Annotated in this window: 53 protein-coding genes and 1 riboswitch; of the genes, 23 read left to right on the top strand and 30 right to left on the bottom strand. The window is 66.3% G+C overall.

Features of this window, described 5'->3' with window-relative positions; genetic code table 11:
- On the top strand, positions 1–594 hold a 594-nt coding region (locus AC3WJD_RS14055), incomplete at its 5' end, for a cold-shock protein (RefSeq protein WP_492747306.1).
- Positions 595–665: 71 nt separating this feature from the next.
- On the opposite strand, the gene AC3WJD_RS14050 is transcribed toward AC3WJD_RS14055, so the two are convergent.
- The 3 genes from AC3WJD_RS14050 to AC3WJD_RS14040 all read right to left on the bottom strand — a co-directional run bounded on the left by AC3WJD_RS14050 (position 666) and on the right by AC3WJD_RS14040 (position 3,919).
- On the bottom strand, positions 666–1,730 hold the full coding sequence (locus AC3WJD_RS14050; protein ID WP_492747305.1) for an RNA polymerase sigma factor: 1,065 nt from the start codon (positions 1,728–1,730) through the stop codon (positions 666–668).
- Positions 1,731–1,879: 149 nt separating this feature from the next.
- On the bottom strand, positions 1,880–2,233 hold the full coding sequence (locus AC3WJD_RS14045; protein WP_492747304.1) for a YciI family protein: 354 nt from the start codon (positions 2,231–2,233) through the stop codon (positions 1,880–1,882).
- A 108-nt stretch (positions 2,234–2,341) separates the two neighbouring features.
- Positions 2,342–3,919, bottom strand: a complete 1,578-nt coding sequence (locus tag AC3WJD_RS14040; protein ID WP_492747303.1) for a cisplatin damage response ATP-dependent DNA ligase — start codon at positions 3,917–3,919, stop codon at positions 2,342–2,344.
- 49 nt (positions 3,920–3,968) lie between these two features.
- On the opposite strand from AC3WJD_RS14040, the gene AC3WJD_RS14035 reads away from it, so the two are divergent.
- Positions 3,969–4,802: a metallophosphoesterase gene (locus AC3WJD_RS14035; protein ID WP_492747302.1), complete on the top strand. Its 834-nt coding sequence runs from the start codon at positions 3,969–3,971 to the stop codon at positions 4,800–4,802.
- 8 nt (positions 4,803–4,810) lie between these two features.
- On the opposite strand, the gene AC3WJD_RS14030 is transcribed toward AC3WJD_RS14035, so the two are convergent.
- From AC3WJD_RS14030 to AC3WJD_RS13990, 9 genes are all read right to left on the bottom strand, one after another.
- Positions 4,811–4,984: a DUF1328 domain-containing protein gene (locus AC3WJD_RS14030; protein WP_492747301.1), complete on the bottom strand. Its 174-nt coding sequence runs from the start codon at positions 4,982–4,984 to the stop codon at positions 4,811–4,813.
- 53 nt (positions 4,985–5,037) lie between these two features.
- On the bottom strand, positions 5,038–5,604 hold the full coding sequence (locus AC3WJD_RS14025; RefSeq protein ID WP_492747300.1) for a TMEM165/GDT1 family protein: 567 nt from the start codon (positions 5,602–5,604) through the stop codon (positions 5,038–5,040).
- Between the two features lie 4 nt (positions 5,605–5,608).
- A riboswitch (yybP-ykoY riboswitch) is annotated at positions 5,609–5,802 on the bottom strand.
- A gap of 126 nt (positions 5,803–5,928) precedes the next feature.
- Entirely contained in the window at positions 5,929–6,429 is a 501-nt protein-coding gene (locus AC3WJD_RS14020; protein ID WP_492747309.1) for a Dps family protein, read from the bottom strand.
- A 174-nt stretch (positions 6,430–6,603) separates the two neighbouring features.
- A complete protein-coding gene (locus AC3WJD_RS14015; RefSeq protein ID WP_492747299.1) occupies positions 6,604–7,167 on the bottom strand; it encodes a TMEM165/GDT1 family protein in 564 nt (187 codons plus the stop codon).
- A 16-nt stretch (positions 7,168–7,183) separates the two neighbouring features.
- Complete coding sequence (locus tag AC3WJD_RS14010; RefSeq protein WP_492747298.1) at positions 7,184–7,507, bottom strand: hypothetical protein; 324 nt, start codon at positions 7,505–7,507, stop codon at positions 7,184–7,186.
- A gap of 67 nt (positions 7,508–7,574) precedes the next feature.
- On the bottom strand, positions 7,575–7,796 hold the full coding sequence (locus tag AC3WJD_RS14005; RefSeq protein WP_492747297.1) for a hypothetical protein: 222 nt from the start codon (positions 7,794–7,796) through the stop codon (positions 7,575–7,577).
- Between the two features lie 9 nt (positions 7,797–7,805).
- The gene (locus AC3WJD_RS14000) at positions 7,806–8,540 is read right to left on the bottom strand and encodes a DUF899 domain-containing protein (protein WP_492747296.1); all 735 of its coding nucleotides are present in this window, start codon (positions 8,538–8,540) and stop codon (positions 7,806–7,808) included.
- A 13-nt stretch (positions 8,541–8,553) separates the two neighbouring features.
- A complete protein-coding gene (locus tag AC3WJD_RS13995) occupies positions 8,554–8,994 on the bottom strand; it encodes an SRPBCC family protein (protein ID WP_492747295.1) in 441 nt (146 codons plus the stop codon).
- Positions 8,991–9,329 carry an ArsR/SmtB family transcription factor gene (locus AC3WJD_RS13990; RefSeq protein WP_492747294.1) on the bottom strand — a complete coding sequence of 113 codons (339 nt, stop codon included), beginning with the start codon at positions 9,327–9,329 and terminating at the stop codon, positions 8,991–8,993. The genes AC3WJD_RS13995 and AC3WJD_RS13990 overlap by 4 nt, the downstream gene beginning before the upstream one ends.
- 153 nt (positions 9,330–9,482) lie before the next feature.
- Between AC3WJD_RS13990 and rpmG the strand changes: the two genes are divergently transcribed.
- A complete protein-coding gene (rpmG, locus tag AC3WJD_RS13985; protein ID WP_119760738.1) occupies positions 9,483–9,650 on the top strand; it encodes a 50S ribosomal protein L33 in 168 nt (55 codons plus the stop codon).
- A 209-nt stretch (positions 9,651–9,859) separates the two neighbouring features.
- On the opposite strand, the gene AC3WJD_RS13980 is transcribed toward rpmG, so the two are convergent.
- Positions 9,860–10,222 (bottom strand): response regulator, encoded by a 363-nt coding sequence (locus tag AC3WJD_RS13980; protein ID WP_492747292.1) that lies wholly within the window; start codon positions 10,220–10,222, stop codon positions 9,860–9,862.
- Positions 10,223–10,261: 39 nt separating this feature from the next.
- Here AC3WJD_RS13980 and AC3WJD_RS13975 point away from each other — a divergent pair, with 39 nt between their 5' ends.
- From AC3WJD_RS13975 to AC3WJD_RS13960, 4 genes are read left to right on the top strand one after another with little or no spacing between them, the layout of a single operon-like run.
- Positions 10,262–10,549, top strand: coding sequence for a DUF3572 domain-containing protein (locus tag AC3WJD_RS13975; protein ID WP_492747291.1), 288 nt, complete (start codon positions 10,262–10,264; stop codon positions 10,547–10,549).
- Positions 10,546–11,169, top strand: a complete 624-nt coding sequence (locus AC3WJD_RS13970; protein WP_492747290.1) for an HAD family hydrolase — start codon at positions 10,546–10,548, stop codon at positions 11,167–11,169. The genes AC3WJD_RS13975 and AC3WJD_RS13970 overlap by 4 nt, the downstream gene beginning before the upstream one ends.
- Positions 11,170–11,200: 31 nt before the next feature.
- Positions 11,201–11,665, top strand: coding sequence for a RidA family protein (locus AC3WJD_RS13965; protein WP_492747289.1), 465 nt, complete (start codon positions 11,201–11,203; stop codon positions 11,663–11,665).
- A 21-nt stretch (positions 11,666–11,686) separates the two neighbouring features.
- A complete protein-coding gene (locus AC3WJD_RS13960) occupies positions 11,687–12,823 on the top strand; it encodes a GNAT family N-acetyltransferase (RefSeq protein ID WP_492747288.1) in 1,137 nt (378 codons plus the stop codon).
- A gap of 9 nt (positions 12,824–12,832) precedes the next feature.
- On the opposite strand, the gene AC3WJD_RS13955 is transcribed toward AC3WJD_RS13960, so the two are convergent.
- Both AC3WJD_RS13955 and panC read right to left on the bottom strand, forming a co-directional pair.
- A complete protein-coding gene (locus AC3WJD_RS13955; protein WP_492747287.1) occupies positions 12,833–13,129 on the bottom strand; it encodes a hypothetical protein in 297 nt (98 codons plus the stop codon).
- Positions 13,130–13,248: 119 nt separating this feature from the next.
- Positions 13,249–14,088: a pantoate--beta-alanine ligase gene (gene panC, locus AC3WJD_RS13950; RefSeq protein ID WP_492747286.1), complete on the bottom strand. Its 840-nt coding sequence runs from the start codon at positions 14,086–14,088 to the stop codon at positions 13,249–13,251.
- Between the two features lie 191 nt (positions 14,089–14,279).
- On the opposite strand from panC, the gene AC3WJD_RS13945 reads away from it, so the two are divergent.
- Genes AC3WJD_RS13945 through pgmG form a run of 3 tightly spaced genes read left to right on the top strand, consistent with a single transcriptional unit; the run spans position 14,280 to position 16,738 of the window.
- A complete protein-coding gene (locus AC3WJD_RS13945; RefSeq protein WP_492747285.1) occupies positions 14,280–15,065 on the top strand; it encodes a division plane positioning ATPase MipZ in 786 nt (261 codons plus the stop codon).
- Positions 15,065–15,340 carry a J domain-containing protein gene (locus AC3WJD_RS13940; RefSeq protein WP_492747284.1) on the top strand — a complete coding sequence of 92 codons (276 nt, stop codon included), beginning with the start codon at positions 15,065–15,067 and terminating at the stop codon, positions 15,338–15,340. The genes AC3WJD_RS13945 and AC3WJD_RS13940 overlap by 1 nt, the downstream gene beginning before the upstream one ends.
- A gap of 15 nt (positions 15,341–15,355) precedes the next feature.
- Positions 15,356–16,738 (top strand): phosphoglucomutase/phosphomannomutase PgmG, encoded by a 1,383-nt coding sequence (gene pgmG / locus AC3WJD_RS13935; protein ID WP_492747283.1) that lies wholly within the window; start codon positions 15,356–15,358, stop codon positions 16,736–16,738.
- Between the two features lie 432 nt (positions 16,739–17,170).
- On the opposite strand, the gene AC3WJD_RS13930 is transcribed toward pgmG, so the two are convergent.
- Together AC3WJD_RS13930 and AC3WJD_RS13925 are read right to left on the bottom strand one after the other, a co-directional pair.
- Positions 17,171–18,169 carry a ligase-associated DNA damage response exonuclease gene (locus AC3WJD_RS13930; RefSeq protein WP_492747282.1) on the bottom strand — a complete coding sequence of 333 codons (999 nt, stop codon included), beginning with the start codon at positions 18,167–18,169 and terminating at the stop codon, positions 17,171–17,173.
- A 1-nt stretch (position 18,170) separates the two neighbouring features.
- The gene (locus tag AC3WJD_RS13925; RefSeq protein ID WP_492747281.1) at positions 18,171–18,614 is read right to left on the bottom strand and encodes a hypothetical protein; all 444 of its coding nucleotides are present in this window, start codon (positions 18,612–18,614) and stop codon (positions 18,171–18,173) included.
- A 77-nt stretch (positions 18,615–18,691) separates the two neighbouring features.
- On the opposite strand from AC3WJD_RS13925, the gene AC3WJD_RS13920 reads away from it, so the two are divergent.
- The 4 genes from AC3WJD_RS13920 to pdeM all read left to right on the top strand — a co-directional run bounded on the left by AC3WJD_RS13920 (position 18,692) and on the right by pdeM (position 23,397).
- On the top strand, positions 18,692–21,100 hold the full coding sequence (locus AC3WJD_RS13920) for a ligase-associated DNA damage response DEXH box helicase (RefSeq protein WP_492747280.1): 2,409 nt from the start codon (positions 18,692–18,694) through the stop codon (positions 21,098–21,100).
- A 133-nt stretch (positions 21,101–21,233) separates the two neighbouring features.
- On the top strand, positions 21,234–22,214 hold the full coding sequence (locus AC3WJD_RS13915; RefSeq protein ID WP_492747279.1) for an aspartyl protease family protein: 981 nt from the start codon (positions 21,234–21,236) through the stop codon (positions 22,212–22,214).
- Complete coding sequence (locus AC3WJD_RS13910) at positions 22,214–22,690, top strand: MgtC/SapB family protein (RefSeq protein ID WP_492747278.1); 477 nt, start codon at positions 22,214–22,216, stop codon at positions 22,688–22,690. Before AC3WJD_RS13915 ends, AC3WJD_RS13910 begins: the two co-directional genes overlap by 1 nt.
- Positions 22,691–22,734: 44 nt before the next feature.
- Positions 22,735–23,397: a ligase-associated DNA damage response endonuclease PdeM gene (pdeM, locus tag AC3WJD_RS13905; RefSeq protein ID WP_492747277.1), complete on the top strand. Its 663-nt coding sequence runs from the start codon at positions 22,735–22,737 to the stop codon at positions 23,395–23,397.
- A 2-nt stretch (positions 23,398–23,399) separates the two neighbouring features.
- Here the strand turns inward: pdeM and msrA are convergent, their stop codons facing one another.
- From msrA to pabB, 4 genes are all read right to left on the bottom strand, one after another.
- Positions 23,400–24,002, bottom strand: coding sequence for a peptide-methionine (S)-S-oxide reductase MsrA (gene msrA, locus AC3WJD_RS13900; protein ID WP_492747308.1), 603 nt, complete (start codon positions 24,000–24,002; stop codon positions 23,400–23,402).
- Positions 24,003–24,153: 151 nt separating this feature from the next.
- Complete coding sequence (locus tag AC3WJD_RS13895; RefSeq protein WP_492747276.1) at positions 24,154–24,285, bottom strand: hypothetical protein; 132 nt, start codon at positions 24,283–24,285, stop codon at positions 24,154–24,156.
- 136 nt (positions 24,286–24,421) lie between these two features.
- Positions 24,422–25,624, bottom strand: a complete 1,203-nt coding sequence (locus AC3WJD_RS13890) for a pyridoxal phosphate-dependent aminotransferase (protein ID WP_492747275.1) — start codon at positions 25,622–25,624, stop codon at positions 24,422–24,424.
- An 85-nt stretch (positions 25,625–25,709) separates the two neighbouring features.
- Positions 25,710–27,494: an aminodeoxychorismate synthase component I gene (gene pabB / locus AC3WJD_RS13885; protein WP_492747274.1), complete on the bottom strand. Its 1,785-nt coding sequence runs from the start codon at positions 27,492–27,494 to the stop codon at positions 25,710–25,712.
- A 65-nt stretch (positions 27,495–27,559) separates the two neighbouring features.
- Here pabB and AC3WJD_RS13880 point away from each other — a divergent pair, with 65 nt between their 5' ends.
- Complete coding sequence (locus tag AC3WJD_RS13880; RefSeq protein ID WP_492747273.1) at positions 27,560–29,473, top strand: S9 family peptidase; 1,914 nt, start codon at positions 27,560–27,562, stop codon at positions 29,471–29,473.
- 115 nt (positions 29,474–29,588) lie between these two features.
- A complete protein-coding gene (locus tag AC3WJD_RS13875) occupies positions 29,589–30,968 on the top strand; it encodes an L-serine ammonia-lyase (RefSeq protein WP_492747272.1) in 1,380 nt (459 codons plus the stop codon).
- Between the two features lie 6 nt (positions 30,969–30,974).
- On the opposite strand, the gene AC3WJD_RS13870 is transcribed toward AC3WJD_RS13875, so the two are convergent.
- Positions 30,975–31,862, bottom strand: coding sequence for a LysR substrate-binding domain-containing protein (locus tag AC3WJD_RS13870; RefSeq protein WP_492747271.1), 888 nt, complete (start codon positions 31,860–31,862; stop codon positions 30,975–30,977).
- 98 nt (positions 31,863–31,960) lie between these two features.
- Between AC3WJD_RS13870 and AC3WJD_RS13865 the strand changes: the two genes are divergently transcribed.
- Entirely contained in the window at positions 31,961–32,953 is a 993-nt protein-coding gene (locus AC3WJD_RS13865) for an aldo/keto reductase (RefSeq protein ID WP_492747270.1), read from the top strand.
- Between the two features lie 45 nt (positions 32,954–32,998).
- Here AC3WJD_RS13865 and murA read toward each other — a convergent pair whose 3' ends face one another.
- Complete coding sequence (gene murA, locus AC3WJD_RS13860; protein ID WP_492747269.1) at positions 32,999–34,282, bottom strand: UDP-N-acetylglucosamine 1-carboxyvinyltransferase; 1,284 nt, start codon at positions 34,280–34,282, stop codon at positions 32,999–33,001.
- 101 nt (positions 34,283–34,383) lie between these two features.
- Here murA and AC3WJD_RS13855 point away from each other — a divergent pair, with 101 nt between their 5' ends.
- A complete protein-coding gene (locus AC3WJD_RS13855) occupies positions 34,384–34,869 on the top strand; it encodes a DUF2721 domain-containing protein (RefSeq protein ID WP_492747307.1) in 486 nt (161 codons plus the stop codon).
- A 315-nt stretch (positions 34,870–35,184) separates the two neighbouring features.
- Here the strand turns inward: AC3WJD_RS13855 and AC3WJD_RS13850 are convergent, their stop codons facing one another.
- Entirely contained in the window at positions 35,185–35,721 is a 537-nt protein-coding gene (locus tag AC3WJD_RS13850) for a hypothetical protein (protein ID WP_492747268.1), read from the bottom strand.
- Between the two features lie 141 nt (positions 35,722–35,862).
- On the opposite strand from AC3WJD_RS13850, the gene AC3WJD_RS13845 reads away from it, so the two are divergent.
- A complete protein-coding gene (locus AC3WJD_RS13845) occupies positions 35,863–37,140 on the top strand; it encodes an MFS transporter (RefSeq protein WP_492747267.1) in 1,278 nt (425 codons plus the stop codon).
- 123 nt (positions 37,141–37,263) lie between these two features.
- Here AC3WJD_RS13845 and AC3WJD_RS13840 read toward each other — a convergent pair whose 3' ends face one another.
- Positions 37,264–37,959, bottom strand: coding sequence for a 2OG-Fe(II) oxygenase (locus tag AC3WJD_RS13840; protein WP_492747266.1), 696 nt, complete (start codon positions 37,957–37,959; stop codon positions 37,264–37,266).
- Between the two features lie 402 nt (positions 37,960–38,361).
- Between AC3WJD_RS13840 and AC3WJD_RS13835 the strand changes: the two genes are divergently transcribed.
- Entirely contained in the window at positions 38,362–39,180 is an 819-nt protein-coding gene (locus AC3WJD_RS13835; RefSeq protein ID WP_492747265.1) for a hypothetical protein, read from the top strand.
- Between the two features lie 42 nt (positions 39,181–39,222).
- Here AC3WJD_RS13835 and AC3WJD_RS13830 read toward each other — a convergent pair whose 3' ends face one another.
- From AC3WJD_RS13830 to uvrB, 3 genes are all read right to left on the bottom strand, one after another.
- Positions 39,223–39,366: a hypothetical protein gene (locus tag AC3WJD_RS13830; RefSeq protein WP_492747264.1), complete on the bottom strand. Its 144-nt coding sequence runs from the start codon at positions 39,364–39,366 to the stop codon at positions 39,223–39,225.
- A gap of 260 nt (positions 39,367–39,626) precedes the next feature.
- Positions 39,627–39,932 carry a nucleotidyl transferase AbiEii/AbiGii toxin family protein gene (locus tag AC3WJD_RS13825; protein ID WP_492747262.1) on the bottom strand — a complete coding sequence of 102 codons (306 nt, stop codon included), beginning with the start codon at positions 39,930–39,932 and terminating at the stop codon, positions 39,627–39,629.
- Between the two features lie 74 nt (positions 39,933–40,006).
- A complete protein-coding gene (uvrB, locus tag AC3WJD_RS13820; protein ID WP_492747261.1) occupies positions 40,007–42,187 on the bottom strand; it encodes an excinuclease ABC subunit UvrB in 2,181 nt (726 codons plus the stop codon).
- A 74-nt stretch (positions 42,188–42,261) separates the two neighbouring features.
- On the opposite strand from uvrB, the gene AC3WJD_RS13815 reads away from it, so the two are divergent.
- Together AC3WJD_RS13815 and AC3WJD_RS13810 are read left to right on the top strand one after the other, a co-directional pair.
- A complete protein-coding gene (locus tag AC3WJD_RS13815; RefSeq protein WP_492747260.1) occupies positions 42,262–42,777 on the top strand; it encodes a DUF3617 domain-containing protein in 516 nt (171 codons plus the stop codon).
- 272 nt (positions 42,778–43,049) lie between these two features.
- A complete protein-coding gene (locus AC3WJD_RS13810; protein ID WP_492747259.1) occupies positions 43,050–44,384 on the top strand; it encodes an amidohydrolase in 1,335 nt (444 codons plus the stop codon).
- Positions 44,385–44,489: 105 nt separating this feature from the next.
- Here AC3WJD_RS13810 and AC3WJD_RS13805 read toward each other — a convergent pair whose 3' ends face one another.
- Positions 44,490–45,263 carry a helix-turn-helix transcriptional regulator gene (locus AC3WJD_RS13805; RefSeq protein WP_492747258.1) on the bottom strand — a complete coding sequence of 258 codons (774 nt, stop codon included), beginning with the start codon at positions 45,261–45,263 and terminating at the stop codon, positions 44,490–44,492.
- Between the two features lie 81 nt (positions 45,264–45,344).
- Between AC3WJD_RS13805 and AC3WJD_RS13800 the strand changes: the two genes are divergently transcribed.
- Entirely contained in the window at positions 45,345–46,076 is a 732-nt protein-coding gene (locus tag AC3WJD_RS13800; RefSeq protein WP_492747257.1) for a glutathione S-transferase family protein, read from the top strand.
- On the opposite strand, the gene AC3WJD_RS13795 is transcribed toward AC3WJD_RS13800, so the two are convergent.
- On the bottom strand, positions 46,060–47,190 hold the full coding sequence (locus tag AC3WJD_RS13795; protein ID WP_492747256.1) for a PQQ-dependent sugar dehydrogenase: 1,131 nt from the start codon (positions 47,188–47,190) through the stop codon (positions 46,060–46,062). The genes AC3WJD_RS13800 and AC3WJD_RS13795 overlap by 17 nt on opposite strands.
- Between the last annotated feature and the right edge of the window lie 173 nt (positions 47,191–47,363).

Raw genomic sequence — 47,363 nt, 5'->3', positions numbered from 1 at the left:
GGCTTCGGCGGCCCGCGTGGCGGCGGCGGTGGCGGCTTCGGCGGCCCGCGTGGCGGCGGCATGCCCGCCCAGGTCGTCGGCGAAGGCAAGGGCGTCGTCAAATTCTTCAACGGCCAGAAAGGCTTCGGCTTCATCGTCCGCGAGGACGGTGGCGAAGATGTGTTCGTGCACATCTCCGCGGTCGAGCAGGCAGGCCTGACCGGGCTTGCCGAAGGGCAGCCGCTCGAGTTCACGCTGGTGGACCGCGGCGGACGCGTTTCGGCGACCGATCTGAAGATCGAGGGCGAACCGCTTCCCGTCGAGGACCGTGGTCCTCCGCGCGATCGCGAAGCACCGCGCGGCGGCGGCATGGGCGGACCGCAGCGTCAGCTCACCGGCGAGAAGGCGACGGGCACCGTCAAGTTCTTCAACGCGATGAAGGGCTTCGGCTTCATTCAGCGCGATGACGGACAGCCTGACGCGTTCGTGCACATTTCGGCGGTCGAACGCGCGGGAATGGGCAGCCTGAACGAAGGCGACCGCCTCGAATTCGATATCGAGGTCGATCGCCGCGGCAAATACGCCGCGGTGAATCTGGTCCCCAAGCAGGACTGAGCCTCACCGGTTCGCGAGAAAAGAGGCCCGGCGCGCAGCACGCACGCCGGGCCTTTCTCGCTGAATCGGGATCAGGGCGCGCGGAGCGTGGCGATCCGCTGCGCGATGTGACGGCGCTCGACCATATTGCCGGCTCGCGCCAGCGCCTCGGTCAGCGCGCCGATCGCGGCGGGCACGTCACCCGCGCGCGCGAGGAGCTCGCCGCGCACCAGCGGAAGCTGAGGATGGCGTGGCAGATGCGCATCGAGGCCTTCGAGCAGGGCGAGCGCAGCCTCCGGCCCCTCAACCTCGGCAAGCGCGACCGCGCGGTTCAAACGCACCACCGGCGAGGCGGTGAGCCGTTCGAGCCTGGCGTAGAGCTGCGCGATCGTCGCCCAGTCGGTGTCGGCGGCAGTAGCCGCGCGGCAATGCGCGGCCGCGATCTCGGCCTGCAGCCGATAGGGCGCGTCCGCCGCGGGACTGGCGGCGAGCAGCGCATCGCCGCGCGCGATCTCTTCGGCGTGCCAGAGGCTGCGATCCTGATCGGCGAGCAGTACGAGCGCGCCGGCCTGATCGATGCGTGCGTCCCGGCGCGCGTGCTGGAGCCGCATCAACGCGAGCAGCGCCGCGACCTCCGCCTCGAAGGGGAGCAGCGCGTGGAGCAGTTCACCCAGCCGGATCGCCTCGGCAGCGAGCGCGGGTCGCGTCAGCGCCTCGCCGGCGCGCGACGCATAGCCCTCGGTGAAGAGCAGATAGACGACCGAAAGCACATCGCCGAGCCGCGCGACCCGGTCGGCGGGATCGGGCACGCGAAAGGGGATGCGCGCACCCGCGATCTTGCGCTTGGCACGCGTCAGCCGCGCCGCCATGGCCGGCTCCGCGACGAGGAAGAGCCGGGCCACGTCGGGCGTCGCGAGCCCCGCCACGAGCCGCAGCGTAAGCGCGACACGGCCCTCGGGCGCCAATGCCGGATGACAACAGGTGAAGATCAGCGCGAGCCGTTCGTCGGGCAGCGCATCGGGATCGGGCAGGTCTTCCTCCACCGCCGGGCCGACAAGCCGCTCCGCATGCTCGACCGCGGTTGCGCGACGGCGCAAGCGGTCGAACGCCTTGCGCCGCGCCGCAATGTGCAGCCAGGCGGCGGGATTGGCGGGCACCCCCGAGCGTACCCAGTCGCGTGCCGCCGCGGCAAAGGCTTCGGCGAGGCTTTCCTCGGCAAGGTCCAGATCGCCGAAGCGGCGTGCAAGCAGACCCAGCAGCCGCGCCCAGTGCGCGCGCCAAGCCTGCTCGACCGCGGCGGCAACGCTCAGCCGATGTCTCCGTGCTCCGCGACGGGGCGGATTTCGACCGTGCCCTCGGGAAGCATTTTCGCATAGGCGATCGCGGCGTCGAGATCCTCGGCCTCGATCAGATAGAAGCCGCCGAACTGCTCGGTGGTCTCGGCGAAGGGGCCGTCGGTGACGAGCATGTCGCCCCCGCCGTTGCGGCGCAGCGTCGTCGCGGTCGCGGTCGATTGCAGCTCCTCGCCGCCGAGCCACGCCTTTTTCGCGTTGAGCGCGGCGTGCAGCTTGCCATGTTCCTCGTAACAGGCCTGCTTCTCGACCTCGCTCGCATTCTCCCATGCCTGTTCGTCATGATAGATCAGCAGCGCATATTTCATCAGTATCCTCCTCAGTCTGCAGGGAAACCGCATTCAGCTGCGCAGGGCAATGCGGTTTCATCGCCATGACGCGCGAGGGTCCGGCGAATCGACAGCCGACGAAATTTTTCAGATGACCATTGCCTGCAATGTCTCGATCCGGTCGGCCTCGTCCGCAGGCTTGTCCGTGCGGATCCGCGCGATGCGCGGGAAGCGCATGGCGAGGCCCGATTTGTGGCGTTTCGAGGCGTGGATCGAATCGAACGCGACCTCGAGCACGAGCGTCTTCTCGACCTCGCGCACCGGGCCGAAGCGGTTGACGGTATGGCCGCGCACGAAGCGGTCGAGCCATTTGAGCTCGTCGTCGGTGAAGCCGAAATAGGCCTTGCCCACGGGCAGCAGCTCGCCCGCATCGGTCCAACAGCCGAAGGTATAGTCGGAATAGAAGCTCGAGCGCTTGCCCGAGCCACGCTGCGCATACATCAGCACGCAATCGGCGGTGAGCGGATCGCGCTTCCACTTGTACCAGAGCCCGGTGCGCCGCCCCGCGACATAGGGGCTGTCGCGGCGCTTGAGCATGACCCCCTCGATCGCGGCATCGCGCGCGCCCGCGCGCAGGTCGGCGAGCGTGTCGAAATCGCTCGCGGGGATAAGCGCGGACAGGTCGAAGCGCTCGGGGTCGAGCCCGGGCACGAAGCCTTCGAGCCGCGCGCGGCGTTCGATCCAGCCGCGGTCGCGCAGATCCTCGGGCCCATCGAACAATATGTCGTAGAGGCGGACGAAGGCGGGAAAGTCGGCGAGCATTTTCGCAGAGACGGCCTTGCGGCCCAGCCGCTGCTGAAGCGCGTTGAAGCTGCCCGCCTCCCCGGCCTGCGCCTCGCCGCGCACGAGCAGTTCGCCGTCGAGCACGCCCTCGACGAGAAAGGCTGCGGCGACCTCGGGAAAGCTGTGGGTGATGTCGTCGCCGGTGCGGCTGTAGAGCCGCGTCTGCCCCGCGACGCGGACGAGCTGGACGCGGATGCCGTCCCATTTCCATTCGGCCGCGAAATCGTCGAGCGACACCGCTTCGTCCTCCAGCGGATGCGCGAGCATGAAGGGACGGAAGACCGGCACATTGGCCGCACTCGGCTGTTCGCCGCGCCCCTCGGCCCAGGCGAACAGCTCGGCATAGGGGGGCTTCAGGCCATGCCAGACCTCCTCGACCGCCTCGACATCGAGCGCAAAAGCCTCGGCAAGCGCGGTCTTGGCGAGCCGCGCCGAGACCCCGATCCTGAGCGCCCCCGTCGCCATCTTGAGCAGCGCGAAACGCTCCTCGGGCGAGAGCCGGTCGAGCAGGTCCGCGAGCACGGCGGGCGCATCCGAGCGCGAGAGCGTGGCCAGCCGGTCGACGATGCCCGACAGGCTGAGGTCGACCTCGCCCGTGGGCGGCACGGGCGGATCGGGCCAGATCAGCGAAACCGTCTCCGCAGTATCGCCGACATAGTCGCGGCTGAGGCGGAAGAGCACGGGATCGACGCGTTCGTCGACCATCGCACGGATGATCGCGGGCTTGACTGCGGGCAGGTCGAGCGCGCCGGTGAGCGCTGCCATCGCCCAGCCGCGATCGGGATCGGGCGTTGTCTTGAGATAGTCGCCGATCAGCCGCAGCTTGGCGTTGCGCGAACGCGTGTAGATCAGGCGATCAAGAAGCGCGGCGAAGGCGTGCATGACGCGCCCAGAATGGCGCAAGGCAGACATCACGGCTAGACCGGCCAGAATGATCCGGCTTCGCCACGCCGCACTTGCCCTGCTCCTGCTCGTCGCGGCGGTGCTCGCCTTCGGCTATCGCACCGCGACGGCGGACCCGCTGGTCCGGTACGCGTCGATCGCCGCAGCCGACTGGCCCGCCGGCACGCCGCCGCTTCGTGCGGTGCTGATGAGCGACCTGCACGTCGCGGGCCCCGACAGGCCGCCCGCACGGCTCACGCGAATCGTGGAGCAGGTGAACGCGCTCAAGCCTGATCTCGTACTGATCGCGGGTGACCTGGTGAGCGACAAGCGCCCCGCCACGCGGCATTACACCACGGTCGAGGCGGTGGCCCCGCTCAAGGGGCTGCGCGCGCGGCTCGGCGTGGTCGCGGTGCTCGGCAACCACGACCATTGGCGCGATCCCGCCCCGTTCAGAAAGGCGCTGGGTGCGGTCGGGGTGACGCTGCTCGTAAATCAGGCCGAGCGGCGCGGTCCGCTGGCCATCGGCGGCATCGACGACGCGTTCACCGACAATGGCGATCTGGCCGCGACCTTCGCTGCGCTCGATGCGCTGGGCGGGCCCCGGATCGTGCTGAGCCACAGCCCCGATGTCGTCCCGCACCTGCCGCACCGCGTCGATCTGGTCCTCGCGGGCCATACGCATTGCGGGCAAATCGTGCTGCCGCTGATCGGCCGGCTCGCCACAGCGTCGCGCTATGGCGAGCGCTTCGCCTGCGGCTTGATCGAGGATCGCGGGCAGACGGTGATCGTCACCGCAGGCCTCGGCACCAGCGTGCTGCCGCTGCGCTATGGCGCCCGGCCCGATGTCTGGCTGATAACGATCGGGCCGGATGGGCGCTGAGAGCGTCGCTAGACGACCTTGCGGCCCGCGATCAGCCCGAGGACGAGCAGTACCACGAACACCGCGATCGCCAGGAAGAACAAAATCTTGGCGATCTCGACAAACGCGCCGCCGATGCCGCCGAAACCCAGAACCGCCAGCACCAGACCGGCGACGAGGAAGATGAGAGCCCAACGCAACATAGGAACCTCCTTCACGCCCCGTAAAAGAACCGGCGGGCGCGCGCGATTGTTCCTCAGCCGAACAGATCGATTAGCGCCCAGATGCCGATCGCCGCAAAGACAAGCGCGGCCCCGATGCGAACCGCGTTCATGGGCACGATGCGTGTGATGCGGTCTCCGAGAAAGACCGCCGGGATGTTGGCGATCATCATGCCCAGCGTGGTGCCGGCGGTGACCAGCGTGACGGCGTGATATTGTGCGCCGAGCGCAACGGTCGCGATCTGCGTCTTGTCCCCCATCTCCGCCGCGAAAAAGGCGATGGTGGTGGTCAAGAAGGCGCCGAAACGGCCGGCGGATGCCGAGTCATCCTCGTCGATGCAGTCGGGCACGAGGGTCCAGGCCGCCATTGCAAGGAAGCCGAGCGCGACCGCAAGCCGGAACCAGTGTCCGTCGAGCAGCCCCGCGACCGCCGCCCCCGCCCAGGCAGCGAGCGCATGGTTGACGATGGTCGCGGCAAAGATGCCCGCGATGATCGGCCAGGGCCGTTTGAAGCGACAGGCGAGCACGATCGCGAGCAGCATCGTCTTGTCGCCGATCTCGGCGAGCGCGACGAGCAGGGTCGAGGAAAGCAGGATTTCCATGCGCAGTTCCGGCCGGGCAAAAGGCTGAACCAACGACACCGCGAACCCCCTGCCCGGCAAGACAGGGGTTCAGGTGTCATCGGTCTTGCCTGGATCGGCCAGAACCAATCCGAACGCGCCATGACCTCTCGGCCAAGCATGTTGACGCGTTCTCCGTGCGAAATCCGCGCGGCGGGCTACTCCCCGGGTGACGGGCGGGGAGTAGGGGGTGTTGGCTGGCAGGTCAAGTGAGGGGAGGTCGCGGCGCATAGCGGGAGTCCGCTTCCCCTCCACCGCCGTTCCGGCGGTCCCCCTCCCCAAGCGTGCTTGGGGAGGAACCTGGAGTCAGGCGGTGCGGCTGGCCTCGAACAGGAACCAGGCGCGCTCCTCGGCGAGGTCGGTCCATTCGTCGAGGATGCCCGAGGTGGCGTTGTCCTTGGCCGCGTCGACGATGTCCTTGGCCTCGTGGAACTTCTCGACCAGCTTGAGATTGTCCTCGCGCAGTTCGGCGAGCATCGCGGCGGGCGTGACATATTCGCTGTCATTGTCGCGGATGGTCTGGCGACGCGCGATGTCGCCGATCGAGCGCAGCGTGGTGTTGCCCGTCTTGCGCACGCGCTCGGCGATCTGGTCGGTGGTGCCGAGAATCTGCGTCGCCTGATCGTCGAGCATCAGGTGATAGTCGCGGAAATGCGGGCCCGACACATGCCAGTGGAAATTCTTGGTCTTGAGATACAGCGCATAGCTGTCCGCCAGAATGCCATTGAGCGCATCTGCCACGCTCTTCGTGGCATTGCTGCCGAGATCGGTCGGGGTCTTGAGCTTTTCCTTGCCACCTTTGGCCATCATGTCCTCCGTTCGGGGATGGGGATTTCGAGTCGGAAGCATAACGACGAAGCGCCGGAAAAGTCCCATGGATTTCCGCGCCTGCCGGCAACTTATTTCGCTGTCTCTGAGTGAGCGGATCGATCGGAGGCCGGATGCCCGTTCGCCCCGGAGCCCGATTCACGGTCCGGGCGTCTAAACGAGCCGGAGCGCCATGACCGCGCACCACGACCCGGCGATGAGGAAGAGCACTCCGATCGTGCGTCGAAACACCGTGACGGGCAGCCGCCCGAGATCCCTTGCGGCAAGCATCGCCAGCAGCGTCGCGAGCACCACGCCGAGCGTCGCGCCCGCAAGCGTCATCCACGGCGCGCCCGAGCGCAGCGCGATCGCGAAGGTGAAGAACTGCGTCTTGTCGCCGAGTTCGAGGATGAAGAAACTGCCGAAGCTGACGAGGAACGCGCCGGGCCGGGTGACGCTGATCGGGTCGGGCGCCCTTTGCGGCCAGAAGGCCCCGCCACCCGCGAAGATGAGCGCGAGCGCCATCATCAGCAGCGCTGCATCGTGCGTCAGCAGCGGCGCGACCAGCACGCTGCCGAACGCGGCGAGCGCGGCATTGGCGAGCGCGGCGAGCGCGACACCGGCGAGCACCGGCAGAAGTCGGCGGAAATGCACCGCGAGCGCGAGTGCGAGCAACTGGGTCTTGTCCCCGAATTCGGCGATCAGCGCCGCGACAAAGGCGGGGAAAAAGGCGTCCATGGATGACCGGCCGGCGTCAGCCGGTCATGCGGACGTTGATCGCGGCGAGCCAGGCGGCGCTCGCTTCGGGATCGACGCGATCGCAGCCGGCGGCGTCGCGCATCGTGTCGAGCCAGGGCAGCACCATTGCGCCGCGCCCCGAATCGGCGATTGCCGCCTCGAGGCCGCGCGCGATCTGCACCACTGGATCGAGGCCATAGTCGAGCGCGGTGCGGCGGATGTCATCGACCCCCGCGCAAAGCTGATCGAGGCTCAGATGCGGCAATTCGATCGCGATCCGGTCGATCCGCTCGCACAGCGTCGACCTGACCTGCAGCAATGCGTCAACGGCGATGCCCATATCCCCAGCTCCCGCGAAACCCCTTGGGACGAGCATGCGCGCCTTTGGTTAACAAGCGCTAAAGCGCTCAGGCGCGGGGCGCGCCGGTACAAAGCGGCGTAGCACGGATTTCCTCGAGGATGTCGCGATCATGAGCCGCGGCGCGCGCCGCATAGTGGTCGAGATGCAAGGCCGCCAAGCTGGTCAGCCCGAGCGCGACCATGCCGAGCAGGGCGCCGCGCCAGCGCCGGAACAGCCCCGAGGCCGCGCCCGTGGCGATCGCCGCCACGCCCGCGATGCAGCACAGCACCGCCAGACCTCAGGCGGCGCTGGCGCAGCAGGCGGTGGCGGCGCCGCCCTCATATTCGTCGTGGAGCCTGACCCAGTTCATGGTCTCGCCGCTCTCGTTGCGCCCCTTGGGCGCCATGTCCAGATAGGCGAAAGCGCCCGCGAGCACCTCGTTGCCGCGCGCATAGGTCGAATAGGTGTGATAGACCTGCCCGTCATCGCCCATCGCGAACACGCTGGTGCCGTGGATGTCGGGACCAAGACCGGGCGTGGTGCCGTAATTGTAGAGCGGTTCGCCCGCGGCGATCTGCTCGGGGGTGAACGACACGCCATAATCGAAGTTGAAGCTCGTTCCCTCCGACGAAACCCAGTCGAAGCTCCAGCCCATGCGCTGCTTCACGCTGCGGATGAAATCGAGCGGCACGCGCGAGACCGCGGCGAAGGACAGGCCGGCATGCTCGAAATGCTGGCGCGCGGCATCGACGTGATCCGACAGGAAGCTGCAGCCGGGGCAGATATGATCGCTGCCCGGGGTCAGCATGAAATGATAGACGAGCAGCTGGTCGCGGCCCTGGAAGAGATCGGCGAGCCGCTTCGGGCCGTCCTCGGTCGTGAAGACATAATCCTTGTCCACCCGTTCCCAGGGCAGCGCACGTCGCCGTTCGAGCATCGCGTCGCGCGCGCGGGTGAACGCCCGTTCCTCGGTCAGCAGCTCCTTGCGCGCCGCGATCCATTCGGCGTGCGGCACGATTTGGTTGGGGGTCATCGCATTGCTCCTTTCACAGGGAGGCGACAAAGGCCTCCAGCTTGTCGAGGCACGCGCTCCAGCCCTGATGGTGGCTGTCGCGGACCTCTTCATCAAACAGCTTCTCGTGGATCAGCGTGAGTTCGGTGCCGTCGGCCGCGGCTTGCAGCTGCACCGTCACGAGCGATTCGCGTTCGGGGAAGCTGATCCATTTCCAGGTGAAGACGAGGCGCTCATTCTCGATCAGCTCGACATATTCGCCATGGACGTAATGTTCCTCGCCATCGGCGGTGCGGAAACGGATGCCGTATTTGCCGCCGACACGCAGGTCGGTCTCCGCACTGATCACCGGGATGCGATCGGGGCCGAACCAGCCGAGCAGCCTGTCGGGGTCGGTCCAGGCCGCAAAGACCTTCGCGGGTGGCGCCTTGAGATGGCGCGTGATCGTGAGACTCGGGCGCGTGTCGAGCATCATTCAGCATCCTCCTGTTCGACAAAGGCGGCGAGCCGGTCGAGCTGGCCGAGCCAGAATTTCTGGTAGCGCGCGAGCCATTCCATGGCCTCCTCCATCGGCCCCGCCTCGATCCGGCAGAGCACGGTACGCCCCGTCTTGGCCCGGCTGACCAGTCCGGCATCGGCGAGTACGTCGAGATGCTTCATCACCGCGGGCAGCGACATCGCGAAAGGCCGCGCCAGTTCGCTGACCGAACGCCCCTCACCCGATTCGAGCTGCAGCAGCAGCGCGCGGCGCGTCGGGTCCGCGAGCGCGGCGAAGGTGCGGTCGAGATGGCGCGCTTCATACTTAACCATAAAGTTAAGTTACGCGCGCGATGCGGTAGGAGTCAAGCGGGTCCGCGACGGGGTTGACAACCGGGGCTCTTTGGCGCATTTGCGCGGCCTTGAACGAGCGGCGGCGACGCCGCTTTTGTTTTTCTTGAGAATCGCAACAAAGGGTTTCGGGTCATGGCCAAGCCGACCACCGTCAAGATCAAGCTCGTGAGTTCGGAAGGCACCGGCTTCTTCTATGTCACCAAGAAGAATCCCCGCACCAAGACCGAGAAGCTCAGCTTCCGCAAGTATGATCCCGTCGCGCGCAAGCACGTCGAGTTCAAGGAAGCCAAGATCAAGTAAGCGCGCCTCGCGCTTCCTTTCTTGCAGCGGATTTCAAGGCGTGGCGCCCGCAAGGGCTCCGCGCCTTTTGCTGTGCGCGTCAGAGCAGCGTGCACATCAGTGCTCCTGCGAAATCAGGAGCCCATATCGGCGGGCGCACCGTCGCTTCGGATATGGGCTCCGGGTCAAGCCCGGAGCACTGATATGGATCCGGCTTGGCGCAATACGCGCTAAACCAGCGCGCCCACCGAAGCGACGAATTTGAGCACCGAGATCGGCTTGGAGACATAGGCCTCGGCGCCGAGCGCGCGGATTCGCTCCTCGTCACCCTTCGCCGCATAGGCGGTTACCGCCATGATCGGGATCGCCTTGAGCGCATCGTCCCCCTTGATCGTCTCGATCAGTTCGAGCCCGCTGACATGTGGCAGCTGGATATCCATGATGATCAGGTCGGGTGCGAAGGCGCGCGCACGGTCGACCGCCTCGCGGCCATCGCGCACGGGTTCCGCCTCGAAACCGTGCGCGCGCAGCAGGTCGCAGAAAAGTTTGAGATTGAGTTCGTTGTCCTCGACAACGAGCACCCTTTTTGCCACTTCGCCCCTTTCCCACTGCGAGGGATGACGGTTTAGGCGATGAAGCCCTTTGAAACAAACCCGGAAGACTCCGAGTCGCTCGCGCTCGCCGCGCTGGTGTGGATCCTGCAGGACGAAGACCGCGCGCAAAGGCTGCTCGCGCTGACCGGACTCACGGCCGACGACCTGCGCCAGCGTGCGGGCGAACACGGCGTGCTTGCCGCGATTCTCGGCTTTCTCGAGGCGCACGAGCCCGACCTGATCGCCTGCGCGCATGCGATCGAGGCAACCCCGCTGGCGCTGGTCGAGGCGCGGCGCCGATTGGAAGGGGGGACGCTCGAATCATGAGCCGACCGCTGCTCATCACCGATTGTGACGAGGTGCTGCTCCATATGGTGAGCCATTTCCGCGCATGGCTCGACGAGGCGCATGATATCGAGTTCACCGCCGATGGAGGCGATTTCTCCAATGCGATGAAGCGCCGGATCGACGGCAGCTATCTGTCGCGCACCGAGATGTGGCCGCTGCTCGGCGGCTTTTTCGATACCGAGATGCACCGCCAGACTCTGGTACCGCACGCCCGCGAGGCGCTGGCCGAGATCGCGCAGCGTGCCGATGTCGTGATCCTGACCAACCTCGAGGATCATCGCCAGGCGCACCGCGTCGAACAGCTCCGCGCTTTCGGCATCGACTATCCCGTCTTCACCAACCAGGGCGGCAAGGGCACGCCCGTGGCACGGCTGCTCGACCAATATGGTCCGAGCGCCGCGGTGTTCGTCGACGATCTCGCGCACCATCACCAGTCGGTTGCCGAAACCACGCCCGATGTGTGGCGGCTGCACATGATTTCCGAACCGACCCTTGCACCCAATGTGCCGCCAGCCGAGTACGCCCATGCGCGAATCGACGACTGGCGCGATGCAACGACGTGGATCGCCGGAAAATTCGCGCTACAAGCCCGCGCCTGACATTTCCCTCCCCCAGAACGGAGCCTCTCCAATGAGCAACATCACCGCCGCGCTTGCCGAACTCGGCCTAAAGCTGCCCGTCGCCGCCGCGCCCGTCGCCGCCTATGTCCCCGCAGTCGAGGCGGGCGGGCTGCTCCATGTCTCTGGCCAGCTCCCCTTCAAGGATGGTCAGCTGATGACCGGCCGGCTGGGTGAGGACCGCGATGTCGATTACGGCTATGAGGCGGCGCAGAACTGCGCGCTGATGCTCGTCGCGCAGATCGAGAAGGCGCTGGGCTCGCTCGACCGCGTGGAGAAGATCGTGAAACTGGGTGTGTTCATCAACAGCGACGCGCGCTTCACCGACCAGCCCAAGGTCGCCAACGGCGCATCCGAGCTAATGGTCAAGCTGTTCGGGGACAATGGCCGCCACGCGCGCAGCGCGGTGGGCGTGCCCGTGCTGCCGCTGGGTGCGGTGGTCGAGGTCGACGCGATCGTGGCTGTGAAGCCGGCCTGACCCAACCTATATTGGCTCGCGATGAGCGAAGCCGACATTGTTGCGCGCATGGCGTCCGGGGTCGCGGCATTCGATGCCGCGGCCTGGGATCGCTGTGCGGGCACCGACAACCCCTTTGTCAGCCACGCCTTTCTGAGCGCGCTCGAGGATTCGGGCAGCGCGACCGCACAGACCGGCTGGCAACCCGTGCCGATCGCGATCGACCGGCCGGGCGGCATGGCGGGCGTGCTGCCCGCCTATGCCAAGAGCCACAGCCAGGGCGAATATGTCTTCGATCACGGCTGGGCCGACGCCTATGAGCGCACGGGCGGGCGCTATTATCCCAAGCTGCAGATCGCGGTGCCCTTTTCGCCCGTGCCGGGGCCAAGGCTACTGACGCAGGACGACGAGGTCGCGCTGCAGCTGCTCGCCGCTGCCGAGACGGTGGTGCGCCAGAACGGACTGAGTTCGGCGCACGCGACCTTCATCGCGCCCGATCAGCTGCCGCTGTTCGAGGCGGCGGGCTGGCTGATCCGCGCCGACACGCAATATCACTGGATCAACCGCGGCTATGCGACGTTCGACGACTTTCTCGGCGCGCTCGCCTCACGCAAACGCAAGGCGGTCCGCAAGGAACGCGCCGCGGCCGTGGAGGGTCTGGAGATCGTTCATTTGCAGGGCGCCGCGATCGAGGAGCGCCACTGGGACGCCTTCTGGGATTTCTATCAGGACACGGGATCGCGCAAATGGGGGCGCCCCTATCTGACGCGCGCCTTTTTCAGCCTGCTCGGCGAGCGCATGGCGGACAAGGTGCTGCTGATCCTCGCGCTCCGGGATGGTCGGCCGATTGCGGGCGCGCTCAACATCATCGGTGCCGACACGCTCTATGGCCGCTATTGGGGCTGCATCGAGGAGGTGCCCTTCCTCCATTTCGAGCTGTGCTATTATCAGGCAATCGACGCCGCGATCGCACGCGGGCTGGGCAAGGTTGAGGCGGGCGCGCAGGGCGAACACAAGCTCGCGCGCGGCTATGAACCCATGCCCACCTTCTCGGCGCACTATATCGCGGACAAGGGCTTTCGCGACGCGGTCGCCGACTTCCTCGAACGCGAGCGGCAGGCGGTGGCGTTCGACATCGAGGCGCTGACCGCGATGGGTCCGTTCAGGCGAACCGGCTGAACCCGATCGTCAGGCGGCCGCGCGGCCGGTTTCGATCAGCCACGCACGTGCCTGACGCTGCGCTTCGGCGATTTCCCAGCCGCTCATTTCGTGCGCAATTTCGGCGCGGCATTCCTGGCCACGGACATTGCCCTTCAGCGCCGCGAGATTGAACCATTTATGCGCCTGGATCAGATCGACCTCGACGCCGCTTGTTCCCGATGAATAAGCGATGCCCAGATCGAAGCAGGCCCGCGAGTCGCCCCTTGCTGCATCGGCGAGCCGGCTTTCCATCAGCAGGATCGCAGCACTAAGACTATGTGCCATTCCCCATTCCCCCGTTTGACACCTCGGTCAGCCGGCAGCTTCGGGGAGAGGCCTTAAAAAAATGGTTAACGCAAATCAGCCCTGTTTTTCAGGGCAACGATAACCATTTTTTCAACGACTTACTCAACGACAAGATTGTCGATCAGGCGCGTGCGCCCGATTCGCGCGGCAGCGAGAAGGCGCGCAGGACGATCAAAGACCGTCAGCGGCTCAAGCGTATCGGCATCGTGGAGCGCGACATAGTCGATCGGGTCGAAGCCCGCCCTGGCAAGCATGCCCTTCGCCTTGGTCAGCGCCTCGGCGACGTCGCCACCCGCCGCGATCGTGCGCGCCGCCTCGCCCAGTGCGCGGGGCAGCGCGCGCGCGGCCTCGCGTTCCTCAGGTGAGAGATAGATGTTGCGCGATGAGAGCGCGAGCCCGTCCTCCTCGCGCTGCGTCGGCACGCCCTCGATCTCGACGGCCAGATTGAGGTCGGCGACCATGCGGCGGATCACCGCGAGCTGCTGATAATCCTTTTCGCCGAACAGCGCGATATCGGGCCGGACCTGATTGAACAGCTTGGAGACGACGGTCGCGACGCCGTCGAAATGGCCGGGGCGCGCGGCGCCGTCGAGATATTCCGAGACGCCCGAGACCGAGACCGTGGTTGAGAAGCCTTCGGGATACATCACCTCGACCGGGGGGAGCCAGAGCAGCGCGCAGCCCGCCGCCTCGAGCATCGCGGCATCCGCATTTTCCTTGCGCGGATAGGCGTCGAAATCCTCATTGGGGCCGAACTGCTTCGGGTTCACGAAGATCGATGCGACGACGCGGTCGGCCTTGGTCTTGGCGGCCTCCATCAGCGCCATATGCCCCGCGTGCAGCGCGCCCATGGTGGGCACCAGCGCGACGCGCAGGCCCTCTGCCCTGAACGCATCGATCGCCGCCCTGAGACTCTCGAGATCACGGACCGTTTGCACGCTGGCTTTGCCTCCGATATTGCCGGAGGGCTGCTCTTAGAGCCCTTCCCATTGCGGCGCTAGCGCCGCAATGGATTAGATGGGCTCTATTATGGGAGCAAGGCACTTTCCCTGTCGGAAGGCGGATATCCGCCTTTCCGGGGAGGGGCCTTGGGGCGCAGGGTTGCATTTAAAAGGGGCGGAATTTCTGCATGGCGGTCAATGGCGTTCATCTGATTGTGTTCGCGAACGAAAAGGGCGGAAGCGGTAAATCGACCAGCGCCGTCCATACCGCGATCGGGCTGGCCAAGGCGGGGCGGCGCGTGGCGGCGCTTGATCTCGACGGGCGGCAGAAGACGCTCGCGCGCTATCTCGAGAATCGACAGGAGACCGCGAAGCGCCACCTGCTCGGCCTCGACATTCCCGCATTCGACGTCGTGAGCGACGGAAGCCCCGAGACCTTCGAGGTCAAGCTGGAGACGCTGACAAGGGGTGTCGAATTCCTCGTCATCGACACGCCGGGCCGTGACGACCCGCTGGCGCGCGCGGCGGCGAGCAAGGCCGACACGCTGGTCACGCCGATCAACGACAGCTTCATCGACCTCGACCTGATCGGGCAGGTCGATTCGGAAACCTTCAAGGTCAAGCGCCCGAGCTTCTATGCCGAGACCGTCTGGGAAGCACGCAAGGCGCGCGCCAAGGCCGATGGCGGCACCGTCGACTGGGTGGTGCTCAGGAACCGCCTCCAGCATGTCGAGGCACGCAACATGCGCCGCGTCGGCGATGCGCTCGCCGAGCTTTCCAAGCGCGTGGGCTTCCGCGTCATTCCGGGCCTGGGGGAGCGCGTGATCTATCGCGAGCTGTTTCCCAAGGGCGTGACGCTGCTCGACCTCCAGGAACTCGGCGAACTCGGCATCAGTCATATCGCCGCGCGGCAGGAGCTGCGCGAGATGATCTCGGGGCTGGCGCTGCCCGAGACCGCGGCCAACGCGGCCTGATGGCAAAGCTCCTCCTCCTCGTCGCGATCGCAGCCGTCCTCTATTTCTGGTGGCGCGGAAAGACCGAGCGCGAACGCATGTCGATCGACGAGGCGCGGATGCTGCTGGGCATCCAGCCAGGCGCCGATGCCGACGCGATCCGCGCGGCGCATCGCCGGATCATCGCGCGCGTCCATCCCGATGCGGGGGGCAGTGAGGAACTTGCGAGGAAAATTAATGCGGCGCGTGACCTGTTGTTGAAGTCGCGCGTTCAGGCACCGACCAAAACCGACTGAACCACGGAGCCTTTCATGAGCCATGTTTTCGATCCGACGACGCTGCGCGAGTACGATATTCGCGGAATCGTCGGAAAGACCCTCCACCAGAACGACGCCTATGCGATCGGTCGCAGCTTCGGCTCGCTGGTCCGCAAGGCGGGCGGCACGCGCGTCGCGGTGGGCTTTGACGGGCGCGAATCCTCACCGATGCTCGAGACGGCGCTGGTCAACGGTCTGACCGAGAGCGGAGTCGACGTCGTGCGCGTCGGCCTTGGCCCCACGCCGATGCTCTACTATGCCGAAGCGGTGCTCGAGGTCGATGGCGGCATCCAGATAACCGGCAGCCACAATCCCGCCGATTATAACGGCTTCAAAATGGTGCTTCAGCACGCGCCATTTTACGGCGAGGACATCCAGAAGGTCGGCAGCATGTCGGCCGCGGGCGACTGGATGGAGGGTAGCGGGACGGTCTCCAGCGCCGACATCATGGACGATTATGTCGGGCGGCTGCTCGCGGGCTATGCCGGCGGCGCCTACAAAATCGGCTGGGATGCGGGCAACGGCGCCGCGGGCCCGGTGATCGAGAAGCTCGTCAAGCTGCTGCCGGGTGAGCATCATCTGCTCTTCACCGATGTCGACGCGAATTTCCCCAACCATCATCCCGATCCCACCGAGGAAAAGAACCTCGCGCACCTGAAGGCGCTCGTCGCCGAGAAGAAGCTCGATTTCGGTGTGGCCTTCGATGGCGACGGCGACCGGATCGGCGCGATCGACGGCGAGGGCCGCGTGATCTGGGGCGATCAGCTGCTCGGCATTCTCGCCGAACCGGTGCTGAAAGCCGTCCCCGGCGGCACGATCATCGCCGATGTGAAGACCAGCCAGGCGCTCTACGACCGCGTCGCCGAACTCGGCGGCAAGCCGCTGATGTGGAAGACCGGCCATTCGCTGATCAAGGCCAAGATGAAGGAGGTCGATTCGCCGCTGGGCGGCGAGATGAGCGGCCATATCTTCTTCGCCTGGGACTATTACGGCTTTGACGACGCGATCTATGCTGCGGTGCGGCTGATGAGCGCGGTGCGTCAGTCGGGCAAGTCGCTGACCGAGATCAAGGATGCGATGCCCGACATGGTCAACACGCCCGAGATGCGTTTCCAGGTCGACGAGAGCCGCAAGTTCGCGGTGGTCGACGAGGTGCTCGCACGGCTCAAGGCCGATGGCGCCGAGGTCAACGACACTGATGGCGCGCGCGTCAACACGCCCGATGGCTGGTGGCTGCTGCGCGCGTCGAACACGCAGGACGTGCTGGTGGCACGCGCCGAGGCGAAGGACGAGGCCGGGCTCGAGCGGCTGATGGGCCAGATCGATTTGCAGCTCGCGGCCTCGGGGATCGAACGCGGGCCGCAGGCGGGGCACTGACCGCGCCACGATCCGGCGCCGGACTCGGTTGCAATTTTTGCATGTCCATCGTTGTCATTCGCACTTGCACAAAATCATGCTGCAGTGCACATAGAGCAGGCCTTTCAGGCATCCTCTCCTAAAAACTTTCCAAGCCGTCCTTTCAGGGCGGCTTTTTTTTGGCGTCGTGACAGCGTTGGGGTGAAATGCGGACATGCCTCTTACCCTCTCCTTTGAGGGAGAGGGTTGCGCAGACTTGGCGGCGCTGCCGCCTAGTTGGAGCTGAGTGAGGGGGAGAAAGTCAAATGTCTGGTGCAGTTTTTCGGACCTGCACCCCCTCATCCAACTACGCCTAGCCGCGCTCACGCGCTGCAAGGCTCCGTATCCTTCTCCCTCGAGGGAGAAGGCCGTAAATGTCGTCGCCAGCTGCGCTTCACTCCGTGAGCCTGCGACCTAGTCGTCCTCGTCGTCATAGCCCGCGAGGTCGAGCGCGCGCGCCCTGATCTGGTGCGTCTGGCACCAGTGGACGAGCGCGTCCTCGCGGCCGTGCGTCACCCAGACCTCGCGCGGGCCGATCTCGACCAGCGTGCGGGTCAGCTCTTCCCAGTCGGCATGATCGGAGAGGATCAGCGGCAGCTCGACGCCCTGCTGGACCGCGCGCTGGCGGACGCGCATCCAGCCCGAGGCCATCGCGGTGATCGGATCGGGCAGCCGCCGGCTCCAGCGATCGTTGAGCGCGGAGGGCGGCGCGATCACGATGCTCCCGCGCATTTCGTCCTTCGACGCGTCGGTAGCGGGACGCAGCTCGCCAAGTTCGACGCCGTGGGCGGCATAGAGATCGCACAGCTTCTGCAGCGCGCCGTGGATGTAGATCGGATCGGCATGACCCATTGCGCGCAGTTCGGCGATCACGCGCTGCGCCTTGCCGAGCGCATAGGCGCCGACGAGCACGCAGCGGTCGGGATTGGCGTGGAGCGCGGCGAGCAGCTTGTCGATCTCGTCATGCGTGTCGGGATGGCGGAAAACAGGTAATCCGAAGGTCGCCTCGGTGATGAAGATGTCGCACGGCACCGGCTCGAAAGGCGCGCAGGTGGGGTCCGCGCGGCGCTTGTAATCGCCCGAGACGACGACGCGCTCGCCCGCATGATCGAGGATGATCTGCGCGGAGCCGAGCACATGGCCCGCGGGCACGAAGGTCACGTCGACGGGACCGAACGACAGTCGTTCGCCATAATCAACGGCATGGCCGGGCTGGGGCCCATAGCGTGCTTCCATGATCGCAAGCGTGGCGGACGTGGCCCAGACCGCACCATGCCCGCCGCGCGCATGATCGGCATGACCATGCGTTACGAGCGCGCGGTGGCTGGGGCGTGAAGGGTCGATCCAGAGGTCGGCCGCGGGCAGGTAAATGCCCTCGTCATGGGGTTCGATCCAGGCGCCGAGCCGCGTCACATCACCCTATATCGGAGTGTTCCCCGGTATTTTCCAGCGAACTGCGCGTTGCCAGCCAACCGCCCGCGGCCGCGGCGACGATCTTGCTGCCATAGGACAGGGCGAGCGTCGCCCAGGGAAGCTCGGCCTCGCCAGCGAGCGCGAGCAGCAGCACGGCATCGATCACGGTATAGGCGATGCCGACCAGCGCGCCGGCGCGCGCCCCTTCCCCCTGCGCAAGCCCGCCTGCCGCGAGCCAGCCCGCACCGAACAGGATCGGAATGCCCGCGATGATGCTTACCATCGGTGCGGCGCGCGTGGCATAGTCCTCGTAAAAGGCGAGCCCTTCGCCCGGCGCGAGGACCGCCGAATAGAAGGCGACCCAGAGGATCGTGACGAGAACGCCGAGCAGCATCGCGGCGATGGCGAGCAGGATGGCGCGGGTTATCAGTCGACCGGTCAGCATCGCGCCTGTCTAGCACGCGGCGCATCAGGGACAAGCCGCGCTATCGTCTTTTGCGCGCACGCTTATAGTGGTGCGCGATGACGCCGCTGCCGCCCGCGCTGACAGAGTGGTTCGCCGCGCGCGGCTGGGCACCGCGCCGCCACCAGCTGGAAATGCTCGATGCGGCGCGCGCGGGGCGCAATGCGATGCTCGTCGCGCCCACCGGCGCTGGAAAGACGCTCGCGGGCTTCCTGCCCTCGCTGGTCGAACTCATCGAGGCGCCCGCCGAGGGGCTGCACACGCTCTATGTCTCGCCCCTGAAGGCGCTCGCGGTCGATGTGCAGCGCAACCTGCTGACCCCGATCGCCGAGATGGGGCTCGACATCCGCGTCGAGACGCGCACCGGCGACACCCCCGCTGAGCGCAAGGTGCGCCAGCGCGTGCGGCCGCCGCAGATCCTGCTCACCACCCCCGAATCGCTGAGCCTGTTGCTGAGCTACCCCGACAGCTTCCTGATGTTCGAAGGGCTCAAGACTGTCGTCATCGATGAGGTGCACGCCTTCGCGACGCAGAAGCGCGGCGACCTGCTCTCGCTTTCGCTCTCCCGGCTGCAGGCGATCGCACCTGGCATGCGGCGCGTCGCGCTTTCGGCGACGGTCGCCGATCCCGACGGCTATCGGGCGTGGCTGGCGCCCGATGGCGATATTGATGCGGTCGAAAAGGTGATCGGCGATCCGGGCGCCGAACCCGACATCGCGATCCTGCTGCCCGAGGGGCGCGTGCCCTGGTCGGGGCATTCGGGGCGCTACGCCGCGCCGCAGGTGATGGCCGAGATCGAGACGCACCGGACGACGCTCGTCTTCTGCAACACGCGCGCGCTCGCCGAGCTGATCTTCCAGGACCTGTGGAAGGTCAACGAGATGAAGCTGCCGATCAGCATCCATCACGGCTCGCTCAGCCGCGAGGCGCGGCGCAAGGTCGAGGCGGCGATGGCCGAGGGCAGGCTGCGCGGACTGATCGCGACCGCAAGCCTCGATCTCGGCGTCGACTGGGGCGATGTCGACTGCGTGATCCAGATGGGCGCGCCCAAGGGCTCGTCGCGCCTGCTCCAGCGCATCGGCCGCGCCAATCACCGGCTCGACGAGCCGAGCGAGGCGGTGCTCGTCCCCGGCAACCGCTTCGAATATCTCGAGGCGCGCGCCGCGCTGGATGCGGTGGAGGCGGGCGAACTCGACGAGGACGTGTTCCGCCGCGGCGCGCTCGACGTGCTCGCGCAGCATCTGATGGCCTGCGCCTGCGCGGCGCCCTTTGAAGAGGCCGCAATGCTCGAGGAGGTGCGCGCGGCGATGCCCTATTCGGCGCTCGACGCCGAGACTTTCAGCCGCGTCCTCCATTTCGTCGAAAATGGCGGTTATGCGCTCAAGGCCTATGACCGCTTCCGCCGGCTGGTGCGCGATCCGCAGGGCCAATGGCGCGTTACCCATCCCGACTTCATCAAGCAATATCGGCTCAATGCGGGCATCATCGTCGACGCGCCCGTGCTCGACGTGCGCTTCAGGAACGGCCGCAAGCTGGGCACGGTCGAGGAGAATTTCGCGGCCTCGCTCTCGACGGGAGACACCTTCTTCTTCTCGGGCCTCAGCCTAGAGGTCGAGAAGATCGACCAGACCGACCTGATCGTCCGCGCGACCGCGCGGCCCGCGCGTGTGCCGAGCTATATGGGTGCGCGCATGCCGATCTCCACCAACCTCGCGGCACGCGTGCAGGCATTGATCCACGACCGCGACCAATGGCCGCGCTTCCCCGACGATGTCCGCGAATGGCTGGCGGTCCAGGACTGGCGCTCGCGCCTGCCCGAACCCGGCAAGCTGCTTGTCGAGACCTTCCCGCACGAGGGGCGGCATTACATGGTCGCCTACAGCTTCGAGGGGTGGAACGCGCACCAGTCGCTCGGCATGCTCATCACGCGGCGGATGGAAAACCGCGGACTTAAGCCCATCGGCTTCGTCGCCAACGATTATGCGCTTGGCGTGTTTGCGCTCGAACCCGTAACCGACCCCGCAAGCCTGTTCTCGCCGGACATCCTCGAGGACGAGTTCGTCGACTGGGTGCAGGGTTCGCACCTCCTGAAGCGCGCCTTTCGCGAGGTGGCTGTGATCGGCGGGCTCGTCGAGCGCCAGCATCCGGGCAAGCGCAAGACGGGGCGACAGGTGACCTTTTCGACCGACCTGATCTACGACGTGCTCAGGAAATACGAGCCCGACCATCTGCTGCTGAAGGCCGCCTGGGCCGATGCGCGCGCGAAGATGACCGATGTCGGGCGGCTCGCCGACCTGCTCGACCGTGCCGCGGACACAATGGTGCATGTCGAGCTCGACCGCGTCACGCCGATGGCGGTGCCCGTACTCGTCATGATCGGGCGCGAGCATGTCGCGCAAGGCACCGTCGACGACGCGCTGCTGATGGAGGCCGAGGCGCTCGCGGTGGAGGCGATGCGGGTCGACTGACCGGCCGGCACCGCACAAATCGACGAAGGTGGCCTGTGCGACGTCCAACACCGACGGCGGGCTCGCGCAAAACTTGCCGCCGCAGCGGGATAGGCATAACCTTGCGCAAACGGCCCTGTGGAGAGGGTGCAAGATGCGCAATGTCCTGTTGCTCACGCCGCTGATGCTCGGCGCGGCCTGGTTCGCGGCCGACGCCGCTGCGGAGCCCCCCGCCACGCCCGCCGTCCAGACGGGAACCGGAGAAACCGTCACGATGGGCGCCGACCGCGTCGACCGCATGACCGTACCCGTCCGCATCGGCGACAGCGGCCCGTATCATTTCGTCGTCGACACCGGCGCCGAGCGGACCGTGATCTCGCGCGAGCTGGCGGGCGAACTGGGGCTCGCCGCGGGACCGACCGCGCGGCTGCATTCGATGACGGGGGAGGACGATGTCGCGACGGTGATCATCCCCTCGCTGGGCGTCAATCGCGACAAGGTGCACGATGTCCGCGCGCCCGCGCTGGCGCGCGCGGATCTGGGTGCGGTGGGGATGCTGGGGATCGACAGCCTCAGGAAGAATCGCGTGCTGCTCGACTTCAGGCAGCAGACGATGACGATCGTGCCTTCGGACACGCCGATGGAGCGGCGCGACCCCGACGAGATCGTCGTCACCGCGAAAAGCCGCTTCGGCCAGCTCATCCTGACCAATGCCGAGGCCAACGGCCATATCGTCAACGTCATCGTCGACACCGGATCGCAGATCTCGGTCGGCAACATGGCATTGAAGCGCAAGCTGATGGGGCGGTCGTTGAGCGGGCCGCCCAGGATGGTCGAGCTGATCAGCGTGACGGGCGAGACGATGATGGCCGAATATATGTTCGTCTCCAGCATCAAGATCGGCGGCGTGACGCTGCGCAACCTGCCGATCGCGTTCGCCGAGGTGCATCCGTTCGAGAAGCTCGAGCTGACGCGCAAGCCCGCGCTCATGCTGGGGATGAACGCGTTGAGGGCGTTCGATCGCGTCTCGGTCGACTTCGCCAATCGCAAGATCCGCTTCCTGCTGCCCGAGGGGGGCAGGCGCGACGACGCGATCATGATGGCGATGCGCGCACAGGGCCGACACGGCTCCTGATGCTCATTGCCGACAGCTGGACCGAATTGTCGCTGCGCCTGGGGCTGGCGACGCTCGTCGGTGCGCTGCTCGGGCTCGACCGCGAGTTGCGCGGCATCGATGCCGGGATACGCACCAATGCCCTGGTGTCGCTCAGCTCGGCGATGGTGATGGTATGCTCCCTGCTGCTCTATGACCAGCTGCACGCGCTCGACGAGACCAACAAGACCGATCCGCTGCGCGTGATCCAGGGCGTGGCGCAGGCGATCGGCTTCATCGCCGCGGGGCTGATCTTCGTGCGGCGCAACGACGTCCACAATGTCACTACCGCGGCCAATCTATGGGTCGCCGCCGCGGTCGGGATCGTTGCGGGGCTCGGCCAGTACAAACTGCTGGCGATCGGGACCGCGCTCGCCATGCTGCTGCTCGTCTCCGAACCGCTGTTCCACCGGCTGCGCCCTGACCATGGCGACCGCGATACCGACGAAGAGCAGTAGTGAAATGCTTGTGCGCGCGACATGGCGCGCGCTACACGGGGCGCATGGTTCCCTTTTCGTTCGCAGGACATGAGCTGGCCGCGCTGCCGCAGGGCGCGCTGTTCTGGCGCGCGCGCCGCGCGTTGCTCGTCGCCGACCTGCATTTCGAGAAGGCGAGCTGGTTCGCGGCACGCGGGCAGATGCTGCCCCCTTACGATTCGCTTGCGACGCTTGCCGATCTGGCCCGGCTGGTTGCCGCCACCGATGCGCGCGAGGTCTGGTGCCTGGGTGACAGTTTCCACGATGCGGAGGGCGGCGCACGCCTCAACAGCGAGGCGCGCGACCTGCTTGGACGCCTGACCCGCGCGACGCGCTGGACCTGGGTGACGGGCAATCACGACCCCGCGATCGATGCCGCGCTGGGCGGCGAGACCGTCGAGGAGACGGTGATCGACGGGCTCGTCCTGCGCCACGAGGCGATTGCCGATGACCCGCGTCCCGAGCTTTCGGGTCATTTCCATCCCAAGCTGCGCGTGCGCGTGCGCGGGCTCAGCGTAGCACGGCGCTGTTTTGTCGCGACGGGCACCAAGCTAATCCTGCCTGCGTTCGGCGCGTTGACAGGCGGGCTCGATGCGACGCACCCCGAAATATTGCGCGCGGTCGGCGACGGCGCCGAGGCGCTGGTGCCGCTCGAGGATCGGCTGTTGCGCTTCCCGCTCGCTGCCTGAGCTCAGCGCGTCAACGACGGATAGCCCGCGCGCAACGCGGCGAGCCTGGGCCTGTCCCAGCGCACGATGTACGGATGGTCCGGGTTCCGCTTCATGAAGTCCTGGTGCCAGGCCTCGGCGGGATAGAAGCGGCCGCTCTCGATCTTCGTCACGATCGGGCGCGGAAAGGCACGCGCGGCGCTGAGCTGCGCAATATAGGCGCGTGCGACGCGCGCCTGATCGGCGCCGACGGGGAAGATCGCCGAGCGATAGCTGGGGCCGCGGTCGGGGCCCTGCCGGTTGAGCTGGGTGGGGTCGTGCGCCACCGAGAAATAGATGCGCAGCAGCGTCGCATAGCTGACCTGTGCGGGATCATAGCTGATGCGGATCGCCTCGGCATGCGCGGTGCGCTCGCTGGAGACTGCGGGGTAATTGGCGGTTTCGGCGGTGCCGCCGGCATAGCCCGAGGTGACGCTCTTCACGCCCTTCACATGTTCGAACATCGCCTCCATGGTCCAGAAGCATCCGCCCGCGAGGATCGCGGTTTGCGGGCCTTTGGCACCCGTTACGTCCATCGTCGCCCTGGGCACAGGGATCGCCCGCTCGGCGCTGGCGGGGGCGATCATCACGCGCGGCCAGAGGAAGGTCGCGAGTGCTAGGGTCAGAGCTGAAAGTGGTATGGCGGCTCTTGAAAGGCGCATTGTATCGTCCTTGCTGCTTGCATCATCGCAGATACGGACGGCGGCCGCACGCGGTTGCGCGCGCGGTCAGAAAAAATCAGGCGATGCCGGCCGCAACCCTGATCGCGTCGAGAAAGGCATGGGGCTGCACGGCGACGATCGCGATCGCACCCACCACGAACCCGCCGGCGAAACGCTGGAACAGATCGGACTTGAGCATCTGCATCATCATCATCTTCCTTCGGCGCGTCCTGTAACCCGCCACACTGTTACGAATCGTTACCGCGCCTGAATGCCACGGCATAACTGACGCCGCAGTGAACAGGATCACAGTCTTCCAAAACGTCGGGCGGGGCCCGATCTCGTCAGCTCAGCGCCGCACAGGCTTGCTGGATGCGCGAACATGCTTCGGTGAGCACGCTTTCCGAGGTCGCATAGCTGACGCGGAAGGCGGGCTCGAGCCCGAAGGCTGCGCCCTGTACGGCCGCAACCCGCGCATGATCAAGGAAATAATCGATCAACACCGCATCATTTTCGATCAACTGCCCCGAGGGTGTCTTCTTGTCGATCAGGCCCGATACGTCGGGATAGACGTAGAAGGCGCCTTCGGGGGTCGGGCAATGCACGCCCTCTATCTGGTTGAGCATCGAGATGACGAGGTCGCGGCGTTCCTTGAACGCGATGTTGCGCTCCTGAAGGAAGCTCTGGTCGCCATTGAGCGCCGCGGTGGCCGCGGCCTGCGCGATCGAGCAGGGGTTGGAGGTCGACTGCGACTGGAGCTTGGCCATCGCCTTGATCAGCCATTGGGGCCCGCCCGCAAAGCCGATGCGCCAGCCCGTCATGGCATAGGCCTTGGAGCAGCCGTTGACCGTGAGCGTGCGCTCGTAGAGGTCGGGGGCGACCTGCGCGATCGTGGTGAATTCGAAATCGTCATAGACGATGTGCTCGTACATGTCGTCGGCCATGACCAGCACATGCGGGTGATGGCGCAGCACGTCGGCGAGCGCTTCGAGCTCGGCGCGCGTATAGGCGGCGCCCGAGGGGTTGGACGGCGAGTTGAGGATCAGCCACCTGGTGCTGGGCGTGATCGCCGCCTCAAGCTGCGCGGGGGTGATCTTGTAGCTCTGCTCGGCGCCGGCCTTGATGAAGACCGGCGTGCCGCCCGCGAAATTGACGATGTCGGGATAGCTGACCCAATAGGGCGCGGGGATGATCACTTCGTCGCCCGGATCGACGCTCGCGACCAGCGCGTTGAACAGCGTATGCTTGCCGCCGACATTGACGCTGATCTGCGCGGGTGCGTAGTCGAGGCCGTTGTCGCGCCTGAACTTGGCCGCGATCGCGTCCTTGAGTTCGGCGGTGCCATCGACATTGGTGTATTTGGTCTGCCCCTTGCGGATCGCCTCGATCGCGGCATCCTTGACGAAATCGGGGGTATCGAAATCGGGTTCGCCGGCGCTCAGCCCGATCACGTCGACGCCGGCGCGTTTCAGCTCGAGCACGCGGCTGGTCATCACCAGCGTGGCAGAGGGCTGGATGCGGCCGAGCGCGGCGGAAGGCTGGGACATTTTCGGTGGCTCCTCGGGGTGGACGGCTGCGTCCTTAGGCGCCGGGGTGCCGCGCCGCAACGGGCGGGCGCGCAAGAATTTCTATTCAGCCGCCCGCAGGCTGGCTTGCGAGCCGCGCGGGGATGAGGCCGCGCAGCGCGTTGCCGATATAGAAGCCGCCGGCGAGATCGGCGGGGGTCAGGTCGGCCTCGACCGCGCGCCCTTCGTCGATCAGCGCGCCGCGCAGCACGCCGGGCAGCAGGCCGCGCGACAGCGGCGGCGTCAGCAGCGTGCCCGCGCGTTCGACGAACAGGCTGGTGAAGCTGCCTTCGGTGAGAAAGCCCGCGGGATCCTGGAAAACCACCTCGAAGCTGCCCGCGGCACGGCGCGCGAGTTCGTGAAAGCGCCGGTCGCTCGTCTTGTGACGCAGCCGGAAATCACCGGGATGCACGGGCAGTGGTACGACCGCGACCGAGGCTGCGCCCTGCGGCGCCGCGGGCACCGCGCGGATCTCGACCGCGAGCGCGCCGCTGCGCGAGAGCATCAGCCGGACGCGCGCGGGCGCGCGCAGCCGGAAGGTCGCGGCCTGCAGTTCGTTGCGCACGGCATGGTGGTTATAGGCGAATCCAAAGGCTTCGGCGCTCGCGCGCAGCCGCACGAGATGGCGATCGAGATACTGAACGCCGTCAGACGGATCGAAGCCCATCGTCTCGACAAGGTCGAATGTTCTGTCCGCCCCCCTCACAAACTCCCCCTTCGCCAGGCATTCATGCCATTCGTCGGCGCTGCGCGAATCCGCCACGATCCCCGAGCCCAGCCCCATCACCGCGCGCCCCTCTCCCTCTTTTAGATGGAGCGTGCGGATGGCGACATTGAACGCGGCATCGCCGCCCGGATCAAGCCTCCCGATCGCGCCAGTATAGGCGTGGCGGGGGCCCGCCTCGACCTCGGCGATGACCTCCATCGCGCGGATCTTGGGCGCACCGGTGATCGAGCCGCACGGAAAGATCGTGCGGAGCACGTCGACCGCACTTTTTCCGGGCATCAGGTCGGCGGTGACGGTGGAGGTCATCTGGTGGACGGTGGGATAGGTCTCGACCTTGAACAGATCGGGCACCTGCACCGATCCCGCGACCGCGACGCGCGAGAGATCGTTCCGGAGCAGGTCGACGATCATCAGATTCTCGGCGCGCTGCTTGGGATCCTCGCGCAGCTGGCGGATAGCGGCGGCATCATCCTCGGGGGTGGTGCCGCGCGTTGCGGTGCCCTTCATCGGCCGCGTGGTGAGGCGTCCACCCTTCAGGGCGAAGAACAGCTCGGGCGACAGCGAGAGCAGCCAGTCATGCCCGGTGAAGACCACCCCGCCATAGCCCGCGCGCGCGGTCCGCCGCAGCCGCGCATAGATGGCGAGCGGATGGCCGAGCGTCTTGACCTCGGCCTGAAAGGTCAGATTGGCCTGATAGATATCGCCCGCCGCGATATAGTTCTGAACGCGCGCCAGCGCGACCTCATAGACGCCGCGTGTGATCAGCGGCCGCGGCGCCGCCGTCCAGGCGCCCGCGGGATCGGGGAGCAGCGAGGGTACGGCTTCGGGCGCGAAGGTCTGGAAGCGCTCGAACAGCCCGAACCAGAGCAGCGGCAGCTCGCCGCCGGGATGCTGGAGCGCGCGTAGCCGCGGTTCGAGCGCATGGCCAAGCTCGTATGACAGGAAGCCGACGGCGTGCAGTCCGCGCGTCTGGGCGGCTTCGATCTTTTCCAGCGCCGCACGCACGCTGCCCGCGCCCTGCGCGGTGATGGTGTCGACGGGCGCGCTGTAGAGACGTGCGGGCGCCGCGCCCGATGCGCGGGCATCGTCGAGCAAAACGAAGGGCATGGTCGTATTGAACGCCATATGACGCTGTTGCCTCGAATGCGCCCCCTCCGTAAAGCATAAGAAATAATATTACGGAGAAGTCGATGCGTTTCATGCTGCTGATCGGCGCCGCGCTGCTGCCGCTTTCCCCCGCCTGGGCCGACGCCGAAAAGCCCGCCGCGCTCGTCGCCGATGGCGTGCCCGCGATCCCCGATGCGATCGTGGCCGAGACGCGGCCCTATATGGAATTCCGCACCGCGGGCTTTGCGGGCTGGAACCCGGCCGACCGGTCGATGCTGATCACGACACGCTTCGCCAACACCGCGCAGCTCCATGTCGTAAAATCACCGCTCGCCGCGCGTACGCAGATCAGCTTCGAGGCCGAGCCCGTCGGCGGACGCTGGTCGCCCAAGGGCGATGTGCTGCTCATCCGCAAGGATAAGGGCGGCGACGAGTTCTTCCAGCTCTACACGCTCAAGGACGGCAAGCTGGCGCTGGTCACCGACGGCAAGAGCCGCAACGAGATGGGCGCCTGGAGCAAGGACGGCCAGTGGGTCGGCTATAGCTCCACCCGCCGCAACGGCACCGACAGCGACCTTTACGTCGTCGATCCGCGCAACCCTGGGAGCAACCGGATGGTGGCCGAGGTCAAGGGCGGCGGCTGGCAGATCGCGGATTTCGCGCCCGACGGCAAGAAGGCGGTGGTGTTCGAATATGTCTCGGTCACCAAGTCGAACCTGCACCTGCTCGACCTCGCTACGGGCAAGATGGCCCCAATCGGCGATCACAAGAAGAGCATCGCCTATGGCGCCGCCGAATTCGCGCCCGACGGCACGCTGTGGGTGACCTCGGACGAGGGCTCGGACTTTCAGCGGCTCGGCACCATCGACGTGAAAAGCGGCCGATTCACCGTGGTCAGCAAGGACGCCAAATGGGACGTGGACAGCTTCGATATCGCCGATGACGGCAGCGCGATCGCCTATGTAACCAACGAGGCGGGCGCGAGCCGCCTCAAGCTGCTCGATCCAAAGACCGGCGCGGTGCGCAATGTCGATGCACTGCCGCTGGGCGTGATCGGCGGCATCGAGATCGCCCCCTGGGGCACGATCGGCCTTACCCTCTCATCGGCGAAGAGCCCGGCGGACGCCTATGCGATCGACCCCCGGACCCTGGCGGTGACGCGCTGGACGCAGAGCGAGACGGGCGGGCTCGATCCCAACGTGAATGTCGAGCCCGAATTCGTCGAGGTGAAGAGCTTTGATGGCGAGCCGGTCTCGGGCTTCCTCTATCGTCCCGACGCGAAGAAATTTCCGGGCAAGCGACCGCTGATCGTCAATATCCACGGCGGCCCCGAAGGTCAGTCGCGTCCCGGTTTCCAGGGCCGCAACAACTATCTGCTCAACGAGCTGGGCGTCGCGATCTTCTATCCCAATGTCCGCGGCTCGACGGGCTTCGGCAAGCGCTTCGTCAGCCTCGACAACGGTCCGTTCAAGCGCGAGGATTCGGTGAAGGACATCGCCGCCTATCTCGGCGTGCTCGAAAAGGATGCGGCGATCGATCCCGCGCGCATCGCGGTGACGGGCGGCAGCTATGGCGGCTATATGTGCTATGCCTCGGCGATCCATTACGGCGCGCAGCTGAAGGGTGCGAACTGCGTCGTCGCGATCTCCAACTTCGTCACCTTCCTCGAAAATACGCAGAGCTATCGCCGCGACCTGCGCCGCGTCGAATATGGCGACGAACGCGATGCGAAGCAGCGCGCCAAGCTGATGGAGATTTCGCCGCTGACGCGCGTGGGCGAGCTCAACATCCCGTTGATGGTTGTCACGGGCGGCAACGACCCGCGCGTGCCCGCATCCGAGGCCGACCAGATCGTCAAGGCCGTGCGTGCCAAGGGCGGAACTGCGTGGCACCTGCTCGGCCAGAATGAGGGGCATGGCTTCGGCAAGAAAGAGAATGCCGATTACCAGTTCTGGTCGGGGCTGATGTTCTGGCAGCAGACGCTGCTCGCGAAATAGGACGGCGTCGCGGCTTTCATTTGGGTTGAGCCTGGTGAGGCCCTATCTTGGGGGGTACGGGACACATTGGGCGGGGCGTTGACGCGTCCGGCCCCAAAGGAATTTGGAACATATAATGGTCGCCAGCACGTTCGATCTGTTCAAGATCGGAGTCGGTCCCTCAAGTTCACACACCATGGGGCCGATGAGCGCCGCCGCGGATTTTGTCGAGCGCCTTGCGGATAGCGGCGCCCTGCCGCGCGTCGTGCGCGTCGATGCCGCATTGTTCGGATCGCTCGCGCTCACGGGCAAGGGGCATGCCAGCGACCGTGCGGTGCTGATCGGGCTGACCGGGCAACGTCCCGCCGGGATCGATCCCGATGCCGCCGACACGCTGGTGGCGCGCATCCGCGAGACCGGCCGGCTGGCGCTTGGCGGCACCCACGAGATCGATTTCATCGAGGATCGCGATCTGCGCCTGCTCCAGCGCGAGCGGTTGGCCTTTCACTCCAACGCGATGACCTTCACTGCCTTTGCCGAAGACGGCGCGCCGCTCGCGCAGCGGACCTATTATTCGATCGGCGGCGGCGCGATTCTCGATGAGGATCAGATCGGCCAGAACGCGCCCGCCGAGGGCGGCTGGGACGTGCCGCACAATTTCCGTTCGGGCGACGAACTGCTCGCGATCGCCGAACGCACGGGCAAGAGCTTCGCGCAGCTGATGCGCGAGAATGAGGAAAGCGCGCTCGCGCCCGAGGATGTGTCGGCGCGACTGAAGGCGATCCGCGATGCGATGTCGGCGTGCACCGACCGCGGCATCGCCTCGGGCGGCATCCTGCCCGGCGGGCTGAAGGTCAAGCGCCGCGCGCCGACAATCTACCGGACGCTGATCGAGCGGCAGGAGCGCGCGCTTGCCGATCCGTTGACGGTGATCGACTGGGTCAACCTCTGGGCACTCGCGGTCAACGAGGAGAATGCCGGCGGCGGCAAGGTCGTGACCGCGCCGACCAATGGCGCTGCGGGTATCATCCCCGCGGTGCTGCGCTATTATGAGCGCTTCGCGCCCAAGGCGTGCAGCAACGGGGTCGAGGATTTTCTGCTGACCGCCGCCGCGGTCGGCTCGCTGTTCAAGGAAAACGCATCGATCTCGGGCGCCGAAGTTGGCTGTCAGGGCGAGGTCGGCGTCGCCTGCTCGATGGCGGCGGCGGGGCTCGCCGCAGCGCTGGGGGCAACGCCCGCACAGATCGAGAACGCGGCCGAGATCGGCATGGAGCACAATCTGGGCCTGACCTGCGATCCCGTCGGCGGGCTGGTCCAGGTGCCGTGCATCGAGCGCAATGCGGTGGGGTCGATCAAGGCGATCGAGGCCGCACGGCTCGCGATGCTCGGCGACGGGACGCACAGGGTCAGCCTCGACCAGGTGATCGAGACGATGCGCAAGACCGGGCTCGACATGTCCGAACGCTACAAGGAGACCGCGCTGGGCGGGCTCGCGGTCAATGTGGTCGAGTGCTGAGCCGGCCTAGCCGCGCCAGCGCATGAAATCGATGAAGGCGCGCAGCGCTGAAGGCATCTGCCGGCGTGAACTGTAATAGAGCCGCGCGCCCGCGAATTCGGCCATCCATTCGGGTAGCAGCTCTACCAGTCGCCCCGCCGCGACCGCGGGGCGCGTCCACTCCGCGAAGGTCATCAGGAAACCCGCGCCGTCGCAGGCCAGTGCAACCTCGACATGCGCATTGCCGCACGTCGTCGGCCGGCTTGGACGGATGACGAAGCGTTCGTCGCTGCGCTCGAACTCCCACTCGATGATGGCGCCGCTTGGAAAGCGATGCTGGATCGCGGGCGCGTCGACCAGCTCGGACGGGTGAGTCGGAGTGCCCCACCGCGCGAGCAGCCCGGGCGCGGCTACGAACGCATAACGCTGCGGCGGACCGATCGGCACGGCGATCATGTCCTTGGCCAGACTTTCGTCATAGCGCGCGCCCGCATCGAAGCCCCCCGCGACGATGTCGACAAAGCTGTCCTCGACGACGAGTTCGAGCCGGACGCGCGGGTAAGCCGCGAGGAAGGCGCCTAGCCGCGGCGCGAGCACGAGTTCGGCGATCGATCCGGGGGCGTTGATCCGCAGCGTCCCCCCGGGAGTATCGGACCGGTCGCCCAGCCGTGCCAATGTCTGCTCGATCTGGTCAAGCGCGGGCTCGAGCCCTTCGAGCAGCGCAATGCCCGCCTCGGTGGGGCTGACGCTGCGCGTGGTGCGGTTGAGCAGCCGTACGCCCAGCCGCTCCTCGAGATCGCGCAATCGCTCGGACAGGCGCGAGGGCGACAGGCGTAGCGCGGCGGCGGCGCGGCGAAAGCTGCGATGGCGCGCGATAGCCGCAAAGAGCGCGAGATCGGAAAGTTCGGGGCTCATTGTTCGATATTACGAACAGTTCATTAGCAATACTACGGCCTATTCGAATCTACAGAGAGGCGCATATCGTGAGCACCCCACCCCCAAGGAGACAGACGATGGAACAGCTTCAACTCGGAAAGACCGGCCCCCAGGCTTCGCGCATCGGGCTTGGCTGCATGGGCATGTCCGACATGTATGGCCATGCCGACCGTGCGGAGAGCCTTGCGACGATCGCCGCCGCGGTCGAGGCGGGTATCACCCTGCTCGACACCGGCGACTTCTATGGCATGGGCCATAACGAGATGCTGATCGGCGAGGCGTTGAAGACGCTGCCCCGCGACAAGCTTCTGCTCAGCGTCAAGTTCGGCGCCATGCGCGGACCCGACGGCAACTGGCTGGGCTATGACGCCCGCCCCAAGGCAGTGAAGAACTTCATCGCCTATTCGCTCAAGCGGCTCGGCGTCGATCATATCGACATCTACCGCCCCTCGCGGCTCGATCCCGATGTGCCGATCGAGGACACGATCGGCGCGATCGCCGAACTGGTGAAGGCCGGCCATGTCCGCCATATCGGGCTGTCCGAGATGAGCGCCGAGACGATCCGCCGCGCGCATGCGGTCCATCCGATCAGCGACCTCCAGATCGAATATTCGCTGATCTCGCGCGGGATCGAGGATCGCATCCTGCAAACGTGCCGCGAACTCGGCATCGGGATCACGGCCTATGGCGTACTCTCGCGCGGTCTCATCAGCGGCCACTGGTCGAAGGCGCGCGCCGGCGAGGCGGATTTCCGCGCCGCAAGCCCACGCTTCCAGGGCGAGAGCCTCGACCACAATCTCGCGCTGGTCGACGCGCTGCGGGGGATTGCGGCGGCGAAGGGCGCGAGCGTCGCCCAGGTCGCGATCGCCTGGGTCATCGCGCAGGGCAAGGACATCGTTCCGCTGGTCGGCGCACGCCGCCGCGAGCGGCTTAGCGAGGCGCTCGGCGCGCTCGATACCGCGCTGGATGCCGATGACCTCGCCGCGATCGAGGCCGCGGTGCCCAAGGGTGCCGCGGCGGGCGGGCGCTATTCGGATGCGCAGCTCGCGCATCTCGACAGCGAACGCTGAGCATCATGACAACATGCCCCGGCACCCGTCCGGGGCATGTTCGGATCAACCGGCGCTGACGCGCTCGATGTCTGCGCCCACCGCCTGGAGCTTTTCCTCCAGCCGTTCATAGCCGCGATCGAGGTGATAGACGCGGCTGACCTGCGTCTCGCCCTCGGCCGCAAGGCCCGCGATGATCAGGCTCATCGAGGCGCGCAGGTCGGTTGCCATCACGGGCGCGCCGTTGAGTTTGTTGACCCCGCGTACCACCGCCGCGCGCCCGCGCACCTCGATATCGGCGCCCATGCGCGCGAGTTCGGGGACGTGCATGTAGCGGTTCTCGAAGATCGTCTCGGTGAGCAGGCTGGCGCCGTCGGCCATCGCCAGCATCGCCATGAACTGCGCCTGCATGTCGGTGGCGAAGCCCGGATAGGGCGCGGTCGACAGCGTCAGCGGACGCAGCTTCTCATTGGCCTCGACGCGGATCGAATTGCGCTTCTCCTCGATGGTGACCCCGGCCTGGCGCAATGCCGCGAGCGTCGCACCCATGTCGCTTGCGCGCGCGCCGACCAGCTCGACCGAGCCTCCCGTTATCGCGGCGGCGCAGGCGTAGCTGCCCGCCTCGATGCGGTCGGGCATGACCTGGTAGGTCGCGCCGTGGAGACGTTCGACGCCCTCGATCACCAGCGTTTCATGGCCGATGCCATCGATCCGCGCGCCCATCGCGACGAGGCAGTTGCACAGGTCGACGATCTCGGGCTCGCGCGCTGCGTTCTCGAGCTGCGTCGTGCCTTTGGCCAGGACCGCGGCCATCACCGCATTCTCGGTCGCGCCCACCGAAACAACGGGGAAGGTGAAATTGCCGCCCGAAATGCGGCCGCCGGGCGCTGTCGCCTTCACATAGCCCGCGGCGAGCTCGATCTCGGCGCCCATTGCCTCCAGGGCCTTCAGGTGCAGGTCGATCGGGCGGTTGCCGATTGCGCAGCCGCCGGGCAGCGAGACCGTTGCCTCGCCCGCGCGTGCGAGCAGCGGACCGAGCACGAGGATCGAGGCGCGCATCTTTCGGACGATGTCATAGGGCGCGACGGTGGAAGTGACGCGCCCCGCGCGCATCGTCATGACGCGGCCGAAATCCTCCGGCCGCGCGCCCTCGACCATCGTCGACACGCCAAGCTGGTTGAGGAGGTGGCCGAAGCCGTCGACATCGGCGAGGCGCGGCAGGTTCCTGAGCGTCAGCGGCTCGTCGGTGAGGAGCGCGCAGGGCATCAACGTCAGCGCCGAATTCTTCGCGCCCGAAATGGGGAGTTTGCCCGAAAGGCGCTTGCCGCCGCGGATGAGAATGCTGTCCATCCCCGGGCTTCTACTATGTGCGCGGCCATGCGCAAGCGGTGGCATCACGCGACGTGGCATCCCCCTTGACCGGTGCCCCGCCGCCGCGCCATTTCAGGCGCATGGAAGCGACCCCCGCCGTCACCACCATCGCCCAGGCGATCCAACTCTCCGTGGCGCCTGTCTTCCTGCTCGCGGGGATCGGCGCGATCCTCAACCTGCTCGCCTCAAGGCTCTCGCGCGTGATCGATCGATCGCGCCAGCTCGAGATCCTCTATCCGCAGAGCACGGGCCCCGAACATGAGCGCCATGTCTGGGAACTGCGGATCCTCGACCGGCGGATGAAGCTCGTCAACGCGGCGATCTTCCTGATCGTCTCGAGCGCGATCGCGATCTCGCTGGTGGTCGCGGTGCTGTTCGTGGGCGAGCTCGCGCACCTCAAGATCGGCAACATCATCGCGATCGCCTTCATCCTCGCGATGCTGCTGTTCGTGGCGGGACTGATCCTGTTCCTGATCGAGACGCGTGTCGCGATCCACGCCTTCCGCGTGCGCGAGGAACTGCTCGAGCGCGGAGACAGGCAGGCAAGAGCCAAACTCCGGATATGAAAAGAGGCTGCCGGGCCTGACGGCCCGGCAACCCCTTGACATGGTCAGCGGCCGGAAGTTCCAGCCCGGGAGACCATGGTCGCGCTCGACAACTGCCTGATCGGATGATCAGGCGGGCCTGTCAGCGGCGCGCCTCCCGAACGGACTGAACCGACCTCATTGCTGAACCATGAGACATCGGATCACCTCCTTTCGCTAGTTGAAGCTCTCGTGCTTTTGGGCACGACTCATGTGTGAATCAAGCTGAGTCGCGACACAAGACTTGTATATTTATTTTTTTCGGGCAATCATCAACGGCTCGTGCCCAAAGCGGCCTCAGCCGCGGCAATCCTCGACAACGCGCGCAAATTCGGCCCAGCTGGGGACTACCATATCTTGTGCCCCGTCGAGCTGGACGAGCACGCGCCCACGGCTGAAGGCGAGCTTTTCCAGGAAGGGATCGGACGCGGCAAGGCTCGCGCCCAGCCGCGGCGGTGTGCCGCCGATATCGGCGGCGGCATAGCTCTGCACGCCTTCGGTCGAACGCAGCGTCATCCGCGCGCTGCCGCCGGGTGCGATCGTGCCGGCGCGCGCGATCGTGATGCGGCGCGCGGTGCGGTCACAGCTGACGGTCAGCTCGGGCTGGGCGCCGATGCGGCCAAAGGCGGCCGAGGACGTGCTGCCCCCGGCGCCGTAGCTCCAGTCGCCCGCGGTGACGGGCCAGTCGCGCCAGTCGTTTGGCAGCGGTGCCGGCGGCGGGGGCGGAGGCGGTGCGACCACCGCAGCGGGCGGAGGCGGCGGGGCCTTGGGTGCGACGCACGCCGCGGGCAGGACCATGAGCCCCAGGACCGGAACCAGCACCGAACGACGCATCCTCACCCTCATCAACAGCCAGAAATCGGGCGCAAGCATAGGGATGATCGTCCGCCGTACAAGCCGCGCCCGTCGCGGCGCTGCGCTTGCCGGTCGCGTGGGGCTGCCGCATAAGGCCCACCAAAGCGGAGGGGGGAATGCATGTCGATCGACGCGAAGCGCCTGAAGTCGATCGTCGGCGGATCGGCGGGCAACCTCGTCGAATGGTATGATTTCTATGCCTATGCGGCGCTCACCATCTATTTCGCACCGGTCTTCTTCCCCAGGGGCGATCCCACCGCGCAGCTGCTGAACGCGGCGGCTATCTTCGCGGTGGGCTTCCTCATGCGGCCGATCGGCGCGTGGATCATGGGCATCTATGGCGACCGCCACGGGCGCAAGGCGGGGCTGGCGCTCTCGGTCGGGCTGATGTGCGCGGGCTCGCTGCTGATCGCGGTCGCGCCGACGCACGCACAGGCGGGGTGGCTCGCGCCCGTGATCCTCGTGGTTGCGCGGATGATGCAGGGTCTGAGCGTCGGCGGCGAATATGGCGCGAGCGCGACCTATCTGTCGGAGATGGCGACGCGCCAGAATCGCGGATTCTGGGCGAGCTTCCAATATGTGACGCTGGTCGGCGGCCAGCTTGCGGCGCTTGGCGTCGTGCTCATCCTCCAGGCAACCATGAGCGAAGCCGATCTCGAGGCGTGGGGCTGGCGCATCCCCTTTGCGATAGGCGCGGTGCTCGCGCTCCTCGTCTATGTGCTCCGCCGCAAGCTCGCCGAGACCGCGTCGTTCGAGGCGATGAGCCAGGAGGAGCGGATGCGTTCGGGCGCGCTTCGCCTGCTCCGCGAACATCCGCGCGAGTTCGCGCTGGTCACCGCGATCACCGCGGGGGGCAGCCTCGCCTTCTATGCCTACACCACATACATGCAGAAGTTCCTCGTCAACACGAGCGGGTTCGACCGGCAGGCGGCGACGCAGGTGATGACCGCGGCGCTGTTCGTCTACATGTGCGCCCAGCCCTTTTTCGGGCATCTTTCCGACCGCTTCGGGCGCAAGCCGATGCTGCTGTCGTTCGGTATGGGCGGCATGCTCGCGACGGTGCCGGGCTATTCGCTGATTGCAAGCGCAGCGTCGCCGGTCACGGCCTTTGCGGCCATTCTCGCCCTGCTGATGATCCTCTCTGCCTATACCTCGATCAGCGGGCTGGTGAAGGCCGAGCTGTTCCCGCCGCATATCCGTACATTGGGCGTCGCGCTTCCCTATGCGGTGGGCAATGCGCTGTTCGGGGGCAGCGCCGAATATGTCGCACTGTGGTTCAAGGACGCGGGGGTCGAAAGCGCCTTCTACTGGTATGTGACGGGCATATTGACGATCGCGACGGTCGCGTTCGCGATGCTGCCCGATACGAAGAAGACCAGCCTGATCGCGGAGGGTTGAGGCGCCCGATCCCTGTCGTGCTCCGGGCTTGACCCGGAACCCATGCTGGAAGCAATCGTGCCGTCGGACACATGGGCTCCTGCTTTCGCAGGAGCACTGAACTCCATTGCCCCGCGCCAAGCCCTATGTCGCATCGTGGAAGATGATGCCGAGGGTGAAGCGCTCGCCCGAGCGCAACCGGCTCACCCCATGCCGCATCTGGACGCGGTGCCAGCCGCGGCTGCCCTGCACGGGGCGTTCGCGCACAGGAAAGACCACCGCGTCGCCCTGCACCAAGGGCACGACCTCGGGGCGCGACTGCATGCGCGGGCGTTGTTCGGTCAGCACGAACTCGCCGCCGGTGAAGTCCGCCTGCGGGCGCGAGAGCAGGATCGCGACCTGCAGCGGGAAGACATGCTCGCCATAGAGGTCCTGATGGAGCGCGTTCCAGTCGCACGCGCCGTAGCGCAGGATGAGCGGCGTCGGGCGCACCTGTCCTGCGGCGCGGCAGCGCTCGATGAAGGCGGGGTGTGCCTCGGGGTACTCCACGCCCGTCCCGAGGATCGCGGCCCAGCGATTGGCGATGGTGGCAAGCGGCGGATAGAGCGCCGCGCGCAGCCCTGCAACGGGGTCGGGCAGCGGGTAGGCGAAGTAGCGATAGGCCCCGCGGCCATAACCGTGGCGCGCCATGTTGACCTCCGAGCGGAAGCGCTCGCGCGCGTCCCACAGCGCGCGCATTTCGGCGCAGGCGGCTTCATCAAGCAGGTCGGGCAGCAGCGCGCAGCCATGGGTGTCGAGCTCGGCGGCCTTTGCGGCCCAATCGATAGCGGCAATGTTCATTGTCATGCCTTCAGCTATTCGTTGTCGCATCGTTGCTGCGGAAAGCCGGTTCCCACTTTTCCGCACGATGCTCTTACGCGCCGCCCGCCCCGCGCGCCTCCCGCGGCTTGCGCTCGAACCCGGCCAGGCAAACTTCACACCGCGCCGAACTTCACAAAACTCACGCGTATGAGGAAAAACTTACACGCGCATTTGTCGCGATGGATCGCGTTGGCCGATCCATGGCGGTGACGACGGTCTCAACGCTTCAATGAGCCGGAATGGCCGCGAAAGCGTGACAGATCGGCGGTGTGTAGGACAGGGCTTTCTGGCGGTTCGTACCGGAGGCGTCACGAACCGCTTTTGGCGGCCCGGCTTATGTGATACGAAACCGCGCACTGGCCGCATCTTGTGGGGGATGTCATGGCGACGCTTGCGGATTCCGATACCGGTAATGTGCGTACAGCGGGTCTTGCGGACCTGATCGATCGCTGGATCTATGTGTTCACGGCCGCGCTGTTCTTGGGCGTCGTGCTGCTCGGCTTCGTTCCCGCTTCGATCGGCAAGATCGAGGCGGTCCGCGCGGGGCTGAGACCGCCCTTTCCCGTGCTGCTGCATGCCCATGCGGTGCTGATGGGCAGCTGGATCCTGCTGCTACTGACGCAGACGGTGCTGATGGCGACCAACCGGCGCGCGTGGCACACCCAGCTCGGCATCGCGTCCTTCATACTCGCCCCCGCGCTGGTGACGGTCGGTTTCTTCCTCGTGCCGACCACGGCGCTCCCGATCGCCTATGCGGTCCTCCACGGCCCGCCGGAGGTGGCGGCGGGGCTCAAGCCCATCTTTTACGGATTCGTCGTCAACCTCATGATGATCCAGATCAGGGTCGGCATATTGTTCGCGGCTCTGATCGCGCTGGCGCTCTGGGCGCGGCGCCGCGACGCGGGCTTGCACAAGCGGCTGATGATCCTCGGCACCGCGACCGCGATCCCCGCCGCGACCGACCGCATCAGCTGGCTGCCGACCACGCTGCCCGACAGCCCCTTGACCGTCGACCTCTGGCCGCTGGTGCTGCTCGCGCCGATGTTCTTCTGGGACCTCTACCGCCTCCGCCGGGTCCACAAGGCCTGGCTGATCTACCTGATATCGTGCCTGACGTTGGCGGTGCCCATCCACCTGCTGTGGAACACCCCGCTGTGGCGCGAGGCGGCGTTGCGGATACTGGGGGTTAGCGGAATTTAGGCGGGACGGTGCTGAACAGTTCGAGGGTGTCGTAATACCAGATCAGGCGGATATCGGCGTTGTCCTCATCGACTGCATCGCGCGTTCGGCGCGCAGCTCCTGATCGGGGCGGATGGTGACCTTGATCTCGACGGCATCCATGCCGGCAAAGGAGAGACCAGGCTGGGGGCTGACGGTCGCGTTCATTCCCGGGCTCCTTTTTCGAAGGAACCGGTCGCCCGCATCATGCGTGCCGGGATGCCGGGGCGGCCGGCGGAGGCGTTGCGATTTCGGGGATGCGACTCCCGGCCGCAACGTGCGGGGCTATCCTATCGCAATCGAAGGGGGCTTATAATCGGGGTAAGTCGGTAGGGCGCGCGCGGACACGCGCGGCGACATTCCTAGCAGGATAAGTTTGCGCAAACCGTCCGAGTTCGGCTTCCTATATCTGCCATATGGTTGGGCCGTTACGTCCAGGGCAGTGACCTATAAAGCGAATCAACGGAAAAGAAGCACTCATCAAATTCGGGAAGATCGCCGACCTCTAGAGCGAGCGTATCCCATTCCTTGCGCGCGCGCTCCCTGACTTCGGGCTGGGATAATGATTCAATGTTGGGTTCAATTTTGCGTGCGCTGCATTTTTCTTGGAGCAGTGCGAGGAGGCCCACCTTCTCTTCGTCATCAAGTGTGAACTTCGCCAGCAGCGAGGCTATATCGTAAATGTCCTGACGGCGATTGCGGTTTCGGCTTTCCTGCTGGAGCAGGGCGCGCAATTTCGTCCTAAGGACGATAAGTATAGCACACTGCTATACCAATCCCGTTGGCTTGGCAATGCCGCAGGTGCTCCCTACCTCCCAAACTTCCGCTGCGTCTTGCCGTAGCGCGTCTTGCGCGTCCCCGGTTTGCCCTCGTTACTGCGGCCCATTGTCGGGGCCTTGTGCTCGGTGTCGGGCAGGCCCAGCTCTTCGCGCTCCAATGCGCGGATCTCGTCGCGTAGCCTTCCGGCTTCCTCGAATTCGAGGTCGGCGGCGGCCTTGCGCATCTTGCCTTCCAGCTCCTCGATGTACGCGCGCAGGTTGTGGCCGACCATGTGCGGCTTGTCGTCGCCGATCTCGACGGTGACCTGATCCTTGCTGGCCACGTGCGCGATGATGTCGCCGATGTTCTTGCGCACGGTCTGCGGGGTGATGCCGTGCTCGGCGTTGAAGGCGAGCTGCTTTTCGCGGCGGCGATCGGTCTCACGCATCGCGCGCTCCATGCTGCCGGTGACGCGGTCGGCATAGAGGATCACGCGGCCGTCGACGTTGCGCGCGGCGCGGCCGATGGTCTGGATCAGCGAGGTTTCGGAGCGCAGGAAGCCTTCCTTGTCAGCGTCGAGGATCGCGACGAGGCCGCACTCCGGAATGTCGAGCCCCTCGCGCAGCAGGTTGATGCCGACGAGCACGTCATAGACGCCGAGCCTGAGGTCGCGGATCAGCTCGATGCGCTCGAGCGTCTCGACGTCCGAGTGCATGTAGCGGACCTTGATCCCCGCCTCGTGCATGTACTCGGTGAGGTCCTCGGCCATGCGCTTGGTGAGCGTGGTGACGAGCGTGCGGTAGCCCGCCTTGGTCGTTTCGCGGCATTCGTTGATGAGGTCGTCGACCTGATCCTCGATCGGGCGGATGGTGACCGGCGGGTCGATCAGGCCGGTGGGGCGGATGACCTGTTCGCTGAACACGCCGCCGGTCTGCTCCATCTCCCATGAGCCCGGGGTCGCCGAGACATAGGTGGTCTGGGGACGCATCGCCTCCCATTCGTTGAACCGCAGCGGACGGTTGTCGATCGCGCTGGGCAGGCGGAAGCCGTACTCGGCGAGCGTGAGCTTGCGCCTGTGGTCGCCGCGCGACATGCCGTTGATCTGGCCGATGGTGACATGGCTCTCGTCGACAAAGAGCAAGGCGTTTTCGGGGAGATATTCGAACAAAGTCGGCGGCGGCTCGCCGGGGAGGCGGCCGGTGAGGAAGCGGCTGTAATTCTCGATGCCCGCGCAGGAGCCGGTGGCGGCGATCATCTCGAGATCGAAATTGGTGCGCTGTTCGAGGCGCTGGGCCTCGAGCAGGCGGCCCTCCGCGACGAGCTCCTTGAGGCGTTCGGTGAGCTCGTGGCGGATCCCCTCCATCGCCTGTTTGAGCGTGGGGCCGGGGGTGACGTAGTGGCTGTTCGCATAGACGCGGACATAGTCGAGCGTCGCGACCTTCTTGCCCGTCAGCGGATCGAACTCGGTGATCTCCTCGATCTCGTCGCCGAAGAAGGCGATGCGCCAGGCGGTGTCCTCATAGTGCGAGGGGAAGAGCTCCAAACTATCCCCGCGCACGCGGAAATTGCCGCGGACAAAGGCGGCGTCGTTGCGCTTGTATTGCAGCGCGACGAGCTTGCGGATGATCTCGCGCTGGTCGACGGTCTGGCCCTTCTTCAGGTCGAAGATCATCGCCGAATAGGTCTCGACCGAGCCGATGCCGTAGAGGCACGAGACCGAGGCTACGATCAGCACGTCGTCGCGCTCGAGCAGCGCGCGCGTCGCCGAGTGGCGCATCCGGTCGATCGCCTCGTTCACCGAGCTTTCCTTCTCGATGTACGTGTCGGAGCGGGGGACATAGGCTTCGGGCTGGTAATAATCGTAATAGCTGACGAAATATTCGACCGCGTTGTCGGGGAAGAAGTTCTTGAACTCGCCGTAAAGCTGGGCGGCGAGAATCTTGTTGGGGGCGAGGACGAGCGCGGGGCGCTGGAGCGCCTCGACGACCTTGGCCATGGTGAAGGTCTTGCCCGAGCCGGTGACGCCGAGCAGCACCTGGTCGCGCTCGCCCGCCGCGGCCTGTTCGACGAGCTCGGCGATCGCGGTGGGCTGGTCGCCCGCGGGTTCATAGTCGGAGACGATCCTGAACGCCTTGCCGCCCTCGGCCTTGGGCGGGCGCTCGGGGCGGTGGGGGACGAAACTCTGCCCCGTCTCGGGCTCGTCGAGCGTGGTGCGGATTTGGATTGCCATATTGTCCCGATATGGGTGATGCTTCGCGCGGCCGCAACGTAAGGCCATCCACCCCATGCGTGAAGGGAATGAAGATGAAGCGCGTTGCACTGCTGACATTTCTGGTACTCGCCGCGTGTAGCAAGTCCCCCGAGGAAAAGGCGAAGGACCCGTCCGCGATGAAGGACGAGATGGCCAAGGCCGCCAAGCTGATGGCGGGGCAATGGGAGACGACAGTCGAGATCGTCGAGGCCGACATGCCGGGCATGCCCCCCGAGATGGCGAAGCAGATGACGGGGCGGAAAAACACAACCAGCCACTGCATGAGCAAGGAAGAGGCGGACCAGAACGCCGAGGCGATGTTCAAAAAGCAGGGCGAGGGCGATTGCAGCTACAAGCGCTTCTCGATGGCGGGCGGCAAGATCGACGCGCTGCTGAGCTGCACGGGCGGGCCGCAGGGCGGCAGCTCGGAGATCACGATGGCGGGCACCTATTCGGCCAGCCTCTACCAGGTGGCGACCGAGATGAAGATCGCCAACCCGCAAATGCCCGATGCGGCGATGACGATGAAGGCGAAGACGACGGGCAAGCGCACCGGCGACTGCGCCTGACAAAAAAGCCGCCAATTCCTCGTCGTCATTGCGAGCCGGAGGCGAAGCGATCCCGAGGAGGCCCGGCGCAGACTGGATTGCCCTTCGGCGCGCCATGTCGGGGATCTCGCGAAAACAAGGCGTCTCGTCAGAACTGCACCGCCCGTGTTCCTGGATCCCGGATCAAGTCCGGGAGAAGGGTAGCGCGGTTCCGCAGCGCCTACGCCCAGCCGGGACTGGACGCGGTGGCGCTCGCGTTTAAAGTCTTCCCAAATCGCTCAGGGGAGACATGAATGCGCCTTCGTCATCTGTTGCTTGCCGCTGCCTGCATTGCCGCGCCCGCCTACGCCCAACCCGATTACGCTCCCGCGGTCGAGGCGGACTACAAGACGACTCTCGGGCCCCTGTTCGACTATTTCCACCGTAATCCCGAGCTCGGCTTCCTCGAGACCAAGACCGCAGCGCGCATCGCCGCCGAACTGCGCAAGACCGGCGCGACGGTGACCGAGGGCGTCGGCAAGACGGGCGTGGTCGCGGTGATGAAGAATGGCGACGGCCCCGTGGTGATGATCCGCGCCGACATGGACGGGCTGCCCGTCGAGGAGAAATCGGGACTCGCCAATGCGTCGAAGGCGAGGCAGGTCAATCTGGCGGGCGAGGAAGTGCCCGTGATGCACGCGTGCGGGCACGACGTCCACATCACCGCGCTGGTCGGCACCGCGCGCCGCCTCGCCGCGATGAAGAACAAGTGGAAGGGCACCGTCATCTTCGTCGCGCAGCCCGCCGAGGAGCCCGTGTCGGGCGCCAAGGCGATGATCGCCGACGGCATCTATACGCGCTTTCCCAAGCCCGACTATGCGCTCGCCTTCCACGTCGCCGCGGGGATGCCCACGGGCAAGGTCTCGGCGGCCGAGGGCATCCAGTATTCGTCGGCGGACAGTCTCGAGATCCTCGTCCATGGCGTGGGCGCGCACGGCGCCTCGCCGCATATGGGCAAGGACCCCGTCTATATCGGGTCGCAGATCGTCGTCGCGCTCCAGTCGATCGTCAGCCGCGAGGTGATGCCGCTGTCACCCGCGGTGATCACCGTCGGATCCTTCCATGCGGGCACGCGTCCCAACATCATCTCGGACCAGGCCAGGCTGCAGGTGACGGTGCGCGCCAATGACGAGAAGACGCGCGCGCAGCTGATCGCGGCGGTCGAACGCGTCGCCAAGGGCGTTGCGCGCACGCACGGCATGCCCGAGGACAAGCTGCCCGAGGTCAAGCATGTCGAGGGGACGCCGACGACGATCAACGACGGCCCGCTCGCGCGCCGACTGAACGCGGTGATGGTCGAGACGCTGGGCAAGGACGGCGTCGAACCCTTTGTCCAGGACGGGATGGGCGCCGAGGACTTCGCCTATTTCGTCGAGAAGCAATATGGTGTGCCCGGCTATTATTTCGCGGTGGGCGGGACGCCGCAGGCCGAGATCGACGCCGAAAAGGCGGGTGGCCCGCCAGTGCCCTCGCACCATTCGCCGCTGTTCAGGATCGAGCCCGAACCCTCGGTGACGACGGGGACGATCGCGATGACCGCGGCGGTGCTCGACCTGCTCGAGCCCGAGGGCGGCGCGACGGGGAAGTAGCTGGGGCGCTGACCGATCCGTGCTCCGGGCTTGACCCGGAGCCCATGTCGCCAGCAATCGCGTAGCGGAAGAATGGGCTCCTGCTTTCGCAGGAGCACGGGCAGCCTAATTGCGCGCGGCGTGGAGCGCAGGCCTGTGGTTGCTGCCACGGGCCTGATCCGATGCCTCCCCCTCTTCGCACGCGCGCATCTCGGCCTCGAGCTTGCGGCGCCATTTGGCGCGCAGGATCGTCGGGCGCTCGGGATAGCGCTCGTCGAGGAATTCGGCGCCGATGACGCGGTCGGCGCGGAAGCTGCGGAAGTCATGGCGCAGTTCGCACCAGCCGATGATCGTGCGCGAGGTGTCGCGATAGCCGATGGTGACGGGCCAGATCACGCGCGAGGTCGCGCGCCCCTCGACATCGCGATAGTCGAGCGCGATCTTGCGCCCCGCATGGATATGGGCGCGCACCGCCGCCATGTCGATCATGTCGGTGGGCTCGTCCCAGAGCGGCGACACGCGCAGCGCGGGATCGTCGATATGCGGACGCAGCGTCTCGGGGACGATCGCCTCGATCTTCGCGACAAGGTCGCGCGCCGCGCGTGCGAGCGCGGGGTCGCCGCGCCGCGCCACCCATTGTGCGCCGAGCACCGCCGCCTCGACCTCGTCGGATGTCAGCATCAGCGGCGGCAGGTCGAAGCCGCGTTCGAGGACATAGCCGATCCCCGCCTCTCCGCGTACGGGTACGCGCTGGCCGATCAGCGCGGCGATGTCGCGATAGACGCTGCGCTTGGAGGTCTCGAGCTCGACCGCGATGCTGTCGGCGGTGACGGGCCCGCGCGCACGGCGCAGGATCTGCACGATCTGGAAAAGGCGTTCGGCGCGTCTCATTGCGTTCATTGCTACCGCCATGCTGCTGACACCATGTTGGCAGCATAGTGTCAGTATAACCAGCCCTCAATGCGATGAGGGAGACACGCAATGATCATTCTGTACGGTTGCGGCGAGAGTTTCGGGCTTCCCCAGACGAGCCCCTATGTGACCAAGACCGAGGTGCAGCTGCTCATGGCGGGGCTGGCCTATGAAAAGCGCGCGGCGCTCCCCGACGATTCGCCCAAGGGGCAGATCCCCTTCATCGACGATGGCGGCACGGTCGTCGCCGATTCGACCTTCATCCGCGAATGGCTCGAGGCGCGGCACGGGATCGACCTCGATGTCGGGCTCAATGTCGCCGAGCGCGCGCAGGCCTGGGCGATCGAGCGGATGATCGAGAACCAGCTCGGCTGGGTGGCGGCGTGGGGCCGTTTCATGATCCCCGAGAATTTCGAGAAGGGGCCGGCACACTGGTTCGACTTCCTCCCCGAAGAGGATGCCACGCTATGTCGCGAGCGGATGCTCGAGGCGGTCGATACCAATCTCCACGCGGTCGGGATCGCCCGGCACGCGCCCAACGAGATCACCTGGCTCGGGGCGCGCTCGATCGCCGCGCTGTCGACGCTGCTCGGGGCCAAGCGTTACCTGATGGCGGATCACCCGACGAGCGTCGACGCGGTCGGCTTTGCGGTGCTTGCGGGCATCCTCACGCCTTTCTTCGACACGCCGTTGCGCGATCTGGCACTGGGCTATCCCAACCTCGTTGCCTATGTCGACCGGATGATGACGCGCTATTACCCCGACCATCCGTGGGAGGCGCAGCTCAGCGTCGCGGCGTGAGCTTCAATAGCCGTCCGCCTTCGCCATTCTCGAGCAGCCACACCGCGCCGTCGGGCCCCTGTGCCACGGCGCGGATGCGGTTGCCCATTTCGAAGCGCTCGGCCTCCTTCGCCTTTTCGCCGTCGAAGCTGATACGGACGAGCGCCTCAGAGGAAAGCCCGCCCGCGAGCGCGCTGCCCTTCCACTGAGGGAACTGGTCGCCCGAGTAGAAGATCAGGCTGGAGGGCGAGATCACCGGCGTCCACCAGACCGCGGGCGCGGCAAATTCGGGGCGCGTGTCGTGGTCGGGGATCGGCTTGCCGTCATAATGGTCGCCATTGGAGACGATGGGATAGCCATAGTTGGCACGCGGCTTGACGAGGTTGAGCTCGTCGCCGCCCTTGGGGCCCATTTCGAGGTCCCAGAGCTGCCCCTTGCCGTCGAAGGCGAGGCCGAGCGGATTGCGGTGGCCGAGCGACCAGATCTGCGCGGTCACGCCTCCCTCGGACGCGAAGGGATTGTCGGCGGGGACGCTGCCATCGTCGTTGAGGCGGAGCACCTTGCCGAGATTGCCCTTCATGTCCTGCGCGGGGTCGAATTTCTGCCGCTCGCCCGAGGAGATGAAGAGATGGCCGTCGGGCGCAAAGGCGATGCGGTGGCCATAATGGCCCTCTCCGGTCACCTTGGGCGACTGGCGCCAGATCACCTGGAGCCCTTCGAGCTTCGCGTTGACCGCGTCGGTTACCAGCCGGGCGCGCGCCACCACCGCGCCGCGCGTGCCGCCCTCGCCCGGCTCGGCATAGCTCAGATATACCAGCCCGTTCTCCGCGAATTTGGGATGGAGCACGACATCCCCGAGCCCGCCCTGCCCGCCATAGGCGACCGCGGGCACGCCGGTGACGTCGATCGCGGCGCCGCTGATGGTGTAGAGCTTGAGCTTGCCCGATTTCTCGGTGATCAGCATCTGGCGGCCATTGGGCAGGAAGGCCATCGCCCAGGGCTCATTGAAGGTCGCGACCTCGGCCGCCTCGAAGGGCTTGCCGCCCGCGCCGGTCGTTTGCGCGCTCGACCCGTTGCTCGCCGAGCAGGCGGTGAAGAAAGCGAGCAGGGCAAGCGTGGCTGTGGCGCGGATCATGGGGAAGCTCCGGGTGAAATTGCGTTGGCGATTCAATAGCTCATTTAACGCGAGGTTCCAGCGGCGTCGTGAGTGGATGATTTGGAATGGCCGCTGGCGACCGAGGACGTGTAAAAACGCGGATTTCGAGGTGCGACGATTGTCATACGAGGCAATCGCACTGCGGAGAGATA

This window comes from Sphingobium sp. FW306-1B-F04DB (assembly GCF_058781925.1).
This window is presented reverse-complemented; position numbering and strand designations above follow the sequence as displayed.

Excerpts from the sequence above, each read along its gene's own strand:
- AC3WJD_RS14040 (WP_492747303.1), bottom strand. The coding sequence starts at position 3,919 with ATGCACGCCTTCGCCGCGCTTCTTGATCGCCTGATCTACACGCGTTCG.
- AC3WJD_RS13810 (WP_492747259.1), top strand. The coding sequence starts at position 43,050 with ATGCGCCTTCGTCATCTGTTGCTTGCCGCTGCCTGCATTGCCGCGCCC.
- rpmG (WP_119760738.1), top strand. The coding sequence starts at position 9,483 with ATGGCCAAGCCGACCACCGTCAAGATCAAGCTCGTGAGTTCGGAAGGC.
- AC3WJD_RS13815 (WP_492747260.1), top strand. The coding sequence starts at position 42,262 with ATGAAGCGCGTTGCACTGCTGACATTTCTGGTACTCGCCGCGTGTAGC.
- AC3WJD_RS14045 (WP_492747304.1), bottom strand. The coding sequence starts at position 2,233 with ATGAAATATGCGCTGCTGATCTATCATGACGAACAGGCATGGGAGAAT.
- AC3WJD_RS13995 (WP_492747295.1), bottom strand. The coding sequence starts at position 8,994 with ATGATGCTCGACACGCGCCCGAGTCTCACGATCACGCGCCATCTCAAG.
- AC3WJD_RS13890 (WP_492747275.1), bottom strand. The coding sequence starts at position 25,624 with ATGTCCCAGCCTTCCGCCGCGCTCGGCCGCATCCAGCCCTCTGCCACG.
- AC3WJD_RS13835 (WP_492747265.1), top strand. The coding sequence starts at position 38,362 with ATGGCGACGCTTGCGGATTCCGATACCGGTAATGTGCGTACAGCGGGT.
- pabB (WP_492747274.1), bottom strand. The coding sequence starts at position 27,494 with ATGGCGTTCAATACGACCATGCCCTTCGTTTTGCTCGACGATGCCCGC.
- AC3WJD_RS14015 (WP_492747299.1), bottom strand. The coding sequence starts at position 7,167 with ATGGACGCCTTTTTCCCCGCCTTTGTCGCGGCGCTGATCGCCGAATTC.
- AC3WJD_RS13920 (WP_492747280.1), top strand. The coding sequence starts at position 18,692 with ATGACGCCGCTGCCGCCCGCGCTGACAGAGTGGTTCGCCGCGCGCGGC.
- AC3WJD_RS13990 (WP_492747294.1), bottom strand. The coding sequence starts at position 9,329 with ATGGTTAAGTATGAAGCGCGCCATCTCGACCGCACCTTCGCCGCGCTC.
- AC3WJD_RS13965 (WP_492747289.1), top strand. The coding sequence starts at position 11,201 with ATGAGCAACATCACCGCCGCGCTTGCCGAACTCGGCCTAAAGCTGCCC.
- AC3WJD_RS14000 (WP_492747296.1), bottom strand. The coding sequence starts at position 8,540 with ATGACCCCCAACCAAATCGTGCCGCACGCCGAATGGATCGCGGCGCGC.
- uvrB (WP_492747261.1), bottom strand. The coding sequence starts at position 42,187 with ATGGCAATCCAAATCCGCACCACGCTCGACGAGCCCGAGACGGGGCAG.
- AC3WJD_RS13840 (WP_492747266.1), bottom strand. The coding sequence starts at position 37,959 with ATGAACATTGCCGCTATCGATTGGGCCGCAAAGGCCGCCGAGCTCGAC.
- AC3WJD_RS13805 (WP_492747258.1), bottom strand. The coding sequence starts at position 45,263 with ATGAACGCAATGAGACGCGCCGAACGCCTTTTCCAGATCGTGCAGATC.
- AC3WJD_RS13875 (WP_492747272.1), top strand. The coding sequence starts at position 29,589 with ATGGTCGCCAGCACGTTCGATCTGTTCAAGATCGGAGTCGGTCCCTCA.
- pgmG (WP_492747283.1), top strand. The coding sequence starts at position 15,356 with ATGAGCCATGTTTTCGATCCGACGACGCTGCGCGAGTACGATATTCGC.
- AC3WJD_RS13970 (WP_492747290.1), top strand. The coding sequence starts at position 10,546 with ATGAGCCGACCGCTGCTCATCACCGATTGTGACGAGGTGCTGCTCCAT.
- msrA (WP_492747308.1), bottom strand. The coding sequence starts at position 24,002 with ATGATCGCCCCCGCCAGCGCCGAGCGGGCGATCCCTGTGCCCAGGGCG.
- AC3WJD_RS14030 (WP_492747301.1), bottom strand. The coding sequence starts at position 4,984 with ATGTTGCGTTGGGCTCTCATCTTCCTCGTCGCCGGTCTGGTGCTGGCG.
- AC3WJD_RS13975 (WP_492747291.1), top strand. The coding sequence starts at position 10,262 with ATGAAGCCCTTTGAAACAAACCCGGAAGACTCCGAGTCGCTCGCGCTC.
- AC3WJD_RS13895 (WP_492747276.1), bottom strand. The coding sequence starts at position 24,285 with ATGATGCAGATGCTCAAGTCCGATCTGTTCCAGCGTTTCGCCGGCGGG.
- AC3WJD_RS14035 (WP_492747302.1), top strand. The coding sequence starts at position 3,969 with ATGATCCGGCTTCGCCACGCCGCACTTGCCCTGCTCCTGCTCGTCGCG.
- AC3WJD_RS13925 (WP_492747281.1), bottom strand. The coding sequence starts at position 18,614 with ATGCTGACCGGTCGACTGATAACCCGCGCCATCCTGCTCGCCATCGCC.
- AC3WJD_RS13880 (WP_492747273.1), top strand. The coding sequence starts at position 27,560 with ATGCGTTTCATGCTGCTGATCGGCGCCGCGCTGCTGCCGCTTTCCCCC.
- AC3WJD_RS13865 (WP_492747270.1), top strand. The coding sequence starts at position 31,961 with ATGGAACAGCTTCAACTCGGAAAGACCGGCCCCCAGGCTTCGCGCATC.
- AC3WJD_RS13850 (WP_492747268.1), bottom strand. The coding sequence starts at position 35,721 with ATGCGTCGTTCGGTGCTGGTTCCGGTCCTGGGGCTCATGGTCCTGCCC.
- AC3WJD_RS13830 (WP_492747264.1), bottom strand. The coding sequence starts at position 39,366 with ATGAACGCGACCGTCAGCCCCCAGCCTGGTCTCTCCTTTGCCGGCATG.
- murA (WP_492747269.1), bottom strand. The coding sequence starts at position 34,282 with ATGGACAGCATTCTCATCCGCGGCGGCAAGCGCCTTTCGGGCAAACTC.
- AC3WJD_RS13940 (WP_492747284.1), top strand. The coding sequence starts at position 15,065 with ATGGCAAAGCTCCTCCTCCTCGTCGCGATCGCAGCCGTCCTCTATTTC.
- AC3WJD_RS13855 (WP_492747307.1), top strand. The coding sequence starts at position 34,384 with ATGGAAGCGACCCCCGCCGTCACCACCATCGCCCAGGCGATCCAACTC.
- pdeM (WP_492747277.1), top strand. The coding sequence starts at position 22,735 with ATGGTTCCCTTTTCGTTCGCAGGACATGAGCTGGCCGCGCTGCCGCAG.
- AC3WJD_RS13955 (WP_492747287.1), bottom strand. The coding sequence starts at position 13,129 with ATGGCACATAGTCTTAGTGCTGCGATCCTGCTGATGGAAAGCCGGCTC.
- AC3WJD_RS13870 (WP_492747271.1), bottom strand. The coding sequence starts at position 31,862 with ATGAGCCCCGAACTTTCCGATCTCGCGCTCTTTGCGGCTATCGCGCGC.
- AC3WJD_RS13960 (WP_492747288.1), top strand. The coding sequence starts at position 11,687 with ATGAGCGAAGCCGACATTGTTGCGCGCATGGCGTCCGGGGTCGCGGCA.
- AC3WJD_RS13915 (WP_492747279.1), top strand. The coding sequence starts at position 21,234 with ATGCGCAATGTCCTGTTGCTCACGCCGCTGATGCTCGGCGCGGCCTGG.
- AC3WJD_RS13795 (WP_492747256.1), bottom strand. The coding sequence starts at position 47,190 with ATGATCCGCGCCACAGCCACGCTTGCCCTGCTCGCTTTCTTCACCGCC.
- AC3WJD_RS13800 (WP_492747257.1), top strand. The coding sequence starts at position 45,345 with ATGATCATTCTGTACGGTTGCGGCGAGAGTTTCGGGCTTCCCCAGACG.
- AC3WJD_RS13910 (WP_492747278.1), top strand. The coding sequence starts at position 22,214 with ATGCTCATTGCCGACAGCTGGACCGAATTGTCGCTGCGCCTGGGGCTG.
- AC3WJD_RS13945 (WP_492747285.1), top strand. The coding sequence starts at position 14,280 with ATGGCGGTCAATGGCGTTCATCTGATTGTGTTCGCGAACGAAAAGGGC.
- AC3WJD_RS13845 (WP_492747267.1), top strand. The coding sequence starts at position 35,863 with ATGTCGATCGACGCGAAGCGCCTGAAGTCGATCGTCGGCGGATCGGCG.
- AC3WJD_RS14020 (WP_492747309.1), bottom strand. The coding sequence starts at position 6,429 with ATGGCCAAAGGTGGCAAGGAAAAGCTCAAGACCCCGACCGATCTCGGC.
- AC3WJD_RS14010 (WP_492747298.1), bottom strand. The coding sequence starts at position 7,507 with ATGGGCATCGCCGTTGACGCATTGCTGCAGGTCAGGTCGACGCTGTGC.
- AC3WJD_RS14025 (WP_492747300.1), bottom strand. The coding sequence starts at position 5,604 with ATGGAAATCCTGCTTTCCTCGACCCTGCTCGTCGCGCTCGCCGAGATC.